We start from the raw sequence: 56520 nt of genomic DNA, 5'->3' as shown, positions 1-56520 counted from the left end.
TTCTCCTCTAGCCAGCGCTGCATTGGCGCAAAGCCATCGAAAATCGGGGCCCATGCGCCTTCCTGCTGCTTATTGTGATCAACCGCAAAGCCAATGGTGGGAGTATGGGAAACCGCTAAACCGCCTATGATTTTAGCCATAATTTTTTGACCTCTACTTCATCGATTATTGAGGGTACGCGACAGGGACGGCAGGTCGTTAAGGTCGATGCCTTTAACCTGACGGGCCACCTGTGCAGGGTGATGTCGGGTGATGGAAAGTGCCGCCAAAACTGCCGGGAGCGACAAAACGATAAAAATGGCTGTTTGCCCAGGGAACACGCCGAGCAGCACGCCGCCCAGCGACGAGCTGATAATGGCGCCGCTACGACCAATGCCGTGCATCCAGCACACGCCGGTGGCGCGCATTTCGGTGGGATAAAAGGCCGGGGAGAAGGCCTGCAATCCGGTTTGCGCACCGTTGATGCAGACGCCAGCGAAGAACACCAGCAGCGCCAGCACATTCGGGCCAAAGCTCCAGATGCCCTGCGACACCAGGCAGAAGCTGCCCAGCAGATAGAACAGGGCGATAACATATTTCGCTTTGAAACGGTCCATCAGCCCACCAACCATCAGGCCGCCAAAGGTGCCGCCCAGCTGGAATAAGCCCGCCACAATCGCCGCGCGCTCCAGCGTTACGCCGCCAGAACGCAGGATGGTTGGCAGCCAGCCGTTAAGCAGGTAGATGACGAATAGCCCCATGAAGTAGGTGAGCCATAACACCACCGTGCCGCCTGCATAGCCGCGGCTGAACAGCTGCAGCACCTGCGCCTTTTTCGGGATGATTGGCGCATTGAGCACAAAGGCGGTGCCAGCAGAGAATTCGCCGCCCAGACGTTTGAGCACGGCGGCAATCTTGTCGCGACTGACTTTGCGCACCACCATATACATCGCCGATTCCGGCAGCAGCCACAGCAGCAGCGGCAACATCAGCAGCGGCAGCAAGCCCCCTAAACCCAGCACCGCTTGCCAGCCAAAGTGTGGCAGCATGCCGGCGGCAATTAATCCGCCCAATCCGGAACCGATATTAAACCCGCTGTACATCACGGTGATCATCAGGCTGCGACGGCGTTCCGGCATATATTCCGACACCAGCGTGACGCAGTTGGGCATCACCGCACCGAGACCGAGACCGGTGAGAAAACGTAACACACCCATTTCCAGCGGCGTGCGCGCGAAGGCGCTCATCAGGCTGAAGCAGGCGAAGACGGCAATCGACAGCAGCAGCACGCGTTTGCGGCCAAATTTGTCGGACCACGGACCGGCAATCAGCGCGCCAATCGCCACGCCAAACATCGCGGCACCGAGAATCGGCCCCATTTCCGCATGGCTGATGCCCCAGTCTTCAATCAGCGCGGGCGCAATGAAACCCATCGCTGCCGCGTCGTAGCCATCAAACATGATGATGATGAAACACAGGCTGAGGGTCAGCCACTGGTATCCGGTGATCGGGCGGGCGTCGATCCAGCCTTTTACATCGATAATGTCGTGATTGCTCATAGGATACGCTCTGATTTTTTTATTAATAACGTTATCGGGTTGAGATTTTATTCTGCCCTGACATTGGCCGGGGGCATCACTTTAACCCGATTGCAGGGGATAAGTTTTATAGTTTTTAGCTGTTAAAACAGCTTGTTGCATGTTTTTGTGTTCTTGCTTCCATAACCAAATTAGGGATGGCGTGCGAGTTTGTCTGCCATAAAATGGTTATGAAGGTATGAGTTTTGTTTATTTGGTGAGCTGTGTCGGAAAAATGAGAAAGCGTATCGAGGCTGAGGAATGGCGGGTATTGGGCACGGCAGAAGCGCTATTCAGAGCGGGCTGAAGAGCAGAATTTCGTCAGAGGGGGAAAAAGGGGGGAAAGTAAGCGGAGAGCCGTTTGTGGCGCTCTCCGCCAGAGGTATTACATGCGTTCGACGGTTTTAATGCCCAGCGTATCCAGACCTTGCTTCAGCGTTTTCGCGGTTAACGCGGCCAGCTGCAGGCGGCTCTGACGAATGTTCTCGTCCTCGGCGGAGAGAATAGGGCAGTGTTCGTAGAAACCAGAGAACTGACCGGCCAGATCGTACAGATAAGCACACATCACATGTGGCGTACCGTCGCGTGCGACCTGCGTTATCACTTCTTCGAACTGCAGCAGACGCGTAGCCAACTGCGCTTCACGCTCTTCAGTCAGCACGATGTCACCGCTCAGGCTATCGGCATCAATGCCGGCTTTACGGAACACCGACAGCACGCGCGTGTAGGCGTATTGCATGTAAGGCGCCGTGTTGCCTTCGAAGGCCAGCATGTTGTCCCAGTCGAAGATGTAATCGGTGGTGCGGCTTTTTGACAGGTCAGCGTATTTCACTGCGCCGATGCCGACCACTTCCGACAGATCCTTCAACTCTTGCGCTGACATCTCTGGATTCTTTTCGCTGACCAACGCATGCGCGCGTTCAACCGCTTCATCCAGCAAATCGGCGAGGCGAATAGTGCCGCCGCTGCGGGTTTTAAATGGACGACCATCTTTACCCAGCATCATGCCGAAGGCGTGATGCTCAAGCGGTACCGATTCCGGCACGTAACCGGCTTTACGCACGATGGTCCACGCCTGCTGCAGATGCTGGTGCTGACGGGAATCGATGTAATAGAGCACGCGATCGGCATGCAGGGTTTCGAAACGGTATTTGGCGCAGGCGATGTCGGTGGTGGTGTAGAGATAGCCGCCATCTTTCTTCTGAATGATCACGCCCATCGGTTCGCCTTCCTTGTTTTTGAACTCATCAAGGAAAACTACCGTGGCGCCTTCGCTGGTCACCGCCAGGCCTTTTTCGCGCAGATCGGCGACGATGCCCGGCAGCATGTCGTTGTACAGGCTTTCACCCATCACATCTTTGCGCGTCAGCGTCACGTTAAGGCGGTCATACACCTGCTGGTTCTGGCTCATGGTAATATCAACCAGCTTCTTCCACATGCTGCGGCAATATTCGTCGCCACCCTGCAGTTTCACCACGTAATTACGCGCGCGCTCGGCGAAGGCTTCGTCGGCATCGTAGGTCACTTTGGCTTCGCGGTAGAAAGCTTCCAGGTCAGCCAGTGCGATCTCTTCGTGATGTTCGTTCTGCTGCTTTTCCAGATAGGCAATCAGCATACCGAACTGCGTGCCCCAGTCGCCGACGTGGTTGGCGCGGATCACGTTATGGCCAAGGAACTCCAGCGTACGCACTGCGGCATCACCAATGATGGTGGAGCGGACGTGACCGACGTGCATCTGCTTCGCTACGTTAGGCGCGGAGTAATCCACCACGACAGTTTGTGGCGCAACCGCACTCACGCCAAGACGCGGCAGCTGCAGCGCCTGCGCGGTTTGCGCCGCCAGCCATGCACGATCGAGGAAGATATTGATAAAACCGGGACCGGCGATTTCGACTTTGCTGGCGATGCCGTTAAGATCCAGATGCTGAATCACCTGCTCAGCCAGTTGTCGCGGTGCCTGACCGAGCTTTTTCGCTACGGCCATCATGCCGTTTGCCTGGTAATCACCGAACTGTACCTTCGCAGACTGGCGAACCTGAGGTTCGCAATCGGCAGGCGCACCCGCCGCAATCATTGCCTGACTGACTTTGTCGGAAAGAAGAGCCTGAATATTCACCGCGTTACCTTCATATGCTGAAAAGGCCCGCCTGTAGGCGGCGAGCCGATGTCGTCATCCCGCAACTGCGCGGCGGGACGGAAAAATAAGAGGGGAAGTATACGTGAAATGTTAAAGTGAGTCAGCTATTCGGTATCTGATGACAGGCAACATCGGGCCCCCAGCGCCGATTAACGGCGCCGCGGGTGACGACGAGGATTTTTAACGCTTTTGTCTTCACGCACCTTCCAATGGCGGGAAATTGCAAATCCCATTAATGCAATCAGGACTGCGACAACAATGAGCATAGACATAAGGCCGTTCCTTGTAGTTGTGAAACCCAAATTTATAAGAAAGGGTTTCAAGCTGCAATTGTTTGCAATTTAAATAAGATTTATCTCATTGTATTAACTATTATGATTAAAAACATATACTTAGCCTACTTTCATAAAGTAACTGCTGGACCTGATTAGGTGATAAATCTGAAATGAATGGTCTATTTATGCGGTTTTTAGCCTTTTTGGCGCCTAAATCGGATGAATCCGACAATTTTGTCAAGCGGAATCAACGGTTAGCAAATTTCATATTGATTAGTAAACCTGAACTGAATTAGAGGTAAGGCATGATGCAGACCCACTTTCCTGTGGAATTGGATGATTTAAAACAAGACATGGCGCGTTTTGAACAATCGCTGATGAATTTTTCTGAGCGTTTAGGCATTAACCTGGCTGAACATGAAGCCGATCACGTCGCGGTGCGCTGCCACCAGTTTGCAACAGCAGAACGCTGGAAATCTGGCTTATTGCAGATGGGCACACAGTTTTCCGAGGCAATGATCAATGGTCGCCCGATTTGCCTGTTCAAACTGCATCAGCCACTGAACCTGGCGGGCTGGCAAATTGATGTGATTGAACTGCCGTGGCCAGGCGAAAAGCTGTATCGCCACGAAGGGTGGGAACATGTAGAGATTGTACTGCGTGGAGAACCGGAAACGCTGGGCATGCGGGCGATGGCGCTGCTTTCTGATGATGCGCTGACACAGCCGGGCATCTCGTTTAAAACCAGCGCGCCCAAAGGCGAGAACGAGCGGTTGCCCAATCCGACGCTGGCGGTGACGGACGGGCAAACCACCATTAAGTTTCATCCATGGCGACTGGAAGAGATTGTCGCCAGTGAGCAGGCTTAACGCCGCGCCGCGACCGCTTTTTGCAAACGCGCGACCGCCTGTTCCAGCGTGGCGCGCGTACAGCCAAAGTTGAAGCGCACGAAATTATCATCGCCAAAATCGTGGCCTGGTGAAAAACCGAGGCCGTGCTGCTCGAAATACGCCATCGGATTGGCAACATCCAGTTTGCTGGCGTCGATCCACCCCAAATAGGTCGCTTCCGGCGCGGCCATCTGCAATTCTGGCAGTGCATTCACCTGCGCCACCAGCCAGTCGCGATTGGCGCGCAGATAATCCAGCTGCGCTGCCAGCCATGCATCGCCATCGCGCCACGCCGCTTCGGCAGCTACCAACGCCAGAATATCCACGCCAGGCACGATGCCTTCACGCACGCGTTTGAACCGCGCACGCAACTCCGGATTGGGAATGATCGCCAGCGACGCGCCCAATCCGGCAATATTGAAGGTTTTCGACGGCGACAGCAGCGTGATGCTCCGCTGTGCGGCATCTTCACTTAACGCCGCAAAGGGAATGTGCTGTGCGCCGGGTGACAGCAATAAATCGCAGTGGATTTCATCGGAGCAGACGATCAAATCATGCTGCTGCGCAAACGCCAGCTGCGCTTCCAGCTCGTCACGACGATAAACCGTGCCGCCCGGATTCTGCGGATTACACAGCATCAGCAGGCGTTCATTGCCCTGCATCGCGCTATTATCCAGATTCATCACCCAGCGATCGTCTTGTAAACGCAGCGGTAAATTTACCTGTGCGCGGTTGGCCAGCTTTGCTGCACCGCGAAACGGCGGATAGATCGGCGTCGGGGAAACGGTGGATTCGCCAGACTCCGTGAATGCGCGGACCGAAAGATTCAAACCGCACACCACGCCGGGCAATAACACAATCCAGTCCGGCTCAATCTGCCAGTTGTAGCGCTGCGCTAAACGCGAAAGGGTGATATCAATCAATCCGGTTGGCGTTGCGCCATAGCCAAATACACCGTGCTCAGCGCGCTGTTTAATGGCCTCAATCACACTCGGCGGCGAACGAAAATCGCTGTCTGCGACCCAGAGCGGCAGCACATCGCGATCACCATATTTGTGCCATTTCAAACTATCGCTGTGACGACGGTCTATCCATTGATTAAAATCGAATGCCATAGTGCGAGTTCCACGTAAACTGTCCAATTAAGTAGACTAACTGAAGCATTCATCCCGAGCCAGAAGTCATGAGAAGGAGCATGGTATGACGAAACTGGAAATTTGTTGCTACGGCATCGACTGCGCAATGACTGCGCAGCTGTCCGGTGCCGATCGCGTGGAGCTGTGCAGTGCACCGCGCGAAGGTGGGTTGACGCCTTCAGCCGGCGTGCTGGAAGCGGCACGACGTGAAATTTCGATCCCGGTACATCCTATCGTCCGTCCGCGCGGCGGCGATTTTTGCTACACCCACTTTGAGTTTGAGTCGATGAAATCGGACGTTGCGCTAATGCGTGAACTCGGTTTTCCCGGCTTAGTGATTGGCATGCTGGATGAAGATGCGCATGTCGATATTGCTCGTATGCAGCAGATTATGAAGCTGTGTGATGGCATGGACGTCACCTTCCATCGCGCCTTTGATTTATGCCACAGCCCGAAACGCTCACTTGAGGTGCTGGCTGATTTAGGCATCGCGCGGATCCTGACGTCTGGTCAGCAACAGAGTGCCGAAGCAGGAATTGCATTATTAAGGGAACTAAATGAACACAGCACAGGTCCAATTATTATGGCCGGTGCGGGCGTACGTTTGAGCAACATCCAGAAATTCATCGACAGTGGATTGCAGGAAGTCCACAGCTCCGCCAGCCGTTTAGTCGCTTCGCCGATGCGCTACCGTAAAGCCGGTGTTTCCATGTGCTCCGAAGCGGAAACCGATGAATTCAGTCGCTATTGCGTTGATGGTGATGTGGTTGAAGCCATGAAAAGCATGACGCAGTTGAGCGCCGTCCGGGTAGCCTGAATTCCCCCCGATTTTGCCGCGCAGCACGCCAGCTCAAATGACGTGATGTTTGCAAGTACCAACCCCAGTTCTTCTAACTGGGGTTCTTTTTATCTGCAGTTTCCGCGGAGATAGCGTGATCGCGTAAATGATGCTTTGATTACTCTATGGCTTCGTACGGATAACCTTCATGAAATCCATCCCTTATACCTTTTTAATGCTGCTACTCCCGTACTGCGGCGTCGCGCTGGCGGTCAGCACCGCGTGTCCGCCGATGAGCAAAAACATCACCAGCAGCAACAACTGGATCATGCTGGGTGGCGATGCCAAAGGCGCGGTGCGTCAGGTGGTGGCAGGCGAATTTGGCAAAGATGTGAACTCGCAAAAGCGCGTACTCGGCCAGTTTGATCAGTGCGGCGATTTGATGGTGGCCGATATCTCCTACGACAAAAATGAAGGCAATGTTCTATTGACGATGGAACAGCATATCGCCCGCGTTCAACGCGGCTGGGTGGCGGAATATGCCTACATGGTTAAAGTGATCAAAGCTGGGCAAGAGGAAGTGGTCGACAACCGCCAGGGCACCATCAGCTGGCAAATCGGCCAGCATGGCAACATCATCAGCTCATCCGATAAATTCACCAGCATGGGCAAAGATGGCTTTACCGATACCACTTATCGCTATGACAAACAGTTCAGAGTGGAAAAAAGCGTGGCGCGCGGCAGCGATAATATGACCAACGGCGAAAGCAGCTGGCGCTGGAATCCACAAGGATTGGTAACCTTATCCACCAGCGCGCGCAGCAAAGATACTTATAGCTATGATAACCAGTGGCGGGAACTGCGTTTGAACAGCACCGCGACCACGCCAGTCAGCACGCTGCGCTCGGTGGATGAGTGTCAGCTGTGGGATGAAGTGGGCAACTGCACGCTCAGTTATCTGCATGAAACCGAAGTGTTCGCCAAAGGCACCATTGAACGCCATCTCAGCTCCGCTTATAAATACCAATACTGGAACGCACCCAACGAAACCGCCGCACAAGATTAAAGCAAACTACACAAAAACCACATTAAGGCAAAGAATCAGGGCCGCGGAGTAAAGCTTCCGCCGCATGGATGCGGCGGCAGAGTCCACAAGGACGTGTTCACGACGCCTTTACGGAGCGGCCCTGATTCTTTGCCTGGAACGCACTGAACCAAACAGGGAGCCCGCACATGACACTCATCCTTTCATTCCTCTTCGCCATCACCATCCTCACACTCACGCCCGGTTTTGATACTGCATTAGTGCTGCGTTCCGCCGCCGCGCAAGGCTGGAAACGTGCCTGGGCTACGGCATTTGGCGTTACGCTGGGTTGTCAGGTGTGGGGCGTTGCGGTGGGTTTAGGCTTGGGCGCGCTGCTGCTGGCCTCGGAAATGGCGTATAACCTGCTGAAATGGATCGGTGCGGCCTATCTGCTGTATCTCGGCGTCAAATTACTCATCAACCCACGCACCCAAGCGGAAGAAGGGCAGCACGCGCAGAGTAAAGAGCAAAGTTATGTTGCCTGCTTCACGCGCGGACTCTTTGGTAACCTGTTAAATCCTAAAGTCGGCGTATTCTACGTTACCTTTCTGCCGCAGTTTATTCCGGCGGGCGCGTCGGTGCCGCTGTGGTGTACGCTGATGGCGCTCACGCACATGGTGATTGGCTTGGTGTGGAATGCGGTGCTAATTGGCAGCAGCCAATACTTTGCGGCGCATCTGCGTCGCCCAGCGGTGCTGAAAGTGATGGATCGCCTGACGGGCTGCGTGTTTATTGGCTTCGCCGCGAAGCTGGCGCTATCGCGGCGTTAAACATTACGGCTTGCGCGCGACTAGCACGGCGCGCAGCGGGGCGGGATAACCTTCCACGGTTTTGGTGCTGTCGTTAGGATCAAGAAACTCAGCCAGCGACTCGCTGGTCATCCAGCTGGTGCGACGCTGCTCTTCCACGGACGTCACCGCGTAATCCGCGATGCGCACATCGACAAATCCGCACTTCTCCAGCCAGCTCTTCAGCGCCGCCGCAGAAGGGATAAAGTAGACGTTACGCATCTGCGCATAACGCTCACCCGGCACCAACACCGCGTTTTCATCACCTTCAATCACCAGCGTCTCCAGCACCAGCTCGCCGTCACTGACTAACTGATTTTTCAGCTGCATCAAGTGGTCGAGCGGCGAACGGCGGTGATAAAGCACGCCCATGGAAAACACGGTATCAAACGCTTGTAACGCCGGCAGTTGCTCAATGCCCAGCGGCAGCAAATGCGCCCGACGATCGTCACCCAACAGCTTACGCACCGCTTCGAACTGACACAAAAACAGCTGCATTGGATCGATGCCGACCACCAGTTTGGCGCCCGCGCCTATCATGCGCCACATGTGATAGCCGCTACCGCAGCCAACATCCAACACCGTACGATGCTGCAACGGCGAAATGTGCGGCAACACGCGATCCCATTTCCAGTCGGAACGCCATTCGGTATCGATCTCGGTACCGTACAGCGAATAAGGACCTTTGCGCCACGGCATCAAATTGCGCAGCAGATTCTCAATGCCAAGACGCTGACGATCGGTCAGATCCTCAACATCGGCGCTCACGCTATGCAACAAATCCAGCTTCTGCGGCGTCAGCAGCGGCAGATAATCAACTGACTTCTCCCAGTCGCGGAATTTACCGTGCAAATTTTCACGCTGCCATGCGGCGACTTGCGCCGGTAACACTTCCAGCCAACTGGCGAGCGGGCCGGTGGCAATCTGCTGATAAAAACGGCCAAACTCAATCATTTCAACGCCACCAACGAACCAAAGTTAAAGCACTGGAACCACAACTCCGCATGTTTGAAACCGGCGGTTTTCAGGCGCGCTTTGTGCGCTTCAACGCTATCGGTCAGCATCACATTCTCCAGCATGCTGCGTTTCTGGCTGATCTCCAGCTCGCTGTAACCGTTAGCGCGTTTGAAATCGTGATGCATGTTAAACAGCAACTCGCCGACATCGGCATCTTCAAAACTGAACTTCTCCGACAACACCAGCGCGCCGCCCGGATTTAATCCGTCAACAATCTTCTTCAGCAGTTCGAGGCGTGCCGGTGGCTCAAGGAATTGCAGGGTAAAGTTCAGCACCACCAATGAGGCGTTCTCAATGTGGATGTCCTGAATATCTGCTTCGATCACCTGCACCGGCGTATCCGCGCGGAAGGCGTCGATATGGCGACGGCAGCGCTCCACCATCGCCGGTGAATTATCCACGGCAATAATCTGGCAGCCCGGCACATGAATATTGCGGCGCACCGACAGCGTGGCGGCACCCAGTGAACAGCCGAGATCGTAAACCTGGCTATTCGGCTGAACGAAGCGTTCCGCCAGCATGCCAATCATCGAAATGATGTTGGAATAACCCGGCACCGAGCGCTGAATCATATCGGGAAAAACTTCAGCTACGCGCTCGTCAAAGGTCCAGTCGCCCAGCTTATCGATGGGCGCGGAAAATAGCGTATCGCGATCAGACATAATGAAAAGGTCCGGAGAGAAAACGGAAAGGGCGCTATTTTGGCAGAAACGCGGGCAGGCTGCACCCTTTGCGTTGCGTCTAGAACAGCCTCGATTGCTGCGGCCAGTCGGGCAGATCGCGTAAGGTTGGTTCCAGCTGCTGCAACTGTGGCCACAACGCCTGAAGCAGCGGAAACACCTCGCCCATATCCGGCGTATGGATAAACAGCAGCGGATCGCTATCACGCTGCCACGCTTGCAGCTTGCTGTGCCATGGCTGAAACAGCGGCACGCTCTCCGCCACGCTATCACTGCCAATGAAACGCACCATCGGTTGCGAACCGGTACGCACCACATGCAGCGGTACACGCGGCTTTTGCGATCGGGCGTGCACCGCTGCGGCCGACTGTGAGGTGGAGGCATGCACCGGACGACTATCCAACATCACCCGATTAATTTGACGCTCCAGCAAACCGCGATTCAGCGCGCGTTCAGCATCACCTTTGGCGAAAAATGCCTGATGCCGCACCTCGACGCCATAACGGAAATTGCGCGGTAAACTATCGAGAAAAGACCACAAATCGCCGAGCTGAGCCGGTGAAAACGCTGCCGGCAGCTGCAGCCAGTATTGACCGATGCGCGTGCTGAGCGGATCGAGCAGACGGAAAAACTCATTCAGCAATTCATCACAGTCGCGCAGCGCCGCTTTATGGCTGATGCTTTCGGGAAACTTGAAGCAGAAACGGAAATCGTCGTGCGTCATGTCGCGCCAGCGCAGCACCACTTCCGGCTTTGGCAGCGCATACAACGTGGTATTACCTTCCACACAACCAAACAGCTGCGCGTAGTCGGCTAAGGTCTCAATACCGAACTGTTTCCATTGCGCGTGCTGCCATTGCGGTAATCCAATACGAAGTGTCAACGCGAACTCCTGAATCCTTTAGGGCGGGAAAGGGCGGCTTAATGTAACCTGTTTTGATGTCGGCAGGAAAAACAGCGCGATAAAGCATAATGTTTTGTCCGCTTTGATCGGGCTCCACTTATCCTGCCTGGGTTTTTCCATTATAATAGCCGCCTTTTTTGCGACAGCATCTCAGAAGGTTACGCGGCCTGATGCTGTCTGGCAGCAGCGGCGAAGTTAAAAGGATACGTTATGCGTACAGAATATTGCGGACAGCTCAATCTGTCTCACGTGGGTCAGCAAGTCACTCTCTGCGGCTGGGTAAATCGCCGTCGCGATCTGGGTAGCCTGATTTTTATCGATATGCGTGACCGTGAAGGTATCGCGCAGGTGTTCTTTGATGCCGATCGTCAGGACGCTTTCCAGCTGGCATCTGAGCTGCGTAACGAATTCTGTATCCAGATCACCGGCACCGTGCGTGCACGTGACGAAAAGAACAAAAACAGCGATATGGCGACCGGCGAAGTGGAAGTGTTTGCCCACGAGCTGAATATCATCAACCGCGCTGAACCGCTGCCGCTGGACTCTAACCAGGTCAACAGCGAAGAAGCGCGCCTGACCTATCGTTACCTGGACCTGCGTCGTCCGGAAATGGCGCAGCGTTTGAAAACCCGCGCTAAAATTACCAGCTTCGTGCGTCGCTTTATGGACGACCAGGGTTTCCTCGATATCGAAACGCCGATGCTGACCAAAGCCACGCCTGAAGGCGCGCGTGACTATCTGGTGCCAAGCCGCGTGCATAAAGGCAAGTTCTACGCGCTGCCGCAGTCGCCTCAGCTGTTCAAACAGCTACTGATGATGTCGGGTTTTGACCGCTACTATCAGATCGTTAAGTGTTTCCGTGACGAAGATCTGCGTGCCGATCGTCAGCCAGAATTCACCCAGATCGACGTGGAGACCTCTTTCATGACCGCAGAGCAGGTGCGTGAAAAGATGGAACGTCTGATTCGTGAATTGTGGATCGATATCAAAGGCGTGGATCTCGGTGACTTCCCGCAGATGACTTTTGCGGAAGCGATGAACCGTTACGGCTCAGATAAGCCAGACCTGCGTAACCCAATGGAGCTGGTCGACGTTGCCGATCTGCTGAAAAACGTAGAATTCCAGGTGTTTGCTGGCCCAGCCAATGATGCCAAAGGCCGCGTGGCTGCCCTGCGCGTACCGGGCGGTGCAGCGCTGACGCGTAAGCAAATTGATGAGTATGGCGAATTTGTCAAAATCTATGGCGCCAAAGGTTTGGCGTGGATGAAGATCAACGAACGCGCGAAAGGCTTCGAAGGCGTACAGAGCCCGGTTGCCAAGTTCCTTAGCGCAGAAATCGTTGAAGACATTCTCAACCGTACTGGCGCCCAAGATGGCGACCTGATCTTCTTCGGTGCGGACCGCGCCAAAGTGGTGGCGGATGCGCTGGGCGCGCTGCGTCTGAAAGTGGGCCGCGATCTGCAGATTACTGATGACAAAGCCTGGGCGCCGCTATGGGTGATCGACTTCCCAATGTTTGAGGAAGATGAAGAGGGCGGCCTGGCAGCGATGCACCATCCGTTCACGTCGCCGAAAGACTTGAGCGCGGAACAGCTGGCAACCGATCCGGTACAAGCGGTAGCCAATGCCTACGATATGGTGATTAACGGCTACGAAGTGGGTGGCGGTTCCGTACGTATTCATAATGGTAAAATGCAGCAGACGGTATTCAGCATCCTCGGCATTACCGAAGAAGAGCAGCGTGAGAAGTTTGGCTTCCTGCTCGACGCACTGAAATACGGTACGCCGCCGCACGCCGGCCTGGCGTTCGGCCTGGATCGTCTGACCATGCTGTTGACCGGCACCGATAACATCCGTGATGTGATCGCGTTCCCGAAAACGACTGCCGCCGCGTGCATGATGACCGAAGCCCCAAGCGAAGCGAATCCCGCTGCGTTGCTGGACCTCGGCATTCTGGTGGCGCCGAAAAAAGAAAAAACAGAGAACAAATAATGGGCTTTAAACATCCGGTTTCGGTGCTGGTGGTGATTTTTGCCCGCGATACCGGCCGGGTGTTAATGCTGCAGCGACGTGATGACGAAAGCTTCTGGCAATCGGTCACTGGCAGCCTGGAAGCGGGCGAAACCCCGCGCCAGGCAGCTCAGCGCGAAGTGTTAGAAGAACTCGCCATCGATATTGCGCACGAAAAGCTAGTGCTGGACGATTGCCACAAGCAAATCGAGTTTGAGATCTTCCCGCACTATCGCCATCGTTACGCACCGGGCACCACGCACAATCGCGAACACTGGTTCAGGTTGGCTATACCCGCAGAACGCGACCTGCTGCTCACCGAGCATCTCGCCGCGCGCTGGCTCGAACCCGCCGCTGCCGCAGCCCTCACCAAGTCCTGGAGTAACCGCCAGGCGATTGAAGAATTTATCTGAATGCTTGCCGCCGCGCGTTTTTCCGGTGGCGAATGCATTAAGTTTTATGAATCTGGTGAGTTTTCAATGAACGCACCGAACAATATCGAACAGTCAGGCGTAATCGGCGCCGCGAGGTTGTTCACCGCCAGCGCACAGCAACCGGAGCGTACTTATGTACGTGAGGATTGCGAGCACTGCCGGGGGACAAGATCGCAAGTAAGATAGCCTGCACCCAGTAAAAGATCGGAGATAAAGTAAGATGGCTGGACACAGTAAATGGGCGAACACCAAGCATCGTAAAGCTGCTCAGGATGCTAAGCGCGGTAAAATCTTCACCAAAATCATTCGTGAGCTGGTCACCGCCGCGAAACTGGGCGGTGGCGATGCGGGTTCTAATCCACGTCTGCGCGCAGCGATGGACAAAGCGCTGTCTAACAACATGACGCGCGACACCATGAACCGTGCCATCGCACGCGGCGTGGGCGGTGAAGATGATTCCAACATGGAAACCATCATTTATGAAGGTTACGGTCCGGGCGGCTCAGCAGTGATGATTGAGTGCCTGAGCGACAACCGCAACCGTACCGTGGGCGAAGTGCGTCATGCCTTCACCAAAACCGGCGGCAACCTCGGTACCGATGGTTCGGTTTCTTACCTGTTCAGCAAGAAGGGCGTAATCTCCTTCGCGCCAGGTCAGGACGAAGATGCGGTGATGGAAGCGGCGCTGGAAGCAGGTGCAGAAGACGTTGTGGCCTATGACGACGGCGCGATTGATGTCTTTACCGCGTGGGAAGAGATGGGTGCGGTGCGTGATGCGCTGGAAGCGGGCGGTCTGAAAGCCGACTCGGCTGAAGTCTCGATGATCCCTTCCACTAAAGCCGAAATGGATGCCGAAACCGCGCCGAAACTGCTGCGCCTGATCGACATGCTGGAAGACTGTGACGACGTGCAGGAAGTTTACCATAATGGTGAAATCTCTGATGAGATCGCAGAAACGCTGTAATGGCGTTGCTTAAAACCCCACTCACCGGAGACGCGCCGTGGCGATAATTCTCGGGATCGATCCCGGCTCGCGCGTCACCGGTTACGGTGTTATTCGCCAAACCGGCCGCCAGCTTACCTATTTGGGCAGCGGCTGTATCCGCACCAGCGTCACCGATCTGCCGACGCGCCTCAAACTGATCTACGCGGGCGTCAGCGAAATTATCACCCAGTTCTCACCCGACTATTTCGCTATCGAGCAGGTATTTATGGCCAAGAATGCGGACTCAGCGCTGAAGCTGGGCCAGGCGCGCGGTGCGGCGATTGTCGCGGCGGTAAATCATGATTTGCCGGTGTTTGAATACGCGGCGCGCCAGGTGAAGCAAACCGTTACCGGCACCGGCGGTGCTGAGAAAAGTCAGGTGCAGCATATGGTACGAACCTTGCTAAAACTGCCGGCCAATCCGCAGGCGGATGCCGCCGATGCGCTGGCCATCGCCATTACGCATTGCCATATGAGCCAAAACGCGGCGCGTATCAGCGATACGAAACTGGTGATGACGCGCGGACGTATGCGATCGGGTTAGCGGAAACGAAACGCAGTATGAGGCTGGATATTCATCCAGCCTTTTTTATGGTATATAAACAGGCTTACTTATCAGATTAAGGAATTGCTCAGGTGATTGGTCGTTTACGAGGCAACATTCTGGAAAAACAGCCGCCGCTGGTGTTGATTGAGGCGCACGGTGTCGGTTATGAAGTGCACATGCCAATGACCTGCTTTTACGAGCTGCCGGAGATCAATCAGGAAGCGATTATCTTTACGCAGTTTGTGGTACGCGAAGATGCGCAACTGCTGTTCGGTTTCAATAACAAGCAGGAACGCACGCTGTTCCGCGAGCTGGTGAAGGTGAATGGCGTTGGGCCAAAACTGGCACTGGCAATTCTGTCTGGCATGTCGGCCCAGCAGTTCGTGACCGCCGTTGAGCGACAAGAGATTGCCTCGCTGATCAAACTGCCGGGCGTGGGTAAAAAAACCGCCGAGCGTTTGATTGTGGAGATGAAAGACCGCTTTATCGGCATGCACGGCGATCTGTTTGGTGGTGATTCAACCTTTACGTTGACCACGCCATCCGCTGCACAAGACAATAACGATGCTGAAGCCGAAGCGGTTTCAGCGCTGGTGGCTCTGGGCTATAAACCGCAGGAAGCCAGCCGTATGATCAGCAAAGTCGGTAAACCGGATGCGGATTGCGAAACCCTGATTCGTGAAGCCCTGCGCGCAGCTATTTGAGGTAAAGCATGATTGAAGCCGATCGTCTGGTCTCGGGCAGTTCCTTTAATGAAGAAGAAACGCTCGACCGTGCCATTCGTCCCAAGCTGCTTACGGAATATGTTGGCCAGCCGCAGGTGCGCGAGCAAATGGAGATTTTCATCCAGGCTGCGAAACTGCGTGGCGATGCACTCGATCATCTGCTGATTTTCGGCCCGCCGGGACTGGGTAAAACCACGCTGGCTAACATCGTCGCTAACGAAATGGGCGTCAACCTGCGCACCACGTCCGGCCCGGTGCTGGAAAAAGCCGGCGATCTGGCGGCGATGCTCACTAACCTCGAACCGCATGATGTGCTGTTTATTGATGAGATCCATCGACTGTCGCCAGTGGTGGAAGAAGTGCTGTATCCAGCGATGGAAGATTATCAGCTGGATATCATGATTGGTGAAGGTCCGGCAGCGCGTTCGATTAAGCTCGATCTGCCGCCGTTTACCCTGATTGGTGCCACGACGCGCGCCGGTTCTTTAACTTCGCCGCTGCGCGACCGTTTCGGCATCGTGCAGCGCCTTGAGTTCTATAACGTGCCCGATCTGCAGCATATCGTGGGTCGTAGCGCGGCCTGTCTTGGCCTGGCGCTGAGCGAAGAGGGCGCGCTGGAGATAGCGCGTCGTGCACGCGGAACGCCGCGTATCGCTAACCGCCTGCTGCGCCGCGTGCGTGACTTTGCGGAAGTGCGCGCCAATGGCAATCTGAGCGGCGAAGTATCAGCCAGCGCGCTGGATATGCTTAACGTCGACAGCCAAGGTTTCGATTACATGGATCGCAAACTGCTGCTGGCGATTATCGATAAGTTCTCGGGTGGTCCGGTTGGCTTAGATAACCTGGCAGCGGCGATTGGCGAAGAGCGGGAAACTATTGAGGATGTGATTGAACCCTTCCTGATCCAGCAAGGATTCATTCAACGCACGCCGCGTGGCCGGATGGCCACGCAGCATGCTTACAAACACTTTGGTATCAGTCGCGAAGAGTAAACCGGCGTTATGCCGCCGGTTTTTTTGCCATGCTAATGATGAACAATACTGCCGCGCATAACACCACTGAAGGACCGGCTGGCGTATCGTAGCTGGCGGAGAAGGTCAGTCCACCGGTCACTGCGATAATACCTGCAATCACCGCAAAACCGGCCATCTGTTCTGGCGAGCGCGAGAAGCGACGTGCCGTCGCCGCCGGGATAATCAGTAACGACGTAATAATCAAAGCACCGACAAACTTCATCGCTACGCCGATGGTTAATGCGGTGACCAGCATCAACATCAAACGCGTGCGCTGAATGTTAACGCCATCCACCTGCGCCAGCTCAGGACTAATGGTCATCGACAGCAGCGAATTCCACTGCCACGCCATCACCGCCAGTACAATCGCCACGCCGCCGCCCATCATCCACAAATCATCGGGCGTCACCGCCAGCAGATCGCCAAACAGGTAAGCCATCAGATCGACACGCACGCCTTGCATCAGACTGACGACCACTAAACCCAGCGACAGCGCACTGTGCGCCATAATGCCGAGCAGCGTATCAATAGCCAGATGCGGGCGTCGCTCCAGCCACACCAATCCCAACGCCAGACACACGGTCACCAAAATCACCGCATAGTAAGGATTCACGTTGAGCAGCAAACCAAACGCCACGCCCAGTAAGGACGCATGCGCGAGCGTATCGCCGAAGTAAGACATGCGGCGCCAAACCACAAACGAGCCAAGTGGACCGGCCGCCAGCGCCAGCAACACGCCGCCCAGCCAGCCAGGTAATAACAGTTCAATCATGACGGGCCATTTCCCTTGCGCAGAACAATGCGTCCCTGTAAATCGTGACGGTGATTATGATGATGACGATAAATCGCCAGCTGCTGTGCGCCGCGTGGGCCAAACATCGCAATAAACTCGGGATGTTGTGACACCGCTTCCGGCGTGCCGGAACAGCAGATGTGATGGTTGAGACACAGCACTTCGTCGGTTTTCGCCATCACCAGATGCAGGTCGTGTGAAACCATCAGCACACCGCAGTTCAGTTCGCGGCGCAGCTGATCGATCAAATCGTACAGCGCGACCTGGCCGTTGACATCAACGCCTTGTGTCGGCTCATCCAGTACCAAAAGCTGCGGTTCATTGAGTAATGCACGCGCCAGCAAAACACGTTGTGTCTCACCGCCAGAGAGTTTTTGCAGCGTTGCATGCAGCAGATGCCCGGCCTGTACGCGCTTGAGCGCCGGCAAAATGGCATCGCGTTTGGTGCCGCGCGACAGGCGCATAAAGCGTTCCACGGTGATCGGCAACGTTGGGTCGATGTGCAGTTTTTGCGGCACGTAGCCGATACGCAAATCAGCGGCGCGCTTGACGCTGCCGCTGGTGGGTTTCAGTAGCCCCAACACCGCGCGAACCAGCGTGGATTTACCGGCGCCGTTCGGGCCGAGCAGGGTGAGAATTTTCCCCGGCTCAAGTGCGAGGCTAATACCTGCAAGCACCGGACGCTGGGAGAACTTCACAGAAATGTTTTCAAGGGTAACAAGTGGCGACATGTTATTTACGGGTTGCATAGAATTTCGAATGTTATAATATCACATTCCATCAACGGTTCACGATGGAATGACGTATTATGTTACACAATAAAAAGCGCCTGATTTTCACCCTTACTGCTGCGGCAATTGGCGCGGCAAGCGCATTACCCGCGCACTCCGCAGTTGTCGCTTCAATCAAACCTATCGGATTTATCGCAGCGGCTATCGCAGAGGGTATTACGCCGGTTGAAGTATTGCTGCCTGATGGCGCCTCAGAGCATGATTATGCCTTGCGTCCCTCTGATGTAAAACGTATTAAAAACGCAGACTTAGTAGTATGGACAGGCCCAGAGATGGAAGCCTTTCTTACTAAGTCAGCGGCCGAATTACCTGCCAGTAAAAACCTCGAAATTGCCGCATTGCCGGGCATAAAACCGCTATTGATTAGCGGCGATGATGAAGATGAGGAACATGAGCATGGTCACGATCACGATCACGACTCAGAAAATTCCGAAGACCAGGACGGGTCTCATGCGCATCACCACCACGGACAGTTTAATATGCACCTGTGGATGTCCCCTGACATGGCCTTACAATCTGCGGTTGCAATCCATGGAAAATTATTGGAACTTATGCCGCAAAGCAAAGCCAAACTTGACGCTAATCTGCAGGAATTTAAGGCAGAATTAGCCGATGCAGACAAACACATCGGCGCGCAACTCGCGCCTGTGCGGAACAAGGGTTATTTCGTTTTTCACGATGCTTACAGCTACTTTGAAAAACATTACGGTTTGTCACCTTTAGGTCATTTTACCGTCAATCCTGAAATCCAGCCGGGCGCCCAGCGTTTACATCAAATACGAACACAGTTGGTTGAGCAGAAAGCCGTTTGCGTTTTCGCTGAACCACAGTTCAGACCGGCCGTCATCGATGCCGTGTCCCGTGGAACTTCCGTACGTAAAGGCACGTTAGATCCGTTGGGTATGGACATCAGCTTATCCAAAGACAGCTACGTGAAATTTCTTTCACAGCTGTCGAGCCAGTATGCGAGCTGCCTGAATGGAGCATGAGGAATAGGTAAAAGTGCAGCAGATAGCCCGCTCTGTCGCCCTCGCATTTAACAATTTGCCGCGCCCCCACCGCGTTATGCTGGGTTCATTAACCGTTGTCACGTTGGCCGTCGCAGTATGGCGGCCTTACGTTTACCATCCGCGTGATGTTGCCCCCATCGTGAAAACCATTACGTTGGATAAAGACGAACTGCGCACGCTGTTGCCCGAAGCCAGTGAGCCGATTGACCAGACAACGGAAGAACCGTCCGACGATATTCCTGCTGACGACATTGATAATGACGTTCCGGACAATCCCAACGTACATGAGTACACCGTCTCTTCAGGTGATACGCTGAGCAGCGCGTTAAATCAGTACGGTATTGAGATGGGCGATATCAACGCATTAGTCAGTAGCGATAAAGATCTGCGCAACATGCGCGTTGGTCAGCAACTGAGCTGGACGCTGGATGCTGATGGACAACTGCAAACCTTCAGCTGGGAAATTGATCGTCGTGAAACCCGTACTTATCAGCGCGCCGACAACGGCAGCTTTAAGATGCAGCAGGAGCTGCAAAAGGGTGAGTGGCAAAACAACGTACTGAAAGGTGAAGTGCGCGGCAGTTTTGCTGCCAGTGCCCAGCGTGCGGGTTTAACCAGCGCAGAAACCAGCAACGTCATCAAAGCGATGCAGTGGCAGATGGATTTCCGCAAACTACGCGCCGGTGATGACTTTAGCGTGCTGATGTCACGTGAAATGCTCGATGGCAAAAGTGCCCAAAGCCAATTGCTTGGCGTGCGTTTACGCACCGGCGGTAAAGACTACTACGCGTTCCGTGCGGAAGACGGCAAGTTCTACGATCGCAACGCCTCTGGTTTAGCGCGTGGCTTTATGCGTTTCCCTACGGTTAAGCAGTATCGTGTCTCTTCCAACTTCAATCCGCGTCGCCTTAATCCGGTAACCGGCCGTATTGCACCGCATAAAGGTGTCGATTTCGCGCTGCCTATTGGTACGCCTGTGTTAGCCGTGGGCGATGGTGAAGTGGTGATGGCGAAAAACGGCGGTGCTGCCGGGAATTACGTGGCAATTCGTCACGGTCGTCAGTACATGACGCGTTATATGCACCTGAGTAAAGCGTTGGTGAAACCGGGGCAAAAAGTGAAACGCGGCGATCGTATTGCGTTGTCGGGTAACACCGGACGTTCGACCGGTCCGCATTTGCATTATGAAGTATGGATCAACAATCAGGCGGTAAATCCATTGACGGCAAAACTGCCGCGCATGGAGGGTCTGACGGGTAAAGATCGCAGCACTTACATGGCGCAAGTCAAAACCTGGTTGCCGCAGTTGACGCTGAAATAGCGCATTATTGCGCGTAACACTTAAAAACCGACGGATTCTTCGTCGGTTTTTTGCTATCTGGCGCATGAAGATTGCAAAATTAACCACCGTCACTATTATTGACCGGTCATTGTCAGAGGCGAGTGCATGGAAACCCGAAAGAAAAATAACAGCGAGTTTATTCCCGTTTTTCAACGTTCTTTTTTAAAGCCGAAATACTGGGGAAGTTGGTTGGCGGTGGGCGCGCTGGCCGGCATGGCATTGCTTCCCGCTAAAGTGCGCGATCCGATTCTGGGCGGATTGGGCAAGTTCGCCGGTAAGCTGGCGAAAAGTGCGCGCCGCCGTGCGCTGATCAATCTCTATTATTGCCTGCCGGAATTGAGTGAAGCGCAGCGCGAAGAGATTGCTGATCGTATGTTTGCCACCGCACCGCAGGCGATGGCGATGATGGCCGAATTGGGCATGCGTAATCCTGAGCATGTGCGTAAGCGTGTTGACTGGTACGGCCGGGAAATCATTGAGCAACTGCAGGTCAACAAAGAAAACGTCATTTTCCTGGTGCCGCATGGCTGGGGCGTGGATATTCCAGCGATGTTGCTGGCGTCTGAAGGCCAGATGATGGCGGCGATGTTCCACAATCAAAGCGATCCGTTAATGGATTATCTGTGGAATACCGTGCGACGCCGTTTTGGTGGCCGTATGCATGCGCGAAATGACGGCATTAAGCCGTTTATCGCGTCGGTGCGTCAGGGTTATTACGGCTATTATCTGCCGGACCAGGATCACGGCCCGGAACACAGCGAGTTTGTGGATTTCTTTGCTACTTACAAAGCCACATTGCCTGCAGTGGGCCGCCTGATGAAAGTATGCCGCGCACGCGTTGTGCCGCTGTTCCCGGTGTACAACAGTGAAACCCATCGTCTGGAAATCTATGTGCGTCCGCCAATGGATGACTTGCTGGATGCCGATGACAATACGCTTGCGCGTCGCATGAATGAAGAAGTTGAAGTGTTCGTGCGACCGCATCCGGAACAGTACACCTGGATTCTGAAGCTGCTGAAAACGCGTAAGGAAGGGGATATCGAACCTTATGCGCGCAAAGATCTTTATCCTCGTAGGAAATAAACATGGGGCCGTCTGGCCCCTTTATCATTCTATTGCCGCCACGTGACTGCGACGTTTACGTTCGCGCAGGAACAGGGTCACCAGACCAAACCACAGCACGCCAGCGGCGAAGTTAATCCCGCTAAACCACGGTGTGCCGCCGCTGAAGTAGCCACTTTTCGCCAGCTCAATGCCTACCGCTAAGGTCAGAATACTGATCATCCCGAGCATCGCCGCCACGCTGCCTTTGCCTTCGTTGCTGGAGTAAAGCGTCAAACGGTACAGACCGGCATTCACCATGCCTGCGCCGAACGCATACAAGCTTAACCCGGCTGTCAGCAGCAGATAGGTGTGACTATCGAGCAAATTAGCCAGCAGCGAAATACTCAAACCAATCAGAATCGGCCAGGCGGCAAACTTCACCGGCTGCTCAATCGGCACGCGTCCAGCCAGTTTGCCAAGCGTGATGTTGCCGGCAATCATCGCCAGAAACACCGGTAGCTGCAGCAGCGCATACTGCATGCGTGACAATCCTTCATCGTGCATCAGAATCACTGGCGACAGCGCTACCCACGTCAGGATCGGAATAAACACTAAACCAATGGCAAAAGATCCGTACATCACCTGACGATCGCGCGCCAAACGCGCATAGCCGCGGGCCAGCGTTGGCAGGGCGATAGAGTGACTGCGATCGCCAGCGGTTTCCGGCATGACGCGCCACAGCAGGGCAAACGCAATCACGCTGCAGATGGCAAACAGCCAGAACATGCTGCGCCACTCGCCAACGGTGAGCCACGCGGCTCCGGCCAGCGGACCAGCGAGCGGTGCCAGCAGCGCGACGTTGGCCATCAGCGCCATCATGCGTACTGCCAGCGCCTCGTCAAAGGCTTCCTGCACCGCTGCGTAGCTGACGGCGCCAATAAAGCACAGGCTAATACCCTGCACAAAGCGCAGCGCGACAAACTCCTCAATGCTGCTCACCCACGTTGTCAGAATACAGGCGGCGGCAAAGAACAGGATACCAAACAGCAGCACCGGCCGGCGGCCATATTTGTCAGAGAGCGGACCGAGCAGCCATTGCAGCACCACGCCGCCCATCAGATACGCGGTCAGCGAGGTCGAAACCCATTCCGGGCCGACGCTGAATTCAGACGTCACCAGCAGCATGCCGGGCTGAATCATGTCATGCGCGATATAGGTGGCGAACTCGAAGAGTACCAGCGCGAGCGGGAACAGCAGCACGCGCCCGGTGAGTTGAGTGATAGGTTGATAGCGGGCCATCTGGCCTCCTTGTCAAAAAAATAAAAACGCGACTGCCAGGCAGTCGCGTTTGTCCATGTTGTTACAGCCGCTGTGGGTGGTGCGTATTAGTCTACGCGCAAAACACGGCTGGTATTGGTGGTGCCGGTGGTCGACATCACGTCGCCCTGGGTGACAATCACCAGGTCGCCAGAAACCAGGAAACCTTTTTCGCGCAGCAAATTCACTGCATCGTGCGCGGCAGCAACACCATCGTTGTTGCTGTCGAAGAACACTGGCGTAACACCACGGTACAGCGCCGTCAGGTTCAGCGTACGTTCGTGACGTGACATGGCGAAGATCGGCAAACCGGACGTGATACGTGAGGTCATCAGCGCGGTACGGCCCGATTCGGTCATGGTGATGATCGCTGAAACCCCTTGCAGATGGTTGGCAGCATACATCGCCGACATGGCAATCGCTTCTTCGACGTTATCGAACTGTACTTCCAGGCGGTGCTTAGAAACGTTAACGCTCGGGATTTTCTCTGCGCCGAGGCACACTTTCGCCATCGCTGAGACGGTTTCAGCCGGATACTGGCCAGCAGCGGTTTCCGCCGACAGCATCACCGCATCGGTACCATCCAGCACGGCGTTCGCCACGTCCATGACTTCGGCACGCGTTGGCATTGGATTGGTAATCATCGACTCCATCATCTGCGTGGCGGTGATGATGGTGCGGTTCAGCTGGCGAGCGCGACGGATCAACGCTTTCTGAATACCCACCAGTTCAGGATCGCCAATCTCCACACCCAAATCGCCACGCGCAACCATCACCACGTCAGAGGCGAGGATGATGTCATCCATCGCTTCCTGTGAGGCAACGGCTTCAGCACGTTCCACTTTCGCCACCAGTTTGGCGTCGCAGCCGGCGTCGCGCGCCAGACGGCGGGCATAATTCATATCTTCGCCGTTACGCGGGAAGGAGACCGCCAGATAATCCACGCCGATTTTCGCGGCGGTAACGATATCAACTTTGTCTTTCTCGGTCAGCGCATCGGCAGAGAGACCGCCGCCGAGTTTGTTGATGCCTTTATTGTTGGAGAGCGGGCCGCCGACGGTGACTTCGGTGAATACTTTTACGCCCTGAACTTCCAGCACTTTCAGCTGCACGCGACCGTCGTCCAGCAGCAGGATATCGCCGGGCACTACATCTTCTGGCAGGCCTTTATAGTCGATACCGACTTTTTCTTTATCGCCTTCGCCTTTGGTTAAATCAGCATCCAGCAGGAAACGATCGCCGACGTTGAGGAACACTTTGCCTTCTTTGAAGGTCGATACGCGAATTTTTGGGCCTTGCAGGTCGCCAAGGATCGCTACGTGACGACCCAGTTTCGCCGCGATTTCACGGACTTTATTGGCGCGCTGCTGATGATCTTCCGGTGTGCCGTGGGAGAAGTTGAGTCGTACAACGTTAGCACCCGCCGCGATGATTTTTTCGAGGTTGTTGTCGCGATCGGTGGCTGGACCGAGGGTTGTAACGATCTTGGTTCTTCTGAGACGTCTGGACATGAAGGACTCCGTTAGCAAAGTATCGTGTCGCTCTCAAGTGACACGTAGTGTTCATCTATTCTATATGATCGATGGGCTGTGATTCGACTCACATTGTGAATGTGATGTTAATTATTTTCCTGCGCCTGTTTCTCCAGGCGTGAATCTTTCAGCGCTTCTTTCACCCGTTTCAAATTTTCACGGAAAGCAGCGCCGCGCTCAAGGGTAAACCCTGTCGCCAGAACATCAATCACGGTTAATTGTGCGAGGCGGGAAACCATTGGCAGGTAGATATCGGTATCTTCGGGTACGTCGAGCGTCAAAGCCAGCGTGGCTTCCGCCGCCAGCGGGGAACCCGGAGAAGTGATAGCCAGCACAGTGGAAGCGTTTACACGCGCCAGGCGAGCCAGTTCTACCATATTTTTGGTGCGACCAGTATGTGAGATGAGAACAAACACATCGTTTGGACCACTATTTATGCAACTCATGCGCTGGATCACAATATCCTCTGACCAGATGACCGGCAGATTAAATCGCAAAAATTTATTGGTGGCGTCATGTGCCACCACGGCGGAGGCACCAAGGCCAAAAAAGGCAATTTTATGCGCCTTTGACAGCGCCTGAACCGCCTGACGAATCACCTGAGAATCGAGTTGCTGGCGGACGCGGCTGAGGCCCGCTAACGCGGAATCAAAGATTTTGTGGCTGTAGCTTTCCACACTGTCATTTTCTTCCACATCGCGACTCACCCAGTTCGGGCTTTTGACCAGGCTCTGCGCGAGCTGCAATTTGAAGTCAGGGAAGCCGCGCGTGCCCATACGATGGCAGAAGCGATTCACCGTCGGTTCGCTGACGTCAGCGGCGCGTGCCAGCGTGGCGATGCTGGAGTGCATCGCCTGTTGCGGCGCGGCAAGAATCTGCTCTGCGACTTTACGTTCTGATTTGCTTAACGCATCGAGTTGCGCCTGAATCTGTTCCAGCATGGTTTAACCTAATGAGCGTCAATCACTTTTTCGCGTTCATCAATCAATGAAATCGCTGCCAATTCACAAGAATATACCGTGTAATAGCCCCTCGCACGCAGCGGAGGACAAATGTAAACGCGATTTTTTTGCGATACTTTGATCGCTGACGTGTTTTGCCACGACAAATATCGAAACAGAAAATGTGCTCAAATGGCACGCTACAACACACTTAACACCTTTATTACGTTCACAGTTAACGCCAGCAAAACACTGCGTTCGGGTTGTCCTAAACCCGCTAAAAACGTACATTGTGCTGTAAGAAAATTACAATAAGGACCTGGCGTGATGAGAACGCTCAAGCCGGGTATATCCTGCAACGAGGAGAGGAAAATGGCGGTTACTCAAACAGCCCAGGCATGCGATCTGGTGATTTTCGGTGCCAAAGGCGATCTCGCGCGCCGTAAACTGTTGCCATCACTGTATCAGCTGGAAAAAGCCGGTCAGATTCATGAAACCACTCGCATTATTGGCGTGGGTCGCGCGGATTGGGATAAAGCCGCGTATACCAAAGTGGTACGTGAAGCGCTGGAAACCTTCATGAAAGAGAAGATCGATGAAGCGCTGTGGGACACCCTCAGCAGCCGTCTCGACTTCTGTAACCTCGACGTAAATGACACCTCGCATTTCACCAAACTGGGCAAAATGCTTGACCAGAAAAACCGCGTCACCATTAACTACTTCGCCATGCCGCCAAGCACCTTTGGCGCGATTTGCGACGGTCTGGGCGCCGCCAAGCTGAACGCCAAACCGGCACGCGTAGTAATGGAAAAGCCGCTCGGCACCTCATTGGAAACCTCACAAGAGATCAATGACAGCGTCGGCAAATACTTCGAAGAAGGCCAGGTTTTCCGTATTGACCACTATCTCGGTAAAGAGACGGTGCTCAACCTGCTGGCGCTGCGTTTTGCCAACTCCATCTTCGTCAACAACTGGGACAATCGCACCATCGATCACGTGCAGATCACCGTGGCAGAAGAGGTGGGCATCGAAGGCCGTTGGGGTTACTTCGACAAAGCCGGCCAGATGCGTGACATGATTCAGAACCACCTGTTGCAGATCCTCACCATGATTGCCATGTCGCCGCCGTCCGATCTGAGCGCGGATGCGATTCGTGATGAAAAAGTGAAAGTGCTGCGCTCACTGCGTCGTATTGATCAAACCAACGTGCGCGAGAAAACCGTACGCGGTCAGTACACCGCCGGCTTTGTGCAGGGCAAGAAAGTGCCAGGTTATCTGGAAGAAGAGGGCGCTAACAAGCAGAGCGCCACGGAAAGCTTTGTTGCTATTCGCGTGGATATCGATAACTGGCGTTGGGCTGGTGTGCCGTTCTATCTGCGTACCGGCAAGCGCTTGCCAACCAAATGCTCTGAAGTGGTGGTGTATTTCAAGAATCCTGAGATGAACCTGTTTAAGGATTCGTACGCTGAACTGCCGCAGAACAAGCTGACCATTCGTCTGCAGCCGGACGAAGGCGTGGATATCGAAATACTGAACAAAGTGCCGGGACTTGACCACAAGCATAAACTGCAGACCACCAAGCTGGATTTGAGCTACTCCGAAACCTTCAACCAGTCGCATCTGGCCGATGCTTACGAGCGTCTGCTGCTGGAAACCATGCGCGGTATTCAGGCGCTGTTTGTGCGTCGTGATGAAGTTGAAGCAGCGTGGGGCTGGGTGGATTCGATCATTGATGCCTGGAGCGCCGATGCCGAAGCGCCGAAGCCGTATCAGGCGGGAACATGGGGACCGGTTGCCTCTGTCGCGATGATTACTCGCGATGGCCGTTCCTGGAACGAGTTCGAATAGAAACCTAATATTGAGCCCGCCAAATGTGCGGGCTTTTTTTTACGTCCAGAATTCATTTTTCTGAAAAGTGAACCAGAGTTTCAAAAAATTCTGATATCCAATGGACGCCGCTCCAGCCGATCTTGTATGGTAGAGCCCAATAATTGACAGCGTGGCCAAACGCCGGGCTGATGCAACCAAGGAAACGTGATGAAGAACTGGAAAACAAGTGCTGAACAGATCCTGAAAACTGGCCCGGTCGTGCCGGTCATCGTGGTGAACAAGCTGGAACACGCGGTGCCGATGGCGAAAGCGCTGGTGGCTGGCGGTGTGCGCGTGCTGGAAGTGACGCTGCGTACCCCGGTGGCGATGGACGCACTGCGTGCAATGATTAAAGAAGTACCGGAAGCGATTGTCGGTGCGGGCACGGTGATCAACACCCAGCAACTGAAAGAAGTCACTGACGCCGGTGCGCAGTTTGTCATCAGCCCAGGGTTGACGGAATCGCTGCTGAAAGCCGCGGTTGAAGGTCCGGTGCCATTGATTCCAGGTATCAGCACGGTTTCAGAACTGATGACTGGCATGGATTACGGCCTGCGGGAGTTCAAATTCTTCCCGGCGGAAGCCAATGGTGGCGTGAAAGCATTATCCGCGATTGGCGGTCCGTTCCCGCAGGTGCGTTTCTGTCCAACCGGTGGCATCTCGCCAGCCAACTATCGGGATTATCTGGCGCTGAAAAGCGTGCTGTGCATTGGCGGTTCGTGGCTGGTACCGAATGATGCGTTGGAAAGCGGTGACTGGGATCGCATTACGCGTCTGGCGCGTGAAGCGGTTGAAGGCGCTCGCGCATAAGTTCATGAATCGGTCGCCATTGATGGCGACCACTTAATCTTACTTAACCTTCGACTTGTACCGCGGCCGCACTCGCCACGGCGCGCGCGATAGCGTCATCGGTGTTTTCACCGGTTGCCAAAGCCACGCCTAATCGGCGCTGACCGGCGATTTCCGGCTTACCAAACAGGCGCAGCTGCAATCCGGCACCCAGCGCGGCTTCGATATTTCCGAAAACGACGTTCTGGCTGTTCAGCTCAGGCAAAATCACTGCCGACGCAGCGGGACCGTATTGACGAATGCCGCCAATCGGCAGGCCGAGGAAAGCGCGCACATGTAGGGCGAATTCGGACAGATCCTGCGAAATCAGCGTGACCATGCCGGTATCATGCGGACGCGGTGACACTTCGCTGAACACCACTTCATCACCGCATACGAACAGCTCCACGCCAAACAGGCCATATCCACCGAGCGCTTTTACCACATTAGCGGCGATATCCTGCGCGCGTTGCAGCGCCAGTTCACTCATCTGCTGCGGCTGCCATGATTCACGATAATCGCCATCTTCCTGACGATGACCAATCGGCGCGCAGAAGTGAATGCCGTCTACTGCGCTGATGGTCAGCAGGGTGATTTCAAAATCAAACTTCACCACGCCTTCAACGATCACGCGGCCCGCACCGGCACGTCCGCCTTGCTGCGCATAATCCCAGGCTTTATCTAGCTGGCTGGCTTCGCGAATAAAGCTCTGGCCTTTACCGGATGAGCTCATCACCGGCTTAACGATGCACGGGAATCCAATCGCCTCAGCCGCGGCCACAAAATTCTCTTTGCTGTCAGCAAACTGGTAAGTCGAGGTCGGTAAGGACAACTCTTCCGCCGCCAGACGGCGAATGCCTTCGCGGTTCATGGTCAGACGTGCGGCGCGTGCGGTCGGCACCACTTTCTGACCTTGCGCTTCCAGCTCCAGCAGTTTTTCGGTGGCAATGGCTTCAATTTCTGGTACCACGAAGTGCGGCTTTTCCTCGGCAATCAGCGCGGCCAGCGCGTCGCCGTCCAGCATGTTGATCACATAGCTGCGATGCGCCACGTGCATCGCCGGAGCATCGGCGTAACGATCCACCGCGATCACTTCCACACCAAGACGCTGGCACTCAAGTGCCACTTCTTTGCCTAATTCGCCTGAACCTAACAGCATGACACGCGTAGCGGCAGGGCGCAGCGCGGTTCCGAGAGTCGTCATAATTTCACCTTAGCAGTCAAAATGCGCGCGCAGTATAAACGAAAACGTTTGCGTACTCACGCTTTCGCCGCGATCAGGTTTGCCATACTTTTCCCGCTCTGACGTTAACTGACACAGCCTGCGGCAGCATGGAGAACGGAAAATTAAACAGGAGTTAAACGATGAGCAATTGGCTGCAGCAAATTCAATCGGTGCTGGCGAAAAAGGGTGGAGACGGAAAATCGGGCGGTTTAAGTGACATGCTGGCCCCGGGCGCATTGGGCGGGCTGGCGGGATTGCTGGTAGGCAGCAAATCCACGCGTAAGCTGCTGACCAAATATGGCGGCAAAGCCTTGCTATTGGGCGGCGGCGCGGCGGCGGGCGCGCTATTGTGGAACAAATACAAACAGCGCATACGTGAAACCCATCAGGACGATGCGGGCTTTGGCCAGCTGCAAACGCCGATGGATCAACGCGCAGAGCGTTTAGTCACGGCGCTGGTGTTCGCGGCGAAAAGTGATGGTCACATTGACGATCAAGAGCGTGCCGCCATTGAGCAAAATATCAAGCAGGCCGGCTACGGCGCACAAGCCGAAGCGCTGATTCAGCAGGCGATGAATCGCCCGCTCGATCCCAACTGGCTGGCCGCTGACGTAAAAAATGAAGAAGAGGCGCTGGAACTCTATTTCCTCAGCTGTGCAGCCATTGATGTCGACCACTTTATGGAGCGTAGCTATCTCTCCGCGCTCGGCGATGCGCTGAAAATCCCCCAGGATGTGCGCGACGGTATCCAGCGCGATATCGACGCGGAAAAAGCTGCTTAATTCCGTGCGAAGGTTGCATCCGCAGCCTTCGCTTTTCATCTTTTGCTTACCCTGCGTAAAGTGATGCTGCGTGTAGCTTGGCATCGTGCGTGATTAGTGCCACGCTTGCTGAATGTTGTCCTTCAGGGAGAAGAGCCTAATGAATCAGCCACACGCGAAAAAAATTCCCCATGTCATGAAGCTGCACGGTGAAACGCGCATCGATAATTATCACTGGTTACGTGATGACGACCGCGAGAATCCAGAGGTGCTGGCCCATCTGCACGCCGAAAATGATTACGGCCGTGCGATGATGGCGTCGCAGAATCCGCTGCAGGAACGGGTGCTGAAAGAGATCGTTGACCGCATTCCACCGCAGGATCACTCTGTGCCCTATGTTAAAAACGGTTATCGCTATCAAAGCCGCTATGAAGTGGGCAACGAGTATCCGGCTTATTTCCGGCAGCCCGTTGACGCGCCAGCTGATGAGCCCTGGCAGCTATTGCTGGATGGAAACCAGCGGGCTGCGCACAGTGATTTTTACACCATGGGCGCGCTGGCGATTACACCGGACAATCAGGTGATGGCCTTAGCGGAAGACTTCCTGTCGCGCCGCCAATACGGCATTCGCTTCCGTAATTTGCAGAGCGGTAGCTGGTATCCGGAAGTGCTGACCAACGCGTCATCCAGCGTTGCCTGGGCCAACGATTCCCGCACGCTCTATTACGTGCGTAAGCATCCGAAAACGCTGCTGGCGTATCAGGTGTGGCGCCATGAGCTGGGCCACCCGCAATCTGACGATCAACTGGTGTATGAAGAGAAGGATGACTCTTTCCACCTCAGCGTGCATAAAACCACCTCCGAGCACTTCATTCTGATTGCGTTGTACAGCACCAACACCAGCGAGATTCTGCTGATCGACGCCGAATATCCGGATGCGCAGCCGCAAACCTTTTGTCCACGTCGCCGCGACCACGAATACAGCATCGATCACTACAATCATCAGTTCTATATCCGCTCAAATCGCGATGGCAAAAATTTCGGGCTCTATCGCAGCGCGTGGCTGGCGGAAGCACGCTGGCAATCGCTGATCCCGGCGCGTGACAACGTGGTGCTGGAAGATTTCCAGCTGTTTCGTCATTGGCTGGTAGTCGAAGAACGCCAGCACGGCGTAAACACCTTGCGGCAGATAAACTGGGAGAGCGGCGAAAGCTTTGGTATCGCCTTCGACGATCCCGCCTATGTCACCTGGCTTGCCTACAATCCTTCGCCAGAAAGCGACACCTTGCGCTACGGCTACTCTTCCATGACCACGCCGACCACCTTGTTTGAACTGAACATGGAAACCGGCGATCGTCGCGTACTGAAGCGCACGCCGGTGCCGGGCTTCAAATCGGAGGATTACAAAAGTGAGCATTTGTGGATCACGGTGCGTGATGGCACAGAGGTTCCGGTTTCGCTGGTCTATCACCGCAAGCATTTCCAGCGCAGCAACAATCCGTTGCTGGTGTACGGTTACGGCGCTTACGGCAGCAGCATGGATGCCAGCTTTGGCACCAGCCGCATCAGCTTGCTGGAGCGCGGCTTCGTCTACGCGATAATTCACGTGCGCGGCGGCGGCGAGCTCGGCCAGCAATGGTACGACGGTGGCCGCCTGAAGAATAAAATCAACAGCTTCACCGACTTTATTGATGTCACCGAAGCGCTGGTGGCGAAGGGTTATGGTCGTCGCCAGCAGCTCTACGCGATGGGCGGCAGCGCCGGCGGATTACTGATGGGCGGCGTGGTGAACATGGCGCCGGAGCTGTTCCACGGCGTGGTGGCGCAGGTGCCATTTGTCGATGTGGTAACGACGATGCTCGATCCGACGATTCCGCTGACCACCGGCGAATACGATGAGTGGGGCAATCCCGAACAGGCGGAGTTCTATCACACCATTCGCCAATACAGTCCGTATGACAACATCGAGGCCAAAGCCTATCCGCATTTGCTGGTCACCACCGGTCTGCACGATTCGCAGGTGCAGTATTGGGAACCGGCTAAGTGGGTGGCGAAACTGCGTGAGCTGAAAACCAATGATTCGCTGCTGTTACTTTGCACCGAGATGGATTCTGGCCACGGCGGTAAATCGGGCCGCTTCAAAGCGTATGAAGGGGTGGCGCAGGAGTTCACTTTCCTGATTGGCCTGGCGCAGGGCAGCTTGCCAGACCGCGTCGATTACTGATCGCTCTTCACATACTTGCGCAGCGCCTGCCGTAACGGTGGGCGCAAATCACGCACATTTTCCAGCACCCAACGCAGATAGCCGGGATCTTTACGCGCGATACTGCCAATACTCTGACCGCGATATTTGCCGAACGGGAACACATCGCCGCTTACGGGCGCGGGCTGGCACAAATTCGCCATCTGCTCGGCGTTCCAGCCGGAGGTTTCCATAATGCGGATCAGCAGCGCAGCGGTGACGTAGCAGTCATACAACGCGCGGTGCGCATGCAGTTCGGCCGGTGGCGTGACATCCAGCTTCAGGCTGTGGCGCAGCGCCTGATTGCCATATTTGATGCCTGGCCACAGCTGACGCGCCAGCGTCATGGTGCAGATCCATTCGCCCGGCATAGTGGGCAACATGCGGCGATCAAAACTGGCGTTGTGCGCCACGTAATGCGGACTGCCGTGATAGCGGCCAATCGCTTCTTCGATAGTGGGTTTTCCCATCACCATCGCTTCCGTAATGCGATGTACCGCCATCGCCTGACGACTGATGGGGCGATCCGGGCAGATTAAGTCGCTCATCGGATTGACGATCTGACCATCAATGACATCCACCGACGCCACTTCCACCACGCCACCCTGCAGGCCGCAGGTTTCGGTATCAATTACACGTAACATAAATTACTTCTGCTTCGGTTCGTAGGGCAGGCGCGCCAGGCTAAGCGAAGCCTGGCGATAGTTCATTAAGCGCTGACGAAACCAGTCACGCAGCGCTTCAGGCTGCTCGCGCTCCACCATTTCGGCAATCACCGGCATATTGTAGCGCTCTTTGAATGCAACGCCCGCGGCGGCCAGATCGACATTGACTTTGTCTTTCTCTTCCTGCGAGAGCAGGGCAAGGTTTTGGCTCATGCTTTTCTCCTGATAAACAGGGGCAAAAGTAATGGTTTCGGACCCCGGGATCAAGCGGATTGGATCGCACCGCAAGTCTCGACACCTGCGGATCGGCGGCGTATCCTGCTGCCACGTTTGCGGTGGTTTGCCGCAGTTAATAGGGAAGAAGTCATGAAGAAAACTGCGTTCAACGCTGTCGTCGCGCTACTTCTGGCGTCATCAACGCTGGCCTTCAGCCAGGTTGCTATGGCACACGCTCACCTGAAAACCCCGGTCCCAGCCGACAAAGCGGTGGTGGAAACCTCCCCGCAGAATTTAACGTTGACCTTTACCGAGGATGTTGAAGCGGCATTCAGTGGCGTGGATGTGCTCAATGCACAACATCAACCGGTGGCGGTTGGAAAAGCCAAACTCAACGATAAACAACACGATCAGCTGATTGTACCGATCAGCCAGCCGCTGCCGTCGGGCAACTACCAGGTGAACTGGCATGTGCTGTCCGTTGATGGACATAAAACTAAAGGCAGCTACACCTTCAGCGTGAAATGATTGATGAGTTTGAGCACGCTGTGGATTGGACTGCGAGCGCTGCATTTTTTGTCGGTGCTGCTGCTCGCCGGTAGCGCCTTTTATACCGCGCTACTGGCGCCGCGCCGCTATCGTCCGCTGCTATCACAGCGTTTAGCTTTACTTCTCCGTACCAGCGCGCTGCTGAGTTTATTCAGCGCCCTGTTGATGCTGGCAACGCAAACCGGCTTGATGAGCGGCGACTGGCGTAATGTCAGTGACAGCGCAACCTGGCAGGCGGTGCTCAGCACGCGCTTCGGCCGGGTTTGGCGTTGGGAAATCGCGTTCGCACTGCTGAGCACGTTAGCGCCACTGCTGCGTGGCACACTGCGGCAAAATCTGCTGCTGTGCAGCGGCCTGTTACAGTTGGTGGCGTTAGCCGGTGTTGGGCATGCCGCGATGCGTGATGGCTGGCCCGGATTGCTGCAACAAGGCAATCACGCGCTGCATTTGATTGCGGCTGCATTCTGGGCGGGCGGATTACTGCCGCTGTTATTACTGATGCGTGAAGCGCGGCAGATCGCTTATCGCACCGATGCGATTCGCTGCATGATGCGCTTCTCGCGTTACGGTCACCTGGCGGTGGCGCTCGCGCTGCTGACGGGCATCATCAATAGCGTGCTGATTGCCGGATCGCCGTTGCATTGGCAAGCCACGCTGTGGAGCGAGCTGCTGATGGTGAAAGTGCTGCTGGTCATGCTGATGATCGCTATTGCGCTGACCAATCGCTATCTGCTGGTGCCGCGCTTTCGCCTGGCGGCCATTAACGCAGCGCATCTGTTTATTCGCCTGACTCAGCTTGAGCTGCTGCTGGCCATTATTGTAATTGGGTTGGTGAGCGTGTTTGCCACGCTGTCACCGGCCTGAATGTAACATTCAAGAAGATGAAATGAGGTCGATATTTTGCTGAAGAAACTGATTCCAGCTTGCGTATTGATGGCGCTGTGCAGCCAGGCGATGGCGGCACAGATTATTACCGTCAGCCGTTTTGAGATTGGAAAAGACAAATGGCCCTTCACCCGCGAAGAGGTGATGTTGACCTGCGAGAAAGACGGCGCGCTGTTCGCGATTAATCCAGGCACTTTGTTGCAGTATCCGCTCAACGATAAAGCCTTTGCGCGCAAAACGGCCGGGCAGGGCACGCTGCAATCGATCGACACCATTGTCGCCGTTGATAAAGCCCATCCAGGCCAGAAAATGAGTCTGCAACCGATCATCGACCGCGCGCAGCAACTGTGCGGTAAGTAATCCCTATATTCTCAGGCGTAGCGCACAATTCTGCCGCTACGCTTGCTTTCTCGTTCTGTCACCACGATCACAGAGTTGTCACCTTTCGCAACCAAACCGCATGATTGGCTGGAAAACCAGCAATCCTGGTCTACCTTTAAATGGCAAGGCGTCCTCGCCTGCAAAAATGCCAACTTTTAGCGCACGGCTCCCAAAGAGCCATTTCCCTGGACCCGATACAGGAATCGTATTGGGTCTTTTTTTATCTGCATAATAATGAATTGTCTGCACGCGTTAGGCTTACCTTTATGCTGGCATCTACACTTAATTCTCTAAGCAACTCAGGAGGATTTATGTCTGATAGACCGATCGAAGCGGATGAGCTTGAAGAAGAGACTAAGGTGAAGCCGGATGAGCATGAAAAAGATGATGAGAGTCTGGCACCGGAGTCGGGCGACAAGCAGCCTGATTGATGATTAAACCCACTTCGGTGGGTTTTTCTATTTTCTGTTTTTCTTTTTTATATGAAATAAAAATTTTTTTACCTTGCTACCTGGTAAGATAAATGCGTTAATGCGTCGTCGGTCTGAATAGCAGACAGTTAGAAGGTTAGTTCCCATTGTATTTCTCATCCCGGTTAGTGCCGCTTCAAGCCCTTTCTCTTTGAGTCTTATCCTAAGTTCTGATTCGTATCTGCAACTCGGCCCTTACGCCAATAGGCTCATTTAAAAGGTAAAAATTATGTCTAATAAAATTCTTGGAACGGTAAAATGGTTCAACTCAGAAAAAGGCTTCGGCTTTATTTCTCCTGAAAATGGCAGCAAGGACGTTTTCGTCCACTTCTCAGCCATTCAGGGCACTGATTATCGCTCACTTGATGAAGGTCAGCGTGTTGAGTTTTCAGTTGAAGATGGTCCAAAAGGTCCGTCTGCAACAAATGTATTAGGTCTGTAATTATTCGCATTTATAATCGTTTAAGATGTCCGCATTGCCAGAGTTCACAATATCGTACCTCCGCGTTCGATATTACGAAAATGAACCCACATGGCGCTAAATGTATTTTCTGCAAATCATCAATGATTGTGTTGAAAACTGCTTAATAGCGGATATTCTGCCCAGATAATTATCTGGGCTTATCAGGCAATTGCCTGATATCAGAATCATTAGCAATGCTCAGGCAGTGCTTTTTTATTTTAAATACCCCCGCATATCTTCACTTATTCCCACGTTTACCATCTTACCCACATGCTACTTTTTCTCTTATTTCGAAATAAATTACCGTCATAGAGAGAATCTTGCGAGATGCACAAGCCCGTTATCCTGATCGCCTTGCTGCTGAGTGGTTGCGCACTGAAACAGTATCCGCAGTCCGCCAAAGCGAGTGATGCCGAAGCGCAAACCTATGACTGTGCAGCACTGAATCAGGAGATCGCTAAAAGCCAAAGCGTTCAGCAGCAGATTGATAAAACCGGCGAGTTTGATGCGCTAACGGTATTGGGATTCGTCGGGGATTTTGGTATCGGTAACGGCCTTGCAAAGGCCAGCGCTAACAGCAAAGTGAAGGCGCGCCTGGAGCAGTTGCAGAAACTGCAATCAGTGCGTTGCGCGCACGGTGCAACTTAATAATTAGCCTTCTGAGCATCTACCCCGACAATTTTGCGGTCAAATAGCTGCAGCCAGCATGCATGAAAAATGGTATAAAGTTGGCGCATCTGTTTTATTGCCGGTTAATAAGGATCCTTCATGGCAAACACACAATATCTTCTTTGGGTAATGATTGGCACGTTAACTCTGCTTTGTATCTTTATTGGTGTGGTCGTTGGGCGGGCAAAAACGCCGCGTATTGGAACAATGACTTTCGCGGGTTTATTAGCCTTCTTCTTAGTGGCGATATTTTTAATTACTCGCTAAAGCATTGAACGCTGTAACGAGCAATATTTGCTGGGATCATTTCTGTACAGTGTCCCAGCGACTACCATTACGGATGTGCCCCCAGCGTGGGATAATCTCCTGTTCTAACTGATAAATCAGAGCAAGGATGAGATTAAGATTATATCGCGTGACTTCATTATGATGAGTGATGCAAGGCGATGCTGATTCGATCAAATTGAAGTTTTGATATTTTTCAAGCAACTCCAGGTGAGGCAGAATCTCCTGTTCACGCTGATAATCAGCGAGAGCAGTAAATAGGTAAATATTCTTGTCCGTTTGGCGATCGCGTCGAATAGCGTTCGGCAAAAGCTTATTTAATAGCGAGATGGCTGCGGGGGTTGTCGATCCCATCATTGCGTCACCCACATTCGGCCACATTGTGGCTGCATAATCCCCGAGATAAAACTGTGGTACGGCAGTAATGATATTTTTAATATTATGCCTAACACCGAAATAGAGCGCCGCGCTGCCACCTTTTGAGGCGCCAACTATGGAAACGTTTGAGGGTGTTGTCAGCTCAATTACCGAGCGAATAAGCTGGCTTACCCCATGCTCAATTTCAAAATTCATATTGTTGCACAGATAGTAAGCGGGCAAGCCGTTGAAATCATCCTTGATCCACAACACCGCCGATTGAGTATGCTCCAAAAGGGTGAAATCGTAGATGGTGGGATCAGGAAGGTTAAACCCTGACATCACAATCAATAAATGCTGATTGTCTACTGAAGCCGGTTTATAGCGATAGTGTATATCGAGATGAGGGCGAAAATTAAAAATGCAATCAGTCACGGTCAGCGGCTCAGAGAAGGAATTCGCCCAAGACAGGCGACCAATTTGTCTGATAATTAAGAATGGCGATAGATGGAATAACGATGTGGCAGCATCCTGCCGCCACGAGAATATTCAGAGCGGTTTACGCGCGGCCAGCAAGAACATCATCGGGCGATCGCGTTCTTCCGCCAGCGCAGGATTGAGTGCAACCATCTCTTCGCTCGGGCCCCATTCATCAAGATGCACGATCTCAAATCCTGCGCCAATTAACGCATTGATCCAGGTTGCCAGCTTGCGATGTTGCTTCTTCACGCCATCGGCAAACCAGTTGCTGATGCGTTCCCCTTCCTGCTGGTAATGATTAACTGGCCAGCTGCGCTGCTGCTGTTCATCCACAATCCACTGTTGTTGAGTAGGTGCGGTGTAAATCGGATGTTCACAGGAAAACACCAGCGCGCCGCCCGGCGTTAGCGCCTCAAACACGGTTGCGAAGAGTGCGTCAATATTGCTGAGGTAGTGCAGCGCCAGCGAGCTATAGGCGAGATCAAAGGATTCGCTGAGCTGTAGCGATTCTAAATCGGCGCGCTGATAGTGAATCCCGGTTCCCTGCGTCATGGTCGCGGCTTGCGCTAACATCTTCTCGGAAACGTCCAGACCCAGCACCTCGCGCGCGCCTTGCTGCTGCGCGTAGCGGCAAAACCAGCCGTAGCCGCAGCCGAGATCGAGAATACGTTTATCATGCAGGTCGGGTAGTAGCGCACGCAGTGCGGGCCATTCTGGCGCGCCGTCTAATCCCTTAACGGAACGTGGCAAAGTGGCGTAACCGGCAAAAAAAGTGGGGTTGTCGTAAATATTCTGGCTCATACAGGCTCCTTTATATGATGCGCAAAGGAGTTTAGGCGTTTAGCGCGGAATGTAAAGTCGCGTAATTATCCCACAAATAACAGATGTACCAGACGAGCGAGTGATTCCAGCAGCAGCAAGCTACCGATGAAAATAACGATTAATACACCAATAAATTGCTTCCGTCCGCTCATGCTGTTCCCTCCGCTGGCTAACGTTGCCGGACTATACTTTAAGCCGGGCTCACTAAACTTCCAGTCAACCGGGGAAGATTACATGCTTTACCAAAAGGTGAACGCGCAAATGTGGCGAAATATTTGGGTGGTTGGCGATCTGCACGGTTGCCGCGCCCAACTCGATGCGCAACTGCTCAAGCGGGATTTCGATAAGCAGCATGATCTACTGCTGTCGGTGGGCGATTTAATCGATCGTGGCCCGGACAGCCCCGGCTGTTTAGCGCTGATGCAGGAGCCCTGGTTTCTCTGCGTGCGCGGCAATCATGAGCAGATGGCGCTCGCTGCGCTGGATGGGCGCGACCAAACCTTGTGGATGATGAACGGCGGCGAGTGGTTCTGGCAACTCAAAGGCGCAGCGTTGATTGCTGCGCGCCATGCGTTGAAGCGCTGTGCTGAGTTACCGTTGATCCTGCATCTGGATTTCGGCGATCGCGTGGTGGTGATTGCCCACGCCGATTATCCCGCCAGTCATTATGCGTTAGGGAAAGAGGTTGACTGGCAGCAAGTGGTGTGGAGTCGCGATCGACTGGGACGCCATCAACGCGGCAGTTCAGCCCGCATCGATGGCGCCAGTGATTTCTACTTCGGCCACACGCCGTTAGAACAACCGCTTAATGTGGCGAATCAGCATTATATCGATACCGGCGCGGTCTTCGGCAATCGCCTCACCCTGGTGCAGTTGCAGTAACGCTTAGCGGAACAGACGTCCGTCGCGCACCAGTTCACGCGGATAACTGTTTTTAATCCGATTACCCACTTTCTTCGCCAATCCCAGCGGCTGCTGCTGGTAAGTGACGATCACCTCATCCCGGCTGGGCAACGTGTCCGGATGAATATCCTGACCGCGATACCAGGTTTCCGCTTCTGCATCGGTGAGTTCGAAATCCAGCGCGCTGCCCGGCTGCGTCAACGCCACGACCGCTTCATGCTGCCAGCGATAGCCTTTCGGGAAGGTTTCGGCCAACTTGAGGCCGATGCGCGAGAAGCGCACTTTACCCAGCCAACCCTCCAGCGCCGCGGGGAACAGCCACAGCTCTTTATCGCGCTGCCACAGCGTGTGGTTGTCATCCCACTGTAAGCCGACTTTGGCCGCGGCCTGCTGCACTTCGGCGCTCAGCTTGCGGCTGGCCGGAGAGAAGGGCAGTTTGCCGACTTTGTAGGTTGGCGTTGGCAGCGCGGGAATGCTGGCGGTTTTACGCAGACGCGCAACGAAGAAACCTTCACTATCGAAAATCTGCGGGAATACGTGCAGGAAACCTTCGGCGGTTAACGCCTGATCGGCTCCGTCGAATAAACCGTTCAGCGGCACGATTTCAACCGCGTCGGGATAACGCTGCTGCAACCAATGAATCACCTGCTGATTCTCGATTTGATTCAGTGTGCAGGTAGAGTAAATCAGCGTGCCGCCTGGCTGTAAGGCATGGAAAGCGCTGTCGAGCAGATCGCGTTGGGTTTCCGCAATCGCTTCGGTGCTGGCCAGCGTCCAGTTACGCAACGCATCAGCATCTTTGCGCACCACGCCTTCGCCAGAGCAGGGCGCATCGAGCAGAATGGCATCGAAACGCTCCGGCAGTGCGGCGCCAAACACACGGCCATCAAAATGGGTCAGCGCAACATTGCTGACGCCACAGCGGCTGATGTTAGCGTGCAGTACTTTGACGCGGCTGGCCGAGTATTCATTCGCCAGAATGGCGCCTTCATTGCGCATCAGCGCGGCCATCTGGGTGGTTTTAGAACCGGGCGCAGCAGCCACATCCATCACCTGACGCGCATCAGGTGCGGCGTCAAACAGCGCGGTAACCGGCAGCATCGAGCTGGCTTCCTGAATGTAAAACAGTCCGCTCAGATGCTCCGCCACGCTACCCAGCGGCAGCGATTCGTCGTCACGCTCGATCCAAAACCCTTCGGCGCACCACGGAATGGGCGATAAGCGCCAGCCATAGTCGGCGGTGCGGGCGAGGAAATCATCCACGCTAATTTTTAAGGTGTTGACGCGTAAGCTGCGACGCAGCGGTTGCTGGCTAATGGCGAGAAAGCGCTGCAGTTCGGCGTCGTCAGCAAGGCTGGCGCGCATCAGCGCGAGGAAATCTTCGGGAAAGCGATCGGACACGGGCATCTACCGGGAAACGAAATGAGCGCGAAGTGTAACACGCGAAAAAGAATCGGGCAGCCAGGCTGCCCGATTTGCTTAAGGTTAATGAGGGTCCGGAATCGCCGTGCCCCAGTCGCGCCACGCTTTCGGCGCTTCATCCTGTAGCAGGAAGTGTTTGTTGGCGCCGGCCTGCGGTGCTAATGGCACCGTCGGCGGTGTGGCAAACTGTACGCCGCCGCGAATGAACTGCTGGAAGGTGCCGGTTTTCAACACGCCGCCTATCAGACCGAAATCGAAGTTATAGCCGGAAGCCAGCCAGAACACCGAATTGTTGCGCACCAGATGCTGGTACTTTTTGCTGATACGCAGCGCGATCTGCACGCGATCCGCCATATTGCCCAGCGACGTTCCGGTGACGGTGCCCACTTCAACGCCCCGGAACAGCACTGGCGTGCCCACCGACAGCGATCCCGCGTCAGCGGCATCGACATATATCGTCAAGCCGTTCAGGTAGCGTGAATCGGTGATGGTGCTTTCCTGCAGTTCAAAGGTGCGCGCCGGCGAACCTTTGCCCGGATCGACGTTGAGATAAGGCTGCAGCAGCGTTTCGATATGGTTAACGCCCGCCGCAGAAATCTCCGGCGACACCACCGAGAAGCGGCTGCCGATGCGCGCGAAGTCCTGCACGTATTCCGGATAAAGCACCGCTTTGGCAACAACCTGATTGTTATCAGAACTCAGCGCCAGTGATTCAACCTGACCAATATTGATGCCGAGATAGCGAATCGGCATGCCCGCCGCCAGTTTGCTGGCATCGAAGGTGTGCAATGTGATCTGGCTGCCAACTGCACGCGCCGCGGTTTCTGACGAGTAGAGCACGCGTTTCACGCCTTTCGCCGCCTGCGCGCCGGTGAGATTATCGAAACTGATCGCGCCTTTGAGCGCGCGGTTGAGCGGGGACGCTTGCACCGTCAAACCGCTGCCGTTGAGCTGCACTTTCGCGCCACCTTCGGCCCAGAACACGCTCTCGCTGGTCAGCAGCTTGCGATACTGCGGCTGAATATGAATCGAGATTTCAAACGCATCCGCGCGCGGCACTACATCCACCACTTCACCGACCTGGAATTTGCGGTACAGCAGCACTGAACCGGCCTGTACATCCGGCAAGCTTTTGGCGGTAAGTTTCAGCGTGGTTGGCGGCTGTTCACCCACGATGCCTTCTTCGGCACGTTCCGCATCCGCATATAAAGGATAACGACTGGAAGGATTGCCTTTCGCGCCAGGAATCAGGCGAATGCCGCCATCTACCCACTCGCGCGCGCTGGCGCCCAGCACTTTCATCCCGTCAAGTCCAAACTTCACATCGAGGCGGCTATTCACCACAAACTTGCTGTCAGCGTGTACCAGATTACGGTGCTCCGGATTGATGGCCGCCACAAAGCTGATGCCATTTTCATCCAGCGTGCGTGAAATCACCTGACCGATTTTCATGCCATACAACATCACCGGCTGGCCGGCATCGATACCGTAGGTTTCCGGCGCGCTGAGTTTTACCGTCAGCACGTCAGGTTTCTGCAGCAATGTTTCGCTGGCTGGCAACACGGTAAACTGATCCTGCGGCTCGCCTTCGCCTGGCACCAGTTCAAAAGTATTACCGGTTAACAGGCTGCTGAGATTGGTGTCGGTCAGGCTGATCTTCGGCGTGCGCATTTCAATGCGCGTCCCGCTGCGCATCAAACCGGTTACTGAAGGATCAACCGTCAGCTCGCCGGTGACTTTGCCGCCATCCAGCAGGTTGAGTTTGGTTAAGGTGCCGACTTCCAGTCCCTGATACATCAGTGGCGTGCTATCGGCTTTCAGGTTATCGCCGCTCGGCAGGTTCAGTTTCACTTGCACGCCGCGCTGACTGCGCGCCAAATCCGGATAGAGCTGGTAGTTGGCATCCACCTGAGCTTGCTCGCCGTCATTAGGTGAATCGAAGGCAATCGCGCCATTCACTAACGCGGCCAGGCTTTCCAGCTTCACTTTGGCACCGCTCAGGCTGACATCCGCATCAACGCCGGAAACATTCCAGAAGCGGCTCTGCTTTTTCACCAGATTGATAAAGCGGCGCTCAATCAGCACATCAATGGTAACGCCGTCGGTGCTGTTGTTGAGGCTGTAATCGTAAACGCGACCCACCGGAATTTTACGGTAATAAACCAGCGAACCGGTGTTGAGCGAGCCGAGGTCGGGCGCGCGCAGGTGGATCAACAGTTCGCCGGTATTAACGCGATACTTCGGTTGGGTATCGAGCGCGGTGAAGTGATCGCTCTCTTTACCTTTACCCGGCATCATGCCGATGTAGTTACCGCCGACCAGTGCATCAAGCCCGGAGACGCCCGCCAGTGACGCTTTCGGCGTCACCAGCCAGAACTGAGTGTCTTCACGCAGTGCATCGCGCATGTCGCTTTTGATGCTGGCTTTAATCTGGATGCTGCGATAGTCATCACTCAGCACAATGCCTTGCACCGTACCCACTTCCACGCCCTGATAACGAATCGGCGTACGGCCTGGCACAATCCCGTCGGCAGTCTGGAAGTTAATGGTGATCGTCGTACCGCGTTCCTGATAGTTGGTCCATAGCAGCCAGCCAGCAATCAGCAGGGCGATGATAGGCAATAACCAGAACGGCGAAATCTTGCGCTTGTTGCGCAGATTAGCGCTAGTCGGTGTAGTCGGCGTTTCCTGTTGCATGTGCATCCCAGATCAGGCGGCTATCAAGCCACTCTACAGCCATAATGGTCAGGACAACGGCGGCACCAAAATAGAAGGCGGCCGGTCCCATGGTGAAAGCCAGCAGCTGATCACGATTGACCAGCGACATGGTTACAGCAATGACGAACAGATCCAGCATCGACCAGCGGCCCACCCAGGTGACGGCGCGCAGCAGGCGAATGCGGGTTTTTAAGCCCTGTTCGCATTTAAAGTGAATGCTGAGTAACAGAGTCAACATCACTAACACTTTGGTAAAGGGCACCAGAATGCTGGCGATAAACACCACCGCGGCCACCGGTATATTGCCCGATGCCAGTCCCAGAATGCCGGAGAAGATAGTGTCTTCACGGCGTGCGCCATTAACGTAGACCACCGAAATCGGCAGCAAATTGGCGGGGATCAGCAGCACAATCGAGGCGATGAGCGCTGCCCAGGATTTCTGCAAACTGTGGCGTCGGCGGTAGTCAAGCGGCGTGTGGCAACGCGTGCAGCGCCCACGCTCATCGGCTACACCGGTTTGATGGCAATTCAGGCACACTTGCCACTCTTCAGGCGGGGAGGTGGGCATCGCTTGCGGATAATAGTGTTCCCACAGTTGCTCGACGTTCAGGTGGATCAGCGTCAGCAGGCTCAGCACCGTCAGCGCAATATAGGCCACTAAACCGTAGCCCACTTCCAGTGAGGCGTAATCCTGCACTTTGATCGATGCCACCGCCACGCCGACCAGATAGATATCCAGCATCACCCACTCTTTGAGCTTGTCCATCATCAGCAGGACCGGGCGCAGGTTCATTCCGAGCGCGTTGCCCACCCACAGATAGAGAATGCCGATGACCAGCGTAACCGGCGCGCCAATGGTGCAAAAAGCCACCATTGAAGCGGTAAGGATGTTGCCTTGCTGCGTCATTTGGATTACGCCCTCCAGCAGGCTAGCGTTAATACGCATGCCCAGCAGGCGAATATCAACTAACGGCAAGCTAAAGGCGAACGGCATCAACACGATCATGACCACCGCCATGGCGGTGAGTCGCGTCATCGACCAGTCACGACCGCTCTGAATTTGTGCATGGCAGCGCGGGCAATAGGCTGTCTGATGCGATTTCACATCCGGTAAGGAAAAAAGGGTATCGCATTGCGGACAACGCTGATAACGTGCGTGGGGCAACGTCTGGCTGATAGCGTGAATTTTCATAGGTGACGCAAGTGCCCATCGTTCGTTACGGTTACCGGCATGCTGAGTAGCGCAAAGTTGCCTGCAATATTCGGTGGTACCAGAATACGCTTATCCACCGACTGCTAAGGGTATAGTAACTAACAGAATGATTCACCTTCTGCGCCTGGATTATTAGTGCTTATTTTAACAACTGAGTGACAACAAGGTCACCCCAGTGACGAGTTATGGTTGAACAATGAACAAAAAAGCTTTTTACGAGGATTTGAATCGCGATGTCCGCGCTCTGTTGGCGGGTGAAACCTCGTTCCTGGCCGCGCTCGGCAATTGCAGTGCACTGCTTTTCGAACGCCTGGAAGGCGTGAACTGGGCTGGATTCTATTTACTGACGGAACCGAACACGCTGGTGCTGGGCCCGTTCCAGGGCAAAATCGCCTGCGTACGTATTCCGGTTGGCAAAGGCGTGTGTGGAACCGCGGTAGCCGAGGACAAAGTGCAATTGGTGGAAGACGTGCACGCGTTCCCTGGCCATATCGCGTGTGACGCCGCCAGTAATGCTGAAATCGTGATTCCTCTGAAAGTAAATGGCACCCTCGTGGGTGTTTTAGACATTGATAGTACGGTTTATTCTCGCTTCGATAGCGAGGACGAAGCGGGGCTGATGGCCCTTACCGACGGGCTTTGTGAAGTGCTGGCGGGCAGCGACATCGTAAAATTTATTCAGCTGACGCACAGCTAATCGACTGGATCACATAGCATTTGGCGATGTTGTCATTATAATGTCGCCTGTTCATGCCTGCTCTGGTCGGCAAATCCGTTGTAATCAGGAAATTTCATGGAAAATCAACCTAAGTTGAATAGCAGTAAAGAAGTCATCGCCTTTTTGGCGGAACGTTTTCCGCAATGCTTTAGCGCCGAAGGCGAGGCGCGTCCGCTCAAAATCGGCATTTTTCAAGATCTGGTCGAGCGTGTTCAAGGCGAACTGAGCCTGAGCAAGACGCAACTGCGTTCTGCCTTACGTCTTTATACCTCTAGCTGGCGTTATCTTTATGGCATCAAAGCGGGTGCCATTCGTGTCGATCTCGATGGCAACGCCTGTGGCGTGCTGGATGAGCAACACGTAGAACATGCGCGCAAGCAACTGGAAGAAGCGAAAGCCCGCGTTCAGGCGCAGCGCGATCAGCAGAAAGCGAAGAAGCGTGAAGCCGGTGAAGAGACCGCTGAACGTCGTCCGCGCAAGCCTGCTCCGCGTAAAGCTGCCGAAGGTGATGCAGCGCGTAAGCCACGTCCTCAGGCGCCGCGTGCGGCCGCGACTGAGCGTGCAGCCGCACCGCAGCCACCGCGGGCCAAACCTGTCACTGATACCTCAACGTTGCAGCCCGGCCAGAACATCAAAGTGACTGCAGGCAAAGGTGCAATGGACGCTACCATTCTTGAAATTACTAAAGATGGCGTTCGGGTTCAGCTCGCTTCCGGCATGGCTATGATTGTGCGCGCAGAACATTTGCAGTTCTGAAACGGAGGCTGACCCTGGCATGAACAACATTTTAAAGATCGGTATGATCGCGGGCCTGCTTTTAGCAGGCCCCACCTTTGGTGCAGATAATATTACCCGCGCCGACCAGATTCCCCAGCTACACGAAGAGCCACAGCATCCCACCGTCAGCGAACGCGTTACTTCGCGTTTCACCCGCTCTCACTATCGTCAGTTCGATTTGAATCAGGACTTCTCCGCGAAAATTTTTGATCGCTACCTGAATCTGCTCGACTACAGCCATAACGTGTTGCTGGCATCGGATATCGCGCAGTTCGCCGATAAGAAAACCACCGTGGGTGATGAGTTCCGCAGCGGTAAGCTGGATGTGTTTTACGATCTCTACAATCTGGCGCAGAAACGCCGCTTTGAGCGCTATCAATATGCGCTGAGCGTGCTGAATCGCCCAATGAATTTCACCGGCAATGACACCATTGACATTGACCGGGCAAAATCGCCATGGCCAAAGAGCGTCGATGAGCTCAACGCGCTGTGGGATGCCAAAGTTAAATATGACGAACTGAGCCTGAAACTGGCCGGTAAAGATGAGAAAGAGATTCGCGAAACGCTGACCAAGCGTTACAACTTTGCCATCCGTCGTCTGGCGCAAAGCAACAGTGAAGATGTGTTCCAGCTGGCGATGACTGCGTTCGCGCATGAAATCGACCCGCACACTAACTATCTTTCGCCGCGCAACACCGAGCAATTCAACACTGAAATGAGCCTGTCGCTGGAAGGTATCGGCGCAGTGCTGCAGATGGATGACGATTACACGGTGATCAACTCGATGGTCGCAGGCGGTCCGGCGGCGAAGAGTAAAGCGATCAGCGTGGGCGACCGCATTGTCGGTGTCGCTCAGCCGGGCAAACCGATGGAAGATGTGATTGGCTGGCGTCTGGATGATGTGGTTTCTAAAATCAAAGGACCGAAAGGCAGCAAAGTACGCCTCGAAATCCTGCCAGCGGGCAAGGGCACTAAAACCCGCACCGTCACGCTGACGCGTGAAAAAATCCGTCTGGAAGATCGCGCTGTGAAAGGCACCGTGCATAACGTCGGCAAACAGAAAGTTGGCGTTCTCGACATTCCTGGCTTCTACGTTGGTTTGACTGACGATGTGAAGGTGCAGCTGCAGAAGCTGCAGAAGCAAAACGTCGACAGCGTGGTGATCGATCTGCGTACCAACGGCGGTGGCGCTTTGACCGAAGCCGTTTCACTTTCGGGCCTGTTTATTCCAAGCGGTCCGGTGGTGCAGGTGCGTGATAACAATGGCCGCGTGCGTGAAGACAGCGATAACGACGGCATCGTCTATTACAAAGGTCCGCTGGTGGTGCTGGTTGATCGCTTCAGTGCTTCGGCTTCTGAGATCTTCGCTGCGGCGATGCAGGATTACGGCCGTGCGCTGATTGTCGGTGAGCCGACCTTTGGTAAAGGCACCGTGCAGCAGTATCGTTCGCTGAACCGTATCTACGATCAGATGCTGCGTCCAGAGTGGCCAGCGCTGGGTTCTGTACAGTACACCATTCAGAAGTTCTACCGCATTAACGGTGGCAGCACGCAGCGTAAAGGCGTAACGCCAGATCTGCTGATGCCAACCGGCGTTGAAGCGGCAGAAACTGGCGAGAAGTTCGAGGACAACGCGCTGCCTTGGGACAGTGTGAATGCGGCAAGCTACACCAAAACCGGCGATATCGCGCCGCTGGTACCGCAGCTGACCAAAGAGCACGCCGATCGCATCGCTAAAGATCGCGAGTTCCAGTACATCATGAAAGATATTGCGCGTTTCGATGCGATGAAAGACAAGCGTAATATCGTGTCGCTCAATCTTGCCCAACGTGAGAAAGAGAACCGTGAAGATGATGCACTGCGTCTGGAGCGCATTAACGCGCGCTATCAGGCGGAAGGTAAAGCGCCGCTGAAGAGCATCGAAGATCTGCCGAAAGACTATAAAGAGCCGGATCCGTATCTGGATGAAACGGTGAAAATCGCTAACGATATGGCGCAGCTGGAGAAATCTCAGCCTGCTGCCGCAAGCGCGAAGTAACCGTCTGGCTTGTGAAATAGCACCGCTTCGGCGGTGCTTTTTTTTACGCTAAAATCGTTGTTAAGCGCCGCTGATGCAGCGAGTTGCGCACTTCACTGCCTAATGTAAAGTTATGTCTTTTTAGGCACTTAAAGATTAAGGTTGCTTGAAATGCGCGGCGATGACCATAGGATAGATATCCGCGCATATGCGCGTGCACAACTGAGGAAGATTAACGTTTATGATGCGTATTGCTCTTTTCCTGCTCACCAACCTGGCGGTGATGTTGGTATTCGGACTGATTTTGAGTCTGACAGGAATCCAGTCAAGCAGTGTTATGGGTCTGATGATTATGGCAGGTCTGTTTGGCTTCGGCGGTGCGTTTGTTTCACTGCTGATGTCTAAATGGATGGCGTTACGATCCGTTGGCGGTGAAGTCATTGAACAACCGCGTAATGAGACGGAACGCTGGCTGATGGATACCGTCGGCCGCCAGGCACAACAGGCTGGCATTGCGATGCCGCAGGTGGCGATTTATCACGCGCCCGACATTAACGCCTTTGCGACAGGCGCACGCCGTGACGCGTCGCTGGTCGCTGTTTCCACCGGCCTGTTGCAAAACATGAGCCGTGATGAAGCTGAAGCGGTGCTGGCGCACGAAATCGCCCATATCGCCAATGGTGACATGATCACCATGACGCTGATTCAGGGTGTGGTGAACACCTTTGTCATCTTCATCTCGCGCATTTTGGCGCAGATCGCTTCCGGCTTCCTGTCGGGTAACCGCGACGGTGAAGAGAGCAGCAACGGAAATCCGATGGTGTATTTCGCGGTCTCGATGGTGCTGGAACTGCTGTTTGGCTTCCTCGCCAGCATCATCACCATGTGGTTCTCACGTCACCGTGAATTCCACGCCGATGCGGGTTCTGCCAAACTGGTTGGACGCGAGAAGATGATTGCCGCACTGCAGCGTCTGAAAACCAGTTACGAGCCGCAGGAGCCAAGCAGCATGATGGCGTTTTGCATCAACGGTAAAAACAAATCGTTGAGCGAGCTGTTCATGTCGCATCCGCCGCTCGATAAACGTATCGAAGCGCTGCGTAGCGGTGAATACCTGAAGTAGTCGGTAATAGACAGAAAAAAGGGCGCCAGATGGCGCCCTTGCTGTTTCTAGGATTCGGCAGCCTGCCGTGACTGCGTCATGCGCGCCAGGCTCACTACGGCAGCGACGCTGGCAAAGCTACCCGCTAGCAGCAGTGAGGCGTGTGTTCCGCTGTCGTTGAACAGATTAAACATTAGCGCCACTAGCGCCGCGCCGCTGCTTTGTCCCACCAGACGCGCGGTACCCAGCATTCCGCTGGCACCACCGCTGCGGTTACGCGGTGCTGCGGTGATGATGGTGTGATTGTTAGGCGACTGGAACAGGCCGAAACCGGCACCGCACAGCATCATGCGCCAGATGATATCCACGTCAGTTGGCTGCGTCGGTAAAAGCGCCAGCAGGAATAGCCCGGCAGCGAACATCGCTAATCCCAATCCGCCTAATAATCCGGCATGGAACTTCTCGATCAGGCGACCTGCAATGGGTGCCATCACCATGGTTGCCAGCGGCCACGGCGTGAGCAGCAAGCCGGTTGCCACTTCATCCCGGCCCAGCACGTTTTGCAGGAAGAACGGCAACGCCACCATCGCCAGCATCTGCGCGCAGAATGAGCAAATTGAGGTGCCGATCGACAGCGAAAAGATCGGAATGCGCAGCAAGTCCACCGGCAGCAATGGCACCGGCATCGCTAACTGGCGACGAACGAAAACAATGCCCACCAACACCAATGCCACCAATTCGGCCACAATCAGCCAGCCGTTTTGTCCCTGCGAGAAACCGCTCAGTGCAGATATGAGCAGGCCAAAGAACAGCGCATTCATTACGGCGCTTGGCACGTCGAATTTCTGTTGTTTGGCTTTCTGGGTGTTATCCGGCAGGAAACGCAATGCCAACCACAGCGCAACGATGCCGAGTGGAATGTTGATCAGAAACAGCCATTTCCAGCTGGCAACAGACAGGATCGCCGCCGCTACGGTTGGACCGGCCGCGCTGGAGACCGCAACAATCAGCGAATTGATCGCCATACCGCGTCCGAGGAAGCGCTGCGGATAGATGATGCGGATCAGCGCCGTGTTAACGCTCATCAACGCGGCACCACCAAAGCCTTGCAGCACCCGCGCCACGGTCAGCGTATTCAACGATGAGGAGTGGGCGCAAAACAGTGAGGTAGCGATAAACAGCGCGAGTCCAACCTGATAGACGCGGCGGTAGCCGAGCATATCGCCGAGAAACGACAGCGACAGCAGCGAAATAACGATGGCGATTTGGTAGGCGTTAACAATCCAGATCGATTCGGCTGGGCTGGCATTCAACTCACGCGCAATGGTTGGTAAGGCCACGTTGGCGATAGCTCCATCTAGCACCGCCATCATGATACCGAGCGCAATGGTGATGATCGCGCCATAGCGCTGTGGAAGGGGTAATCCATCCTGGGCAACAGTAGAAGGCATAAGTAAAGTAAGTAAAGAGAGTGAATATCATCATGCTAATCAATTTGCTGCCGAAAAGCACCGCATTCATTGACATAAAATTACGTGTGGATGTGTCACTTAGCGTCAGTCGTTGCCGCCATCAGGCTGAAACGCATATACTGGCGCTTCTGTTCCGTTTTTTTTGAAACACTGTCAAAAAGGATACGCGCCATGGCGAGCAGTGATAATGATAAACAGCCAGACTCGGTTTCATCAGTGATGAAAGTGTTTGGCATTCTGCAGGCGCTGGGCGAAGAGCGCGATCACGGCATCACCGAACTTTCCCAACGCGTGATGATGTCAAAAAGTACCGTTTATCGCTTTTTACAGACCATGAAATCGCTTGGCTATGTGGCGCAGGAAGGAGAAAGTGAGAAATACTCGCTGACGCTCAAGCTGTTCGAACTCGGCGCCAAAGCGTTGCAGAACGTCGATCTGATTCGTAGCGCCGATATTGAGATGCGTGAGCTGTCGCGTCTGACTAAAGAAACCATTCACCTCGGCGCGCTGGAAGAAGACAGCATCGTCTACATCCATAAAATCGATTCTCTTTATAACCTGCGTATGTATTCGCGCATCGGCCGCCGCAATCCACTGCACACCACCGCGATTGGTAAAGTGCTGCTGGCATGGCGCGATCGCGCTGAAGTGCAGCAGATCCTGAGCGAAGTGGAATTCCGCCGCAGTACTGCGAAAACCATTGTCACTGCAGAAGCGTTGCTGGCGGTGTTGGATCAGGTCAAAGTACAGGGATTTGGCGAAGATAATGAAGAGCAGGAAGAGGGCTTACGTTGCATCGCGGTGCCGGTATTTGACCGTTTTGGCGTGGTGATTGCGGGGCTAAGCATCTCATTCCCCACCATTCGTTTTTCCGAAGAAGCCAAAAATGAATATGTGGCGATGCTGCATCGTGCGGCGCGCAATCTGTCTGAACAAATGGGCTACCACAACTATCCTTTCTGAAATGAAAAACGGGCTGTTGCCAGCCCGTTTCAACGCTTAATTGTCGACCACTTCGCCACTTTTCTTCAGCAGTGGACAATCCGTTACGCCAACGATACCGCTGTCTGTGTGCAGATACTGTGCCGTAATCATACCGCGTGCGGTCAGATAGCTGCATTGCAGCCCAAGTCCCGCCGCATTCTTATTGCTGCCGGTGAGTACGCCATAGCCGGTCAGCAGCATCGCTAACCAAATTAATGCCACCAGCATAATCGTCCGAATAAGTAGTTTCATCTTATCTCCTTGTGATACACAACGCAGCGCATCCAACCTTGCTGCGAATCTACTGTAACAGCATGCCGCGCTTTAGCCATCGAATCGATCAGAGATAACTGAAAGAGAGGGCAGGCGGGATAATCTGCTTTCCGTCGCTACCCATTATCTTTTGCGTCGGCAGCGAGTAGAATCAGCGGCGGAGTAGATGTTTGATTTTTGACTATAGAGGCAGTTATGAACGAATTAGCCGCAAACACCAGCCCGCTGTTTAACTATGGCGTTCTGGCCATCATCATTCTTGTGGCCTTTATTGTCTGGTTCTTTGTCAACCGGGCTAGCGTGCGCGCCAGTGAGCAGATCCGTTTGCTGGAAGCCGTTATCGAAGAGCAAAAGAAACAGAATGCGCTCCTGCGCCGTCTGGTTGACGCACAGCCATCCACAGCAAAACCACCAGCGGATGAAGACGCGGATGAAAAACGCGATTTTATTCGGATGATCCCGGAACGTTAAGCCGTTAAAAGGGGTGAAATAATCGCCATTATGGCAACCGCTGCGCACTGAAATGGTGCGTGGCGGGATAATGACTTTTAGTAAATTCCCTTCTAAGCCAGGTATGAATAGCAACCATCCCTGCCCGAATGAATATCAACTAAGATTTATCCTAAGGAGTTTTTGTTAAATCAAGCTCTTCAATGTTCTTTTTAACATTTAATTGTTGGGTAGATAGTTAAAATTGAGATAAATGCCACCTAATGTTAATGCGTTTATATGGGGCGCATATTATTGGTTTCTCCTGATTTTGGTGCAAAGCAATTAATAACTTATACCTGAGAAAACTATTTGTACAAGATTTGAACGGCGCGCAGTTGTTGTGTGGCGAGCGAAGTTTTCAGTGGAATATCTTATTGATGCCATATTAGTGCAATATTTTTGTCGTACTGTTAACCCCTAAAACTGTACCAATATAGACATTACCGCTGCGCTTGACTAAGCGGCAATCAAGCACTAACTATACTGACTGATAACCTTTTTTTGCGCACCTTCCGCGCTGGGTGTCAATATGTTGATTGATGAAGTGCCGCGCCAAGTAACTAATTATGTGCGTCACGTCGATCACCGTTTAAAAATGGCTTGCCATTAATTTACGGATATGTGATAACAAATCGTAGGTCAAACGAGGTACAGTTCTGTTTATGTATGGCATCTTCAGTAAAGAAGTTACGAGTAAAGACGTTGACGTTGAATACCGCTTCCTTGCCGAACCTTAAATTAGTGCCTCATTCAGTAATGTCTCTGGTTTATCTGTAAGTCTGCCTGCGGGCAATATAATCATTGAAAGGAAATTTGCGAAATGGCAAAGATTAAAGGTCAGGTTAAGTGGTTCAACGAGTCTAAAGGTTTTGGTTTTATTACTCCTGCTGATGGTAGCAAAGATGTGTTCGTACACTTCTCTGCAATCCAGGGCAATGGTTTTAAAACTCTGGCCGAAGGCCAAAGCGTTGAGTTCGAAATCCAGGATGGCCAGAAAGGTCCTGCTGCGGTCAACGTTACCCCAATCTGATTTCGCCCTCAGGCTCGGTGCCATGCACCACTGAAACGAATCCTAAAGCCCCGTTCACTGAACGGGGCTTTTTCTTTTATTCTTTCTGTAGCCAGATGATCAGGGTAAACTGCGCCGCGAATTGCTAACCCGGAGTTGTCTATGTATTTGATTTGCCCACTTTGTCATCAGCCTTTATTGCAGCAGGCGAATAGTTTCCGCTGTGATGCAGGTCACCAGTTTGATCAGGCGAAAGAAGGGTACGTCAATTTACTGCCGGTGCAGCACAAAGGTTCGCGCGAACCGGGCGATAGCGCCGAGATGCTACAGGCACGACGCGCCTTTCTCGATGCCGGACACTATCAGCCGTTGCAAGAGGGTGTCGCCGGGATCCTCGCGCAGCATCTGAGTGAGCAAGGTGCGCAGCTGTTAGATATCGGATGTGGAGAAGGTTATTACACTGCGGCGATGGCAGATGCGTTACCGCAGGCGCAACTCTTTGGGCTGGATGTAGCGAAAGCGGCGATTCGCATGGCAGCAAAACGTTATCGCGAGGTGAAATTTTGCGTGGCGTCCAGCCAGCGTTTACCTTTTGCCGATGCTTCTCTGGATGGCGTGGTGCGCATCTATGCGCCCTGCAATGAAGATGAGCTGAGCCGCGTAATTAAAGCAGGTGGCTACCTGCTAACGGTGACGCCGGGACCGCATCACTTGCAGCAATTCAAGGCGCTGATCTATCGCGAAGTGCAGCTGCACGCGGCGGAAGAGAAGGTGTATGCCGGCTTCAGGCAGGTCGATCAACAAAATCTGCATTACAGCATGACGTTGAGCGGAAGTAAGGCGGTGAGCTTATTGCAGATGACGCCATTTGCCTGGCGTGCACGCGAAGAAGTGTGGCAGAACCTGGCGGCATCCAGCGAGTTTAACTGTGACGCCGACTTTATGCTGACGTTATGGCAGCGCGATTAACGCGCTTCCACCAGCGTATTGTAGATCCGTTCCAGGTCATCAAGCTGTTTGACAGCAATCAGCAGGCGGCGCTGCTCTAGTTGCATCACCAGAATGCCATCCTCTGACAGATTCATACTCTGAATGCGATCGTAGTCGATCCACACGCTGCCAAAAAACAGTCCATTTTCTTTCATCAACAGCTTCGGGCTGCGAACCCAGAATAACCAAATCGCCATAAAGCACAGCACCATCAGCAAATTGGTGGTGAGTTGTGTGCCATGTTTATCAATGTTGTTCCACAGCAGAATCAGCAGCAGCACCACGAAAATGGCGCTATCGATTTTATGGCGACGGCGCAGTGCGACGCGCAGTTTTGTAGGGCCATTGCGGCGCGGCAGGATCGCTTCATCATAAATGGCGAACAGAATGAAGCCTGCAATCAGCAGGGCGATCAGGGCGTCAGTCAGTGACATTAGGTGTTCTTCCTCAATCGAAATTATCTCAACGTGGGCGCTCAGATAATGCCGCTCAATAATAGCCGGGAGCAGGGCTCCCGGCGGGATGATTACAGACCGAGCAGGCCGATCCAGTAACCGAAGATACCGAGGGCAAAGAAGCCGACGATAATCCACAACGCATTCACCTTACGACGCAGCAGCCACATACAGCCAAAGGTTAGCAGCAGTGGAATCAGGCCTGGCATCAGCTGATCGAGGATAGATTGCACCGTGGTAACCGTGGTTTTACCGGTCTGGTCGGTAATGCGCGACACTACCAGCGGCACATTCACATGCGTCCACTTGTTAACCAGGGCCCCCATGACAAAGAGGCCGAGAATCGACGCGCCCTCCGTCAGTTTCTGCAGGAAACCGCCGCCCATATCGCTGACGATATCAACGCCTTTACGGTAGCCGTACGCCACACCGTAATAACGCGTCAACAGACGCACGGCGTTAAACAGGATGAAGAACAGCAATGGACCCAGCAGGCTACCGCTCATCGCGATACCGGCACCCAGCGCAGCAAACACCGGACGCACGGTACCCCAGAAGATCGGGTCACCCACACCCGCCAGCGGACCCATCAGACCCACTTTGATGCCGTTAATCGCCGCATCATCAATCGGCGCACCGTTGGCACGCTGCTCTTCCATCGCCATGGTAACGCCCAGCACCGGCGCCGCTACGTAAGGATGGGTGTTGAAGAACTCGAGGTGACGTTTAATCGCCTGTTTACGTTCGTCGTTGTTTTCTGGATAGAGGCGACGAATCACCGGCACCATTGAGTAGCAAAAACCCAGCGCCTGCATACGTTCAAAGTTCCACGAACCCTGAAACAGGTTAGAGCGCAGGAACACACCGCGGACATCGCCGGGGGTGAGTTTCTTTGGAGTGTTAGTTGTATCAACCATGATTTCACCTGTTCCTAGTCGAGTTCGTTATCGAGGTCATTGTTTGCAGGACCGCTGGTTGCAGCACCTGCAACGCGGTTATATTTCGGTGCCAGCTGGATATACAGCACCGCCATCACCACGCCAATCACGCCAAGCGCAACCAGGTTGAAGTTGGTGAAG

Annotated in this window: 59 protein-coding genes and 1 pseudogene (2 of these 60 running past the window's edge); 34 read left to right on the top strand and 26 right to left on the bottom strand. The window is 54.2% G+C overall.

The features are described 5' to 3' along the window. From AAF463_RS10895 to AAF463_RS10880, 4 genes are all read right to left on the bottom strand, one after another. Positions 1–140, bottom strand: partial view of a gallate dioxygenase gene (locus tag AAF463_RS10895; protein WP_137385951.1) — the beginning only. Its footprint begins 1120 nt before the window's first position; 140 of the gene's 1260 nt are visible here — the first part of the coding sequence; the start codon lies at positions 138–140; its stop codon lies off the left edge, out of view. Between the two features lie 18 nt (positions 141–158). Continuing rightward, the gene (locus tag AAF463_RS10890; protein WP_350260717.1) at positions 159–1538 is read right to left on the bottom strand and encodes an aromatic acid/H+ symport family MFS transporter; all 1380 of its coding nucleotides are present in this window, start codon (positions 1536–1538) and stop codon (positions 159–161) included. Between the two features lie 403 nt (positions 1539–1941). Further along, positions 1942–3672: an arginine--tRNA ligase gene (gene argS / locus AAF463_RS10885; RefSeq protein WP_101764148.1), complete on the bottom strand. Its 1731-nt coding sequence runs from the start codon at positions 3670–3672 to the stop codon at positions 1942–1944. Positions 3673–3842: 170 nt separating this feature from the next. Continuing rightward, entirely contained in the window at positions 3843–3965 is a 123-nt protein-coding gene (locus AAF463_RS10880; RefSeq protein ID WP_007889544.1) for a hypothetical protein, read from the bottom strand. Positions 3966–4276: 311 nt separating this feature from the next. On the opposite strand from AAF463_RS10880, the gene AAF463_RS10875 reads away from it, so the two are divergent. Then, complete coding sequence (locus AAF463_RS10875) at positions 4277–4837, top strand: VOC family protein (RefSeq protein WP_110866318.1); 561 nt, start codon at positions 4277–4279, stop codon at positions 4835–4837. Here AAF463_RS10875 and AAF463_RS10870 read toward each other — a convergent pair. Continuing rightward, positions 4834–5973, bottom strand: coding sequence for a PatB family C-S lyase (locus AAF463_RS10870; RefSeq protein ID WP_350260716.1), 1140 nt, complete (start codon positions 5971–5973; stop codon positions 4834–4836). The two genes, AAF463_RS10875 and AAF463_RS10870, sit on opposite strands and share 4 nt — an antisense overlap. An 85-nt stretch (positions 5974–6058) precedes the next feature. On the opposite strand from AAF463_RS10870, the gene cutC reads away from it, so the two are divergent. From cutC to AAF463_RS10855, 3 genes are all read left to right on the top strand, one after another. Continuing rightward, positions 6059–6811, top strand: a complete 753-nt coding sequence (cutC, locus tag AAF463_RS10865; RefSeq protein WP_101764150.1) for a copper homeostasis protein CutC — start codon at positions 6059–6061, stop codon at positions 6809–6811. Positions 6812–7007: 196 nt separating this feature from the next. Then, complete coding sequence (locus tag AAF463_RS10860) at positions 7008–7838, top strand: hypothetical protein (protein WP_280172892.1); 831 nt, start codon at positions 7008–7010, stop codon at positions 7836–7838. 167 nt (positions 7839–8005) lie between these two features. Then, entirely contained in the window at positions 8006–8626 is a 621-nt protein-coding gene (locus tag AAF463_RS10855) for a LysE family translocator (protein ID WP_350260715.1), read from the top strand. Between the two features lie 3 nt (positions 8627–8629). Here the strand turns inward: AAF463_RS10855 and cmoB are convergent, their stop codons facing one another. The 3 genes from cmoB to AAF463_RS10840 all read right to left on the bottom strand — a co-directional run bounded on the left by cmoB (position 8630) and on the right by AAF463_RS10840 (position 11224). Next, the gene (gene cmoB, locus AAF463_RS10850) at positions 8630–9598 is read right to left on the bottom strand and encodes a tRNA 5-methoxyuridine(34)/uridine 5-oxyacetic acid(34) synthase CmoB (protein WP_192234116.1); all 969 of its coding nucleotides are present in this window, start codon (positions 9596–9598) and stop codon (positions 8630–8632) included. Further along, on the bottom strand, positions 9595–10323 hold the full coding sequence (gene cmoA / locus AAF463_RS10845) for a carboxy-S-adenosyl-L-methionine synthase CmoA (RefSeq protein ID WP_137385945.1): 729 nt from the start codon (positions 10321–10323) through the stop codon (positions 9595–9597). The genes cmoB and cmoA overlap by 4 nt, the downstream gene beginning before the upstream one ends. Positions 10324–10402: 79 nt before the next feature. Then, positions 10403–11224 (bottom strand): DUF72 domain-containing protein, encoded by an 822-nt coding sequence (locus tag AAF463_RS10840; protein ID WP_350260714.1) that lies wholly within the window; start codon positions 11222–11224, stop codon positions 10403–10405. A gap of 231 nt (positions 11225–11455) precedes the next feature. On the opposite strand from AAF463_RS10840, the gene aspS reads away from it, so the two are divergent. From aspS to ruvB, 6 genes are all read left to right on the top strand, one after another. After that, complete coding sequence (aspS, locus tag AAF463_RS10835) at positions 11456–13237, top strand: aspartate--tRNA ligase (protein WP_271459667.1); 1782 nt, start codon at positions 11456–11458, stop codon at positions 13235–13237. Then, the gene (gene nudB, locus AAF463_RS10830) at positions 13237–13668 is read left to right on the top strand and encodes a dihydroneopterin triphosphate diphosphatase (RefSeq protein ID WP_350260713.1); all 432 of its coding nucleotides are present in this window, start codon (positions 13237–13239) and stop codon (positions 13666–13668) included. Before aspS ends, nudB begins: the two co-directional genes overlap by 1 nt. Positions 13669–13909: 241 nt before the next feature. Beyond that, positions 13910–14653, top strand: a complete 744-nt coding sequence (locus AAF463_RS10825; RefSeq protein ID WP_007889557.1) for a YebC/PmpR family DNA-binding transcriptional regulator — start codon at positions 13910–13912, stop codon at positions 14651–14653. A 37-nt stretch (positions 14654–14690) separates the two neighbouring features. Then, complete coding sequence (gene ruvC, locus AAF463_RS10820) at positions 14691–15218, top strand: crossover junction endodeoxyribonuclease RuvC (protein ID WP_008110486.1); 528 nt, start codon at positions 14691–14693, stop codon at positions 15216–15218. 92 nt (positions 15219–15310) lie between these two features. Continuing rightward, entirely contained in the window at positions 15311–15925 is a 615-nt protein-coding gene (ruvA, locus tag AAF463_RS10815; RefSeq protein ID WP_007889559.1) for a Holliday junction branch migration protein RuvA, read from the top strand. A gap of 8 nt (positions 15926–15933) precedes the next feature. Then, entirely contained in the window at positions 15934–16938 is a 1005-nt protein-coding gene (gene ruvB, locus AAF463_RS10810) for a Holliday junction branch migration DNA helicase RuvB (RefSeq protein ID WP_007889560.1), read from the top strand. Between the two features lie 7 nt (positions 16939–16945). On the opposite strand, the gene znuB is transcribed toward ruvB, so the two are convergent. Then, positions 16946–17731 carry a zinc ABC transporter permease subunit ZnuB gene (gene znuB / locus AAF463_RS10805; protein WP_101764158.1) on the bottom strand — a complete coding sequence of 262 codons (786 nt, stop codon included), beginning with the start codon at positions 17729–17731 and terminating at the stop codon, positions 16946–16948. Continuing rightward, the gene (gene znuC / locus AAF463_RS10800) at positions 17728–18483 is read right to left on the bottom strand and encodes a zinc ABC transporter ATP-binding protein ZnuC (RefSeq protein ID WP_101764609.1); all 756 of its coding nucleotides are present in this window, start codon (positions 18481–18483) and stop codon (positions 17728–17730) included. The genes znuB and znuC overlap by 4 nt, the downstream gene beginning before the upstream one ends. A gap of 77 nt (positions 18484–18560) precedes the next feature. On the opposite strand from znuC, the gene znuA reads away from it, so the two are divergent. The 3 genes from znuA to lpxM all read left to right on the top strand — a co-directional run bounded on the left by znuA (position 18561) and on the right by lpxM (position 21978). Beyond that, entirely contained in the window at positions 18561–19532 is a 972-nt protein-coding gene (gene znuA / locus AAF463_RS10795; RefSeq protein ID WP_137385939.1) for a zinc ABC transporter substrate-binding protein ZnuA, read from the top strand. A 13-nt stretch (positions 19533–19545) separates the two neighbouring features. Continuing rightward, positions 19546–20874, top strand: coding sequence for a murein DD-endopeptidase MepM (gene mepM / locus AAF463_RS10790; RefSeq protein WP_110866308.1), 1329 nt, complete (start codon positions 19546–19548; stop codon positions 20872–20874). Positions 20875–21000: 126 nt separating this feature from the next. Next, positions 21001–21978, top strand: coding sequence for a lauroyl-Kdo(2)-lipid IV(A) myristoyltransferase (gene lpxM / locus AAF463_RS10785; protein WP_350260712.1), 978 nt, complete (start codon positions 21001–21003; stop codon positions 21976–21978). A gap of 24 nt (positions 21979–22002) precedes the next feature. On the opposite strand, the gene AAF463_RS10780 is transcribed toward lpxM, so the two are convergent. From AAF463_RS10780 to AAF463_RS10770, 3 genes are all read right to left on the bottom strand, one after another. Continuing rightward, positions 22003–23238, bottom strand: a complete 1236-nt coding sequence (locus tag AAF463_RS10780; RefSeq protein WP_101764162.1) for an MFS transporter — start codon at positions 23236–23238, stop codon at positions 22003–22005. A gap of 86 nt (positions 23239–23324) precedes the next feature. Then, positions 23325–24767: a pyruvate kinase gene (gene pyk / locus AAF463_RS10775; protein ID WP_101764163.1), complete on the bottom strand. Its 1443-nt coding sequence runs from the start codon at positions 24765–24767 to the stop codon at positions 23325–23327. Between the two features lie 107 nt (positions 24768–24874). Further along, positions 24875–25729 (bottom strand): MurR/RpiR family transcriptional regulator, encoded by an 855-nt coding sequence (locus tag AAF463_RS10770; RefSeq protein ID WP_101764164.1) that lies wholly within the window; start codon positions 25727–25729, stop codon positions 24875–24877. A 372-nt stretch (positions 25730–26101) separates the two neighbouring features. Here AAF463_RS10770 and zwf point away from each other — a divergent pair, with 372 nt between their 5' ends. Continuing rightward, positions 26102–27577, top strand: coding sequence for a glucose-6-phosphate dehydrogenase (gene zwf / locus AAF463_RS10765; protein WP_064738913.1), 1476 nt, complete (start codon positions 26102–26104; stop codon positions 27575–27577). A gap of 189 nt (positions 27578–27766) precedes the next feature. Beyond that, positions 27767–28408, top strand: coding sequence for a bifunctional 4-hydroxy-2-oxoglutarate aldolase/2-dehydro-3-deoxy-phosphogluconate aldolase (locus AAF463_RS10760; protein ID WP_008110463.1), 642 nt, complete (start codon positions 27767–27769; stop codon positions 28406–28408). A gap of 43 nt (positions 28409–28451) precedes the next feature. Here the strand turns inward: AAF463_RS10760 and purT are convergent, their stop codons facing one another. After that, positions 28452–29630: a formate-dependent phosphoribosylglycinamide formyltransferase gene (gene purT, locus AAF463_RS10755; protein ID WP_312463971.1), complete on the bottom strand. Its 1179-nt coding sequence runs from the start codon at positions 29628–29630 to the stop codon at positions 28452–28454. 161 nt (positions 29631–29791) lie between these two features. Between purT and AAF463_RS10750 the strand changes: the two genes are divergently transcribed. Both AAF463_RS10750 and AAF463_RS10745 read left to right on the top strand, forming a co-directional pair. Then, complete coding sequence (locus tag AAF463_RS10750) at positions 29792–30433, top strand: DUF533 domain-containing protein (protein ID WP_350260711.1); 642 nt, start codon at positions 29792–29794, stop codon at positions 30431–30433. Between the two features lie 139 nt (positions 30434–30572). Further along, on the top strand, positions 30573–32636 hold the full coding sequence (locus AAF463_RS10745) for a prolyl oligopeptidase family serine peptidase (RefSeq protein WP_350260710.1): 2064 nt from the start codon (positions 30573–30575) through the stop codon (positions 32634–32636). On the opposite strand, the gene exoX is transcribed toward AAF463_RS10745, so the two are convergent. Both exoX and AAF463_RS10735 read right to left on the bottom strand, forming a co-directional pair. Then, a complete protein-coding gene (exoX, locus tag AAF463_RS10740; RefSeq protein WP_101764169.1) occupies positions 32630–33298 on the bottom strand; it encodes an exodeoxyribonuclease X in 669 nt (222 codons plus the stop codon). The genes AAF463_RS10745 and exoX overlap by 7 nt on opposite strands. Before the next feature lie 3 nt (positions 33299–33301). After that, positions 33302–33532, bottom strand: a complete 231-nt coding sequence (locus tag AAF463_RS10735; protein ID WP_217546444.1) for a DNA polymerase III subunit theta — start codon at positions 33530–33532, stop codon at positions 33302–33304. Positions 33533–33685: 153 nt separating this feature from the next. Here AAF463_RS10735 and copC point away from each other — a divergent pair, with 153 nt between their 5' ends. The 7 genes from copC (at position 33686) to AAF463_RS10700 (ending at position 37219) form a co-directional block, all read left to right on the top strand. Next, positions 33686–34063: a copper homeostasis periplasmic binding protein CopC gene (gene copC, locus AAF463_RS10730; protein ID WP_101764170.1), complete on the top strand. Its 378-nt coding sequence runs from the start codon at positions 33686–33688 to the stop codon at positions 34061–34063. Between the two features lie 3 nt (positions 34064–34066). Beyond that, on the top strand, positions 34067–34948 hold the full coding sequence (gene copD, locus AAF463_RS10725) for a copper homeostasis membrane protein CopD (protein ID WP_350260709.1): 882 nt from the start codon (positions 34067–34069) through the stop codon (positions 34946–34948). Positions 34949–34981: 33 nt separating this feature from the next. Further along, on the top strand, positions 34982–35329 hold the full coding sequence (locus AAF463_RS10720; protein ID WP_061718597.1) for a YebY family protein: 348 nt from the start codon (positions 34982–34984) through the stop codon (positions 35327–35329). Positions 35330–36049: 720 nt separating this feature from the next. Beyond that, on the top strand, positions 36050–36262 hold the full coding sequence (locus tag AAF463_RS10715; protein WP_007889586.1) for a cold-shock protein: 213 nt from the start codon (positions 36050–36052) through the stop codon (positions 36260–36262). 2 nt (positions 36263–36264) lie between these two features. Further along, complete coding sequence (locus tag AAF463_RS10710; protein ID WP_101764610.1) at positions 36265–36408, top strand: cold-shock protein; 144 nt, start codon at positions 36265–36267, stop codon at positions 36406–36408. A 202-nt stretch (positions 36409–36610) separates the two neighbouring features. Continuing rightward, on the top strand, positions 36611–36931 hold the full coding sequence (locus tag AAF463_RS10705; protein ID WP_350260708.1) for a hypothetical protein: 321 nt from the start codon (positions 36611–36613) through the stop codon (positions 36929–36931). A 120-nt stretch (positions 36932–37051) separates the two neighbouring features. After that, positions 37052–37219: a hypothetical protein gene (locus AAF463_RS10700; protein WP_167391209.1), complete on the top strand. Its 168-nt coding sequence runs from the start codon at positions 37052–37054 to the stop codon at positions 37217–37219. Between the two features lie 36 nt (positions 37220–37255). Here AAF463_RS10700 and AAF463_RS10695 read toward each other — a convergent pair whose 3' ends face one another. Next, positions 37256–38029: a hypothetical protein gene (locus tag AAF463_RS10695; protein WP_101764175.1), complete on the bottom strand. Its 774-nt coding sequence runs from the start codon at positions 38027–38029 to the stop codon at positions 37256–37258. Between the two features lie 114 nt (positions 38030–38143). Further along, positions 38144–38875, bottom strand: a complete 732-nt coding sequence (locus tag AAF463_RS10690; RefSeq protein WP_350260707.1) for a class I SAM-dependent methyltransferase — start codon at positions 38873–38875, stop codon at positions 38144–38146. A gap of 255 nt (positions 38876–39130) precedes the next feature. Between AAF463_RS10690 and AAF463_RS10685 the strand changes: the two genes are divergently transcribed. Further along, the gene (locus AAF463_RS10685) at positions 39131–39778 is read left to right on the top strand and encodes a metallophosphoesterase (protein ID WP_350260706.1); all 648 of its coding nucleotides are present in this window, start codon (positions 39131–39133) and stop codon (positions 39776–39778) included. 3 nt (positions 39779–39781) lie between these two features. On the opposite strand, the gene rsmF is transcribed toward AAF463_RS10685, so the two are convergent. From rsmF to yebS, 3 genes are all read right to left on the bottom strand, one after another. Continuing rightward, positions 39782–41206, bottom strand: coding sequence for a 16S rRNA (cytosine(1407)-C(5))-methyltransferase RsmF (gene rsmF / locus AAF463_RS10680; protein WP_101764178.1), 1425 nt, complete (start codon positions 41204–41206; stop codon positions 39782–39784). Between the two features lie 78 nt (positions 41207–41284). Further along, positions 41285–43918 (bottom strand): PqiB family protein, encoded by a 2634-nt coding sequence (locus tag AAF463_RS10675; protein ID WP_110866296.1) that lies wholly within the window; start codon positions 43916–43918, stop codon positions 41285–41287. Beyond that, positions 43887–45131: a membrane integrity lipid transport subunit YebS gene (gene yebS / locus AAF463_RS10670; RefSeq protein ID WP_137385925.1), complete on the bottom strand. Its 1245-nt coding sequence runs from the start codon at positions 45129–45131 to the stop codon at positions 43887–43889. The genes AAF463_RS10675 and yebS overlap by 32 nt, the downstream gene beginning before the upstream one ends. A gap of 217 nt (positions 45132–45348) precedes the next feature. On the opposite strand from yebS, the gene AAF463_RS10665 reads away from it, so the two are divergent. The 4 genes from AAF463_RS10665 (at position 45349) to htpX (ending at position 49787) form a co-directional block, all read left to right on the top strand. Beyond that, positions 45349–45849, top strand: a complete 501-nt coding sequence (locus AAF463_RS10665; protein ID WP_101764180.1) for a GAF domain-containing protein — start codon at positions 45349–45351, stop codon at positions 45847–45849. A 96-nt stretch (positions 45850–45945) separates the two neighbouring features. Next, a complete protein-coding gene (gene proQ / locus AAF463_RS10660; RefSeq protein ID WP_110866294.1) occupies positions 45946–46626 on the top strand; it encodes an RNA chaperone ProQ in 681 nt (226 codons plus the stop codon). A 19-nt stretch (positions 46627–46645) separates the two neighbouring features. Then, positions 46646–48685 (top strand): carboxy terminal-processing peptidase, encoded by a 2040-nt coding sequence (prc, locus tag AAF463_RS10655; protein WP_110866293.1) that lies wholly within the window; start codon positions 46646–46648, stop codon positions 48683–48685. 220 nt (positions 48686–48905) lie between these two features. Beyond that, positions 48906–49787 (top strand): protease HtpX, encoded by an 882-nt coding sequence (gene htpX, locus AAF463_RS10650; RefSeq protein ID WP_101764183.1) that lies wholly within the window; start codon positions 48906–48908, stop codon positions 49785–49787. A 47-nt stretch (positions 49788–49834) separates the two neighbouring features. On the opposite strand, the gene AAF463_RS10645 is transcribed toward htpX, so the two are convergent. Then, positions 49835–51217 carry an MFS transporter gene (locus tag AAF463_RS10645; RefSeq protein ID WP_350260705.1) on the bottom strand — a complete coding sequence of 461 codons (1383 nt, stop codon included), beginning with the start codon at positions 51215–51217 and terminating at the stop codon, positions 49835–49837. 192 nt (positions 51218–51409) lie between these two features. Here AAF463_RS10645 and kdgR point away from each other — a divergent pair, with 192 nt between their 5' ends. Beyond that, positions 51410–52201: a DNA-binding transcriptional regulator KdgR gene (gene kdgR, locus AAF463_RS10640; protein ID WP_350260704.1), complete on the top strand. Its 792-nt coding sequence runs from the start codon at positions 51410–51412 to the stop codon at positions 52199–52201. Between the two features lie 36 nt (positions 52202–52237). Here kdgR and AAF463_RS10635 read toward each other — a convergent pair whose 3' ends face one another. Further along, positions 52238–52474 (bottom strand): YobH family protein, encoded by a 237-nt coding sequence (locus tag AAF463_RS10635; protein ID WP_008110416.1) that lies wholly within the window; start codon positions 52472–52474, stop codon positions 52238–52240. A gap of 216 nt (positions 52475–52690) precedes the next feature. Here AAF463_RS10635 and AAF463_RS10630 point away from each other — a divergent pair, with 216 nt between their 5' ends. From AAF463_RS10630 to rlmA, 4 genes and pseudogenes are all read left to right on the top strand, one after another. Then, entirely contained in the window at positions 52691–52966 is a 276-nt protein-coding gene (locus tag AAF463_RS10630; RefSeq protein ID WP_008110415.1) for a YebO family protein, read from the top strand. A 683-nt stretch (positions 52967–53649) separates the two neighbouring features. Beyond that, positions 53650–53721 (top strand): annotated as a pseudogene (locus AAF463_RS10625) (DUF2627 domain-containing protein); the annotation flags it as partial. Positions 53722–53807: 86 nt separating this feature from the next. Further along, positions 53808–54017, top strand: coding sequence for a transcription antiterminator/RNA stability regulator CspE (gene cspE / locus AAF463_RS10620; protein WP_008110414.1), 210 nt, complete (start codon positions 53808–53810; stop codon positions 54015–54017). Between the two features lie 141 nt (positions 54018–54158). Next, entirely contained in the window at positions 54159–54965 is an 807-nt protein-coding gene (rlmA, locus tag AAF463_RS10615) for a 23S rRNA (guanine(745)-N(1))-methyltransferase (protein ID WP_350260703.1), read from the top strand. On the opposite strand, the gene AAF463_RS10610 is transcribed toward rlmA, so the two are convergent. From AAF463_RS10610 to AAF463_RS10600, 3 genes are all read right to left on the bottom strand, one after another. After that, positions 54962–55420: a DUF986 family protein gene (locus tag AAF463_RS10610; protein WP_350260702.1), complete on the bottom strand. Its 459-nt coding sequence runs from the start codon at positions 55418–55420 to the stop codon at positions 54962–54964. The genes rlmA and AAF463_RS10610 overlap by 4 nt on opposite strands. 92 nt (positions 55421–55512) lie before the next feature. Beyond that, positions 55513–56358, bottom strand: coding sequence for a PTS mannose transporter subunit IID (locus AAF463_RS10605; protein WP_008110411.1), 846 nt, complete (start codon positions 56356–56358; stop codon positions 55513–55515). A gap of 14 nt (positions 56359–56372) precedes the next feature. After that, positions 56373–56520, bottom strand: partial view of a PTS mannose/fructose/sorbose transporter subunit IIC gene (locus tag AAF463_RS10600; RefSeq protein ID WP_064738889.1) — the 3' end only. 653 nt of this gene lie beyond the right edge of the window; the window shows 148 of its 801 coding nt (coding positions 654–801); the start codon falls outside the window, past its right edge; its stop codon occupies positions 56373–56375.

It is taken from the genome of Pantoea sp. BJ2, assembly GCF_040255075.1.
Lineage (GTDB): Bacteria > Pseudomonadota > Gammaproteobacteria > Enterobacterales > Enterobacteriaceae > Pantoea > Pantoea leporis.
The sequence above is the reverse complement of the archived record's forward strand: the minus strand, read 5'-3'. Positions and strand labels throughout refer to the sequence as shown.

Coding starts and splice junctions, on each gene's coding strand:
- AAF463_RS10890 (WP_350260717.1), bottom strand. CDS start 1,538: ATGAGCAATCACGACATTATCGATGTAAAAGGCTGGATCGACGCCCGC.
- AAF463_RS10880 (WP_007889544.1), bottom strand. CDS start 3,965: ATGTCTATGCTCATTGTTGTCGCAGTCCTGATTGCATTAATGGGATTT.
- AAF463_RS10875 (WP_110866318.1), top strand. CDS start 4,277: ATGCAGACCCACTTTCCTGTGGAATTGGATGATTTAAAACAAGACATG.
- AAF463_RS10870 (WP_350260716.1), bottom strand. CDS start 5,973: ATGGCATTCGATTTTAATCAATGGATAGACCGTCGTCACAGCGATAGT.
- cutC (WP_101764150.1), top strand. CDS start 6,059: ATGACGAAACTGGAAATTTGTTGCTACGGCATCGACTGCGCAATGACT.
- AAF463_RS10860 (WP_280172892.1), top strand. CDS start 7,008: ATGCTGCTACTCCCGTACTGCGGCGTCGCGCTGGCGGTCAGCACCGCG.
- AAF463_RS10855 (WP_350260715.1), top strand. CDS start 8,006: ATGACACTCATCCTTTCATTCCTCTTCGCCATCACCATCCTCACACTC.
- cmoB (WP_192234116.1), bottom strand. CDS start 9,598: ATGATTGAGTTTGGCCGTTTTTATCAGCAGATTGCCACCGGCCCGCTC.
- cmoA (WP_137385945.1), bottom strand. CDS start 10,323: ATGTCTGATCGCGATACGCTATTTTCCGCGCCCATCGATAAGCTGGGC.
- aspS (WP_271459667.1), top strand. CDS start 11,456: ATGCGTACAGAATATTGCGGACAGCTCAATCTGTCTCACGTGGGTCAG.
- nudB (WP_350260713.1), top strand. CDS start 13,237: ATGGGCTTTAAACATCCGGTTTCGGTGCTGGTGGTGATTTTTGCCCGC.
- AAF463_RS10825 (WP_007889557.1), top strand. CDS start 13,910: ATGGCTGGACACAGTAAATGGGCGAACACCAAGCATCGTAAAGCTGCT.
- ruvB (WP_007889560.1), top strand. CDS start 15,934: ATGATTGAAGCCGATCGTCTGGTCTCGGGCAGTTCCTTTAATGAAGAA.
- znuB (WP_101764158.1), bottom strand. CDS start 17,731: ATGATTGAACTGTTATTACCTGGCTGGCTGGGCGGCGTGTTGCTGGCG.
- znuC (WP_101764609.1), bottom strand. CDS start 18,483: ATGTCGCCACTTGTTACCCTTGAAAACATTTCTGTGAAGTTCTCCCAG.
- znuA (WP_137385939.1), top strand. CDS start 18,561: ATGTTACACAATAAAAAGCGCCTGATTTTCACCCTTACTGCTGCGGCA.
- lpxM (WP_350260712.1), top strand. CDS start 21,001: ATGGAAACCCGAAAGAAAAATAACAGCGAGTTTATTCCCGTTTTTCAA.
- AAF463_RS10780 (WP_101764162.1), bottom strand. CDS start 23,238: ATGGCCCGCTATCAACCTATCACTCAACTCACCGGGCGCGTGCTGCTG.
- pyk (WP_101764163.1), bottom strand. CDS start 24,767: ATGTCCAGACGTCTCAGAAGAACCAAGATCGTTACAACCCTCGGTCCA.
- AAF463_RS10770 (WP_101764164.1), bottom strand. CDS start 25,729: ATGCTGGAACAGATTCAGGCGCAACTCGATGCGTTAAGCAAATCAGAA.
- zwf (WP_064738913.1), top strand. CDS start 26,102: ATGGCGGTTACTCAAACAGCCCAGGCATGCGATCTGGTGATTTTCGGT.
- AAF463_RS10760 (WP_008110463.1), top strand. CDS start 27,767: ATGAAGAACTGGAAAACAAGTGCTGAACAGATCCTGAAAACTGGCCCG.
- purT (WP_312463971.1), bottom strand. CDS start 29,630: ATGACGACTCTCGGAACCGCGCTGCGCCCTGCCGCTACGCGTGTCATG.
- AAF463_RS10750 (WP_350260711.1), top strand. CDS start 29,792: ATGAGCAATTGGCTGCAGCAAATTCAATCGGTGCTGGCGAAAAAGGGT.
- AAF463_RS10745 (WP_350260710.1), top strand. CDS start 30,573: ATGAATCAGCCACACGCGAAAAAAATTCCCCATGTCATGAAGCTGCAC.
- exoX (WP_101764169.1), bottom strand. CDS start 33,298: ATGTTACGTGTAATTGATACCGAAACCTGCGGCCTGCAGGGTGGCGTG.
- AAF463_RS10735 (WP_217546444.1), bottom strand. CDS start 33,532: ATGAGCCAAAACCTTGCCCTGCTCTCGCAGGAAGAGAAAGACAAAGTC.
- copC (WP_101764170.1), top strand. CDS start 33,686: ATGAAGAAAACTGCGTTCAACGCTGTCGTCGCGCTACTTCTGGCGTCA.
- copD (WP_350260709.1), top strand. CDS start 34,067: ATGAGTTTGAGCACGCTGTGGATTGGACTGCGAGCGCTGCATTTTTTG.
- AAF463_RS10715 (WP_007889586.1), top strand. CDS start 36,050: ATGTCTAATAAAATTCTTGGAACGGTAAAATGGTTCAACTCAGAAAAA.
- AAF463_RS10705 (WP_350260708.1), top strand. CDS start 36,611: ATGCACAAGCCCGTTATCCTGATCGCCTTGCTGCTGAGTGGTTGCGCA.
- AAF463_RS10700 (WP_167391209.1), top strand. CDS start 37,052: ATGGCAAACACACAATATCTTCTTTGGGTAATGATTGGCACGTTAACT.
- AAF463_RS10690 (WP_350260707.1), bottom strand. CDS start 38,875: ATGAGCCAGAATATTTACGACAACCCCACTTTTTTTGCCGGTTACGCC.
- AAF463_RS10685 (WP_350260706.1), top strand. CDS start 39,131: ATGCTTTACCAAAAGGTGAACGCGCAAATGTGGCGAAATATTTGGGTG.
- rsmF (WP_101764178.1), bottom strand. CDS start 41,206: ATGCCCGTGTCCGATCGCTTTCCCGAAGATTTCCTCGCGCTGATGCGC.
- AAF463_RS10675 (WP_110866296.1), bottom strand. CDS start 43,918: ATGCAACAGGAAACGCCGACTACACCGACTAGCGCTAATCTGCGCAAC.
- yebS (WP_137385925.1), bottom strand. CDS start 45,131: ATGAAAATTCACGCTATCAGCCAGACGTTGCCCCACGCACGTTATCAG.
- AAF463_RS10665 (WP_101764180.1), top strand. CDS start 45,349: ATGAACAAAAAAGCTTTTTACGAGGATTTGAATCGCGATGTCCGCGCT.
- proQ (WP_110866294.1), top strand. CDS start 45,946: ATGGAAAATCAACCTAAGTTGAATAGCAGTAAAGAAGTCATCGCCTTT.
- prc (WP_110866293.1), top strand. CDS start 46,646: ATGAACAACATTTTAAAGATCGGTATGATCGCGGGCCTGCTTTTAGCA.
- htpX (WP_101764183.1), top strand. CDS start 48,906: ATGATGCGTATTGCTCTTTTCCTGCTCACCAACCTGGCGGTGATGTTG.
- AAF463_RS10645 (WP_350260705.1), bottom strand. CDS start 51,217: ATGCCTTCTACTGTTGCCCAGGATGGATTACCCCTTCCACAGCGCTAT.
- kdgR (WP_350260704.1), top strand. CDS start 51,410: ATGGCGAGCAGTGATAATGATAAACAGCCAGACTCGGTTTCATCAGTG.
- AAF463_RS10635 (WP_008110416.1), bottom strand. CDS start 52,474: ATGAAACTACTTATTCGGACGATTATGCTGGTGGCATTAATTTGGTTA.
- AAF463_RS10630 (WP_008110415.1), top strand. CDS start 52,691: ATGAACGAATTAGCCGCAAACACCAGCCCGCTGTTTAACTATGGCGTT.
- cspE (WP_008110414.1), top strand. CDS start 53,808: ATGGCAAAGATTAAAGGTCAGGTTAAGTGGTTCAACGAGTCTAAAGGT.
- rlmA (WP_350260703.1), top strand. CDS start 54,159: ATGTATTTGATTTGCCCACTTTGTCATCAGCCTTTATTGCAGCAGGCG.
- AAF463_RS10610 (WP_350260702.1), bottom strand. CDS start 55,420: ATGTCACTGACTGACGCCCTGATCGCCCTGCTGATTGCAGGCTTCATT.
- AAF463_RS10605 (WP_008110411.1), bottom strand. CDS start 56,358: ATGGTTGATACAACTAACACTCCAAAGAAACTCACCCCCGGCGATGTC.